The sequence below is a fragment of the Lentzea albidocapillata genome (assembly GCF_000719115.1).
GTDB lineage: Bacteria > Actinomycetota > Actinomycetes > Mycobacteriales > Pseudonocardiaceae > Lentzea > Lentzea albidocapillata.
The window spans coordinates 334,900-391,467 of the sequence record NZ_JOEA01000003.1 but is presented as its reverse complement, the minus strand read 5'-3'; the positions used below and the strand labels follow the sequence as shown (position 1 = coordinate 391,467).

Here is a 56,568-nt window from a genome sequence, read left to right as displayed (position 1 = left end):
CCGCCGGATCGTCGAGGCCTCCGCCGGGACGATGAAGCGCGTGTCGCTGGAGCTGGGCGGGAAGTCGCCGGCGATCGTGTTCGCGGACGCCCCGAACGTCGGCCTCGCCGCGATGACCTGCATGGGCATGGTCACGATGGGTCTGTCCGGCCAGGCGTGCGTGGCGCACACGCGGGCGCTGGTGCAGCGGGACGCGCAGGACGAGTTCATCGCGATGGCACAGATGCTCGCGGGCGCGGTGACGTTCGGCGACCCGTTCGACCCCGCCGTGCTGGCCAGCCCGCTGATCAACGGCAAGCAGCTCGAACGCGTGCTCGGCTACATCGAGCGCGGCCAGGAGGAGGGCGCCCGCCTGGTCACCGGCGGCACCCGGCTCGACGGCGACTACGCGTCCGGGAACTTCGTCGCACCAACGATTTTCGCCGACGCCAACAACGACATGGCCATCGCGCGTGACGAGATCTTCGGGCCGGTGCTGACCGTCGTGCCGTTCGACGACGAGGAAGAAGCCGTCCGCATCGCGAACGACACCGAGTACGGCCTGGGCGCCGGCGTCTACACCAACGACGTCCGCCGCGCGTTCCGCGTCTCGAAGGCCCTGCGCGTCGGCATGGTCGGCATCAACGGTTTCCAGCTCGAACCGCACATCCCGTTCGGCGGCTACAAGCAGTCGGGACTGGGCCGCGAGGGCGGGCAGAGCGCCTACGAGGCCTACACCGAGCTCAAGACCGTGATGATGCCTCTGACCGACGAGATGATGTAGATGCGGCTGGACGGAAAGGTCGCCCTGATCACCGGCGCCGCCCGGGGTCAGGGCGCGGCCGCGGCACGCCGGTTCGCCGCCGAGGGCGCGCGGGTGATGATCACCGACGTCCTCGACGACCAGGGCAAGGAACTCGCGGCCGAACTCGGTGCCGAGTACTGCCACCTGGACGTGTCCTCGGAGGACGGGTGGGCGGACGCCGTCGAGTTCACCGTCGCGACATTCGGCGACGTCACAGTTCTCGTGAACAACGCCGGCATCCTGCACTTCTCCGCCCTGGCCGACACCACGCTCGCCGACTACCAGCGGGTGATCGGCATCAACCAGGTCGGCACGTTCCTCGGCATGCGTGCGGTCGTGTCGTCGATGAAGCAGGCCGGCGGCGGGTCGATCGTGAACGTGTCGTCGGTCGAGGGCCTGGGCGGCATGCCGTACCTGGTGGCGTACACGGCGTCGAAGTTCGCGATCCGCGGCATGACCAAGGTCGCCGCGATGGAACTGGGACAGCACGGGATCCGGGTGAACTCCGTGCATCCCGGCGCCATCGACACCCCGATGGTCAGCGAGGCACTGGGCCGGCCTATCGACGTCTCGCCGATAGGGAAGAAGCTGGCGCTGCGGCGGATCGGGCAGCCGGAGGACGTCGCGAACGTCGTGCTGTTCCTGGCCAGTGACGACAGTGCCTACTGCACGGGCGGGGAGTTCGTGGTCGACGGAGGGGCGACGGCGACGCACGCGTTGAACGGTTGACGCTCACCAGGAGGCAACCAGATTGATCTCGTCGGCGTCTTCGTGGTCGAGAGGTCGAAACTGGGGAGCTTCATGTGAAATCACTGTTGTTGACGGCCGCGCTGCTCATCGGGCTGGCGCCGGCCGCGGTGGCAACCGAACAGGCGCCGGTTCTCTCCTGGCAGGACTGCCAGGACGGGTTCCAGTGCGCGACGGCCAAGGTGCCGCTGGACTACGACCGGCCGTCCGGCGCGAAGATCGATCTGGCGCTGATCAGACTGCCCGCGACCGACCCGGCGAAGCGGATCGGCTCGTTGTTCGTGAACTTCGGCGGTCCCGGAGCGTCCGGTGTGGACAGACTGCGGGCTCGCGGCAAGTGGGAGTGGCTGTTCTCGTCCGAACTGAGGTCGCGCTTCGACGTGGTGTCGTGGGACCCGCGCGGCATCGGCCGTTCGGCGACCGTGCGCTGCTTCGACAGCGTCGAGGAACAGCAGCAGTTCCTCAACTCCATCCCGGTCTACCCGGACACCGCGGCGGAGGAACCCGCGTTCTACGACGGCTACCGCGAGTTCGTCCGGCGGTGTGAGGAGAAGTCCGGCGACCTGCTGGACCACGTCTCGTCCGCGAACACGGCCCGCGACCTCGACCTGCTGCGCAAGGCGGTGGGCGACAAGAAGCTGACGTACCACGGCATCTCCTACGGCACGCACCTCGGCGCGATCTACGCGAACATGTTCCCGGACAAGGTCCGCGCGCTCGCGTTCGACGGCTCCCTCGACTTCATCGGCAACGCCACCGGGCACGGCGACCAGGGCACGACCGTGCCGCTGGACACCCGCCAGGACGTGCCGCGCGGTGTCGCCGAGACGTTCGACCAGTTCCTCAAGCTGTGCGCGGCACCGGGCGCGAACTGCGCGTTCGCGGGCGGCGACCTCAAGCAGAAGTGGGCGGACCTGGTCGCTCGCGTGACCGCGTCCCCGGTCACCACGCCGGACGGCCGATTCGACCGCGTCTCGCTGATCAGCCTCGTCTGGGACGCGCTGGCGCAGCCGGACACCTGGCAGGACACGGCTCGGGTGCTGCAGGGCGTCTGGGAGGCGCCGGCCTCGCTGACGACCGCGTCGGCCGACTACGTCACGAACCGCTTCGAGGGCTTCAACGCCGTGCAGTGCTCGGACAGCAACTTCCCGCGCGACCCGGCCGTGTACTCGAAGTACGGCAGGAGCGAGGACCAGCGCGTGCCGTACTGGGGCCGTGCGGTGGTGTTCGACATGATGGCCTGCGCGTTCTGGCAGGGCCGTGACGACGACCGCTACACCGGGCCGTGGAACCGCTGGACGTCGGCGCCGATCCTGTTCATCAACAGCAGGTTCGACCCGTCGACGCCGTTGCACGGTGCCCGCGACGGTGCCGCGGAGATGGCCCGCACGGGGTTCCTGACCGTCGAGGGTCACGGGCACACCTCCATGTTCGTGCGCAGCGCGTGCGCGGAGAAGGTGAAGCGGGAGTACCTGTTCACCGGTGTGCTGCCTGTGCAGAAGACGTGCGGCGTCGACAAGTCGCCGTTCGCCTGAGTTCGATTTCGGGAGGGCCTCGCCGGCATGTGCCGGCGGGGCCCCTCTTTGCTTGGCCGAAGCAGATCACCGCGCACAACGTGACTGCTCATCCCGGGTGACCTACGTTGGGTTTCATGCTGAACCCGCTGACCCAGGTGTCCTTGGAACGGTTACGGCGGCGCACGAGCGTGAAGTGGCGGCAGTTCCCGGACGACGTGCTGCCGTTGTGGGTGGCCGAGATGGACGTCGACCTGGCTGAGCCCGTCAGGCAGGCCGTCATCGAGGCCCTGGACCTCGGCGACACCGGCTACCCGGCCGGTACCCACTACCAGGAGGCGCTCGCGGCGTTCGCGGAAGAGCGCTGGGGCTGGAACCTCCCGGTGGAACGCACGGCGCTCGTGTCCGACGTGATGCTCGGCATCGTCGAGCTGATCAGGCTGGTGTCCGGGCCCGGCGCCCCCGTGATCGTCAGCCCTCCGGTGTACCCGCCGTTCTACCTGTTCGTCAGGAGCATGGGCCGCGCGGTCGTCGAGGCGCCGCTGCGGCACGGCCGCCTCGACCTGGAGGTGCTGGAGCGGACGTTCCAGCACGTCAAAGCCGATCGTCCGGTGTACCTGCTGTGCAACCCGCAGAACCCGACGGGCACCGTCCACACCGCAGAGGAGCTGACGGCCCTCGCGCGGCTGGCCGAGACGTACGGCGTTCGCGTGATCGCCGACGAGATCCACGCCCCGCTCGTCTCCAGGGGCACCCGGTTCGTGCCGTACCTGAGCGTCGACGAGAACGGGATGTCGCTCATGTCCGCGTCGAAGGGCTGGAACCTGGCGGCCATGCGGGCAGCCGTCGCGATCTCCGGCACCGACGACCTCGCGAGGTTGCCCGAGGAGGTCAGCCACGGACCGAGCCACTTCGGCACCATCGCGCACGCGGCCGCGCTCAGGCACGGCGGCGAGTGGCTCGACGCCCTGCTGGCCGGGCTCGACGACAACCGGAAGCTCCTGAAGAACCTGCTCACCGAGCACCTGCCCGAGATCGGCTACGAACCCTCCGATGCAACCTTCCTGGCCTGGCTCGACTGCCGGGCCATCAGCGACGACCCGGCCGCGTTCTTCGTCGAGCGGGGCAAGGTCGCCCTGATGTCGGGCGCCGGGTTCGGCAGCGGGGGAGCGGGCCACGTCCGGTTCAACATCGGCACCTCGCCCGAGATCATCACCGAGGCCGTGCGCAGGATGGCTGCCAGCCGCTGACAGCGCGCTGTGCGCGGTCTGCCAGCGGTGCGGCGCACAGTTCCTCCTGAACACAGGGAGGAACGATGGCGCTCGCGATCAGGGCAGAAGGCCTGGTCAAGCACTACGGGGAGACCAAGGCGCTGGACGGCGTGGACCTCGAGGTGCCGGAGGGGAAGGTCGTGGGGGTGCTCGGGCCGAACGGCGCGGGCAAGACCACGGCGGTGCGGGTGCTGGCCACGTTGCTGCGCCCGGACGCGGGGCACGCCACGGTCCACGGCCATGACGTGGTGAAGGACCCACGGGCGGTCCGGTCGCTGATCGGACTGACTGGGCAGTACGCGTCGGTGGACGAGGACCTCTCCGGTCGAGAGAACCTGGTGCTGCTGGCCCGCCTGCTCGACTTCTCCCGTGCGGGGGCACGGGCGAAGGCCGCCGAACTGCTGGAGCGGTTCGAACTCACCGACGCCGCGGGACGGGCCGCCAAGACGTACTCGGGAGGTATGCGCCGGCGGCTCGACCTCGCGGCCAGCCTCGTCGGCAACCCGTCCGTGCTGTACCTGGACGAACCGACCACCGGGCTGGACCCGCACGCCCGCAACGAGGTGTGGGCGGTGGTGCGCAAGCTCGTCGCGAACGGCGTGACGGTCCTGCTCACCACGCAGTACCTGGAGGAGGCCGACCAGCTCGCGGACTCGATCACGGTGTTCGACCACGGCCGCGTCGTGGCCGAGGGCAGGCCGGACGAGCTGAAGCGGCGCGTGGGCGGGCAGACGCTGCAGGTGCGGCCGACGTCGTTGCTCGATCTCGACGTGGTGTACCGGATTCTCGGTGACCTGACCGGTGTCCGGCCGACCAGGGACGACGACACGGGACTGCTGACGGCACCGGTGAACGACCCGGTGCTGCTGTCCACTTTGGTCCGCAAGCTCGACGAGGCCGGCATCACCGCGGACGAACTGGCGCTGCGGCTGCCCTCGCTCGACGAGGTCTTCCTCTCGCTCACCGGCAAGCGGAACGAGGGGAGCCTGGTATGAGCACGATCGCGTTGGACAGGGGAGTGCGCCACGGCTTCGCGCTGGCCTGGCGGGGCATCCTCAAGATCCGCAAGAACCCCGAGCAGCTGGCGGACGTGACGATCGCGCCCATCATCCTGCTGGTGATGTTCACCTACCTCTTCGGTGGCGCGCTCGCCGGGAACACGGACGCCTACCTGCAGATGCTCGTGCCGGGCATCCTGGTGATGAACATCCTGCAGGCCAGCATGACCGCGGGCGTCCAGCTGAACACGGACGTCTCCAAGGGCGTCTTCGACAGGTTCCGCGCGATGCCGATCGCGAGGTCGGCGCCGCTGGTGGGCGCGGTGCTGGCGGACGTCGTGCGGTACGTGGTGTGCGTCGTGGTGCTGCTGATCATCGCCACGGTCATGGGCTACCGGGTGCAGACGGGACCGGCGGAGCTGCTGATCGCGGCGGGGCTCGCGATCGCGTTCGGACTGTGCTTCTGCTGGGCGTCGGTGTTCGTGGGCATGCTGCTCAAGACCCCGCAGGCCGTGCAGGGCATCATGATCGTGCTGATCATGCCGTTGACGTTCGGCAGCAACGTGTTCGTCGGCACCTCGACGATGCCGGGCTGGCTGAAGGCGTGGGCGGACATCAGCCCGGTCAGCCTGATGTCGGACGCGCTGCGCGGGTTGCTCAACGGTGGCGCGATCGCCGGGCCGCTCATCGGATCGCTGATCTGGATGGCGGGCGCGGTCGCGGTGTTCTTCCCGCTGGCGATGTGGGCCTACCGCAGGCGCGTGTGATCAAGGGCGGGCTTCAGCCGGTGCTGAGGCCCGCCTCTTCGCGCACCCGTTGCAGCGCCTCGGCTTTGGTGATCGTCAGCGGTGCGGGCTCGCCCAGTTCGGCGACGAGGCGCCGCACGTCCGGATCACCCATGTCGAGCCGCCCGCGGAGGAGCTGGGCGAGCGCCGTCAGCCGCCGCGCGGCGTCGTCGCGGCACTGCCGGTGCCGCACCTGGGCCAGGAGTTCCGTCACCGTCGCGAGATCCGGCATGTCGCCGCGTTCCGACGTCGTCTCGACGGCCACCGCGGTGAACGCCTCGGCGTCGCCGAACCTGCCGTCGGCGAGCGCGATGCGCGCGTCGAGCATGGCCACCCACTCCGCGACGAGCGACCCGAGCACGGACGGCCTGGTGGCGCGCCGGGTGAACGAGACGCTCAGCGCGCGTGCCTCCTCGATCCTGCCCGCGCGCAGCACGACCTCGGCCTTCGCGTAGCCGAGCATCGTGGACAGCAGGTCGTTGCCGGCGTCCCGGACGAACTGCTCCGCCGCGACCACCTCGCGCGCGGCCGCAGCGTGATCACCCATGCGCGCGTACTCCACCGCGAGCCGCCACCGCTGCTGCGCGGCGTCGTCCTGCGACCGCAGCTCCGTCGCCACCTCCAGCCCGCGCTGGTAGAGGTCGATCGCCGCCTGGTTGTCACCGGTCTGCGAGACGAACGCGGCCTTCATGCCGAGCGTCATCGCCGAACCCCACCGGTCGCCGATGGCCGTGAACTGGTCGTACGCGCGGTCGCGGGCCTGTTCCGCGCCTTCCAGGTCACCGTCGTCCACCAGCATGAAGCTGTGCGCCCACTCCGCGCTCGCCCTGGCCCACGGGTCCTCGCTCGCCGCCGCCCGCTGCACCTCGCGCCGCGCCAGTTCGGCGTTCTGGCTGAGGAACGCGAGCATGGGCAGCGCGATCGCGAGCGTCGGGTACTTCTGGACGGCGCCGGAGCTCACGCAGTTCTCGATGACCGCCGCGGCCTCCGCCACGTCCGTCACCCCTGGCACGGCGGCCATGATGAGCTGCATGGCCCGGAACGTCGCGAAGCGGTCGGCGGGCAGCAGGTCGCCGAGCGCGAGCACGTCGCGCACCGACATCTCCGCGCGCTCGTTGTCGCCCTTGACGAGCCAGTACCAGAACGTGCCGCCGAGCAGGTCCGCCGCCAGCTCGACCTCGTGGTCGTCGATCGCTCCGCGCAACGCCGCCACGACGTTGTCCTGCTCCGCCTCGTAGACGTCGATCGCCTCGAGTTGCCGCGCGGTGCGGGTGAGCGGCTCCCAGCGCGCGGTCAGTTCGCGGTAGTAGCGCCGGAACCGGCCGACGACCTCCCGCTTCTCGCCGGACGCGTCGAGCTGTTCGGCCGCGTAGACCCGGATCGTCTCCAGCATCCGGTACCGCGGCTCGCCCTCGATCTCGATGACGTCCACGATGGACTTCTCGACCAGCGACGTGAGCACGTAGATCGGGTCCGGCAGGCAGACGGCCTCGATCGCGGCGAGGTCGGCGCCGGCGGGGAACACCGCGAACCGCCGGGCCAGCAGCAGCTCCTCCTCGGTCAGCAGGTCCCAGCTCCACTCGACGACCGCGCGCAACGTGCGCTGGCGCGGCAGCGCGGTGCGGCTGCCCGAGGTGAGCAACCGGAACCGGTCGTCCAGGCGCTGGGTGATCTGCCGGACCGTCATCGACCGCAGCCGCGCCGCCGCCAGTTCCAGCGCGAGCGGCATGCCGTCGAGCCTGCGGCAGATCATCCTCACGTCGTCCACAGTGGACCCGTCGAGCCGGAACCCGGGCTTCACCGCGCTCGCCCTGTCGAGGAACAGCCGCACCGCGCCGAACGCGGACACGTCCGCCTGGCCGTTGGGCACGGCGAGCGGGCCGATCGGGCACAGCGACTCGCCGTCGATCGCGAGCGGTTCCCTGCTGGTCGCGAGCACGCGGAGGTTCGGTACCCGCCGCAGCAGCTCGGTGGTGAACTCGGCCGCCGCCCCGATCAGGTGCTCGCAGTTGTCCAGCACCAGCAACGACTCCCCGGCGCCGAGCACCTCGGCGATCCGGTCCATGCCCTCGCTGGCCCGCCGCCGCGGATCCCCGGCGAACGTCACCTCGAACGCGCTGAGCACCGCACCGGCGAGGTCCTCCGCCGCCCGGACGCCGGCCAGCGCCGCGAACCACACGCGGCCCTTGCCGTGCAACGGATGCCGCGCCGCGACCTCGGTGGCGAGCCGTGTCTTGCCCGCGCCGCCGGGCCCGGCCAGCGTCACCAGCCGGGCCCGGCCGAGCAGTCCGGCGATCTCCGCGAGCTCGTCGTCGCGCCCGACGAAGCTGGTGAGCCGCATCGGCAAGCGGTCGGTCACCGGCCGCGGCCCGAGCTCGCCGCGCAGTGCCGCGAGGTGGACGTCCTGCAGTTCCTGTGAGGGATCGACCCCCAGTTCGTCGGCGAGCCGGCCGCGGACCTCGGCATAGACGTGCAGGGCGTCGGACTGCCTGCCCTGCGCGCACAACGCCCTCATCAGCAGCCCGGCCAGGCGTTCGCGCAGCGGGTGCTTCTCGTGCAACGCGGTCAGCGCCGCGACGTCGAGTTCGCCGCGGTCTTCCTGCGCGGACAGGCGTGCTTCTTCGAGCCGGGAGGCCGTCGGCGCGGCGAACGGCGCCTCCCGCACGTCGGCCAGCGCGTCACCACGCCACAGCGCGAGCGCCTCGTCCAACCGGCCCGCGGCGCGCAGCCGTTCGAACCGGAAGACGTCGACGTCCTCGGTCGTCACGCCCAGCCGGTAGCCGCCCGGTTCCAGCGCGACCGGGCAGACCTTGCGCAGCCTCGACACGAGCGACTGCAGCGCGTTCATGGCGTCGGCGGGCGGCTGCTCGCCCCAGAGGTCGTCGATCAGCGTCGTCGTCGGCACCGGGCGGCCGGGGTCGAGCGCGAGGCGTGCGACGAGCATGCGGACGCGGGCACCACCGATGTCGACCGGTGTGCCGTCCTCGGTCTCGACGGTCGTCGGGCCCAGCAATGCCACGCGCACGGTTCCAGCCTCCCAGATCAACGCCCGAATACGCCCGGTATGAGGCCGTCGCGGCGGCACCGCCTCCGGGACTCTCGACCGTGACTCTCATCGAACGGACTTACGGGACACGCCCTAGGCGGGTGACCAGCCTTGCTCCGGATCACCTCTCGTCCGACTGCGACCGAGTATGCAGGGCGTCGAGCACGACGGTGATCGCGGCGCGCGAGTCACGGCGCACGGCGGCTGTGATCCTTCTCGTCATCGGAAGCTCCCTCGTGACCACGTCGAACCTGCGGTCGACGGCCAGCGCGGGCAGCACCGCGACCGCCAGACCGGCCTCGACGTGCTTGAGCGTGAGCATGTAGTTGCTGAACCGGCCGACCACGCGTGGCTCGAAGCCCGACTGCCGGCACAGGCGCGTCGCCAGCTTCGCCATGTACGAGCCGGGGATGTCGAACGCCCAGGGCTCGTCCTTGCACGCGGCGACATCGGCCGCGGGGTGGTTCGGCGGCGTGACCAGCACGATCGGGTCCTGGCCGAGCGGCACCACGTCGATGTCGCCCGGTACCGGCAGCTCCACGAAGTCGGTGGTCGTGATGATCACGTCGACCTCCCCGGCGAGCAGCGCGGGCATGCTGGCGTGCGGTTCCAGTTCCACGATCTCGACGTCGAGGTGCGGGTGCCGGAGGGCCTGGATCGCGGGTACGGCGAGCGTGTGGATGGAGCTCTGGAACGCGCCGAGCCGGATGAGGCCCGACGGTTCGTCGTTCAGGCCTCTCAACTCGGCCTCGACGGCGTCCATCTGGTCGAGGATCGACCGAGCCCTCCTCGCCAGGATGAGCCCGGCCGACGTGAGCCGCACGCGCCGCCCGGTCCGTTCGATCAACTGCGTGCGCGTCTCGCTCTCGAGCACCGCGAGCTGCTGGGACACGCTCGAAGCACTCAGGTTCGCGGCCTGCGCCACGGCCCGCACGGTGCCCAGCGCGTCGAGCTGGCTGAGCAGGCGCAGGCGCCACGGATTCAGCGTCATGCTGTGCAGTATTTCCGAACAGCGAGCGTGGAATTGTGAGATGGACCTGATGCTCGGCGAGTCCTAGCTTTTCCCCATGGACACCTTCTGGGACGACGTCGACCGCCACCTCGTCCGCTACGGCGGCACGTTCACGCGCGAGATCATCGACAGCGCGTCGGGGAGCTTCCTGTTCACCGAGGACGGCCGCCGGATCCTGGACTTCACGTCCGGGCAGATGAGCGCGATCCTCGGTCACTCCCACCCGCGCATCGTCGAGACGGTGCAGCGCCAGATCGCGAACCTCGACCACTTGTTCAGCGGCATGCTCAGCCGGCCCGTCGTGGACCTGGCCCGGCGGCTGGCCGGGACGCTGCCTCCCTCGCTCTCGAAGGTGCAGCTGCTCACCACCGGCGCGGAGTCGAACGAGGCCGCGCTGCGCATGGCCAAGCTCGTCACCGGCAAGCACGAGGTGGTGGCGTTCGCCCGCTCCTGGCACGGTATGACCGCCGCCGCGGCCGCCGCGACCTACAGCGCGGGCCGCAAGGGCTACGGTCCCGCCACCCCCGGCAACTTCGCGATCCCGGCGCCGTCCGGTGACTGGCAGGCGCAGCTCGACCTGGCGTTCGACCTGGTCGACGCCCAGTCGGTCGGTTCGCTGGCGGCCTGCATCGTCGAGCCGATCCTGAGCTCCGGTGGCATCCTCGAACCGCCGCCGGGCTACTTCGCCGCGTTGTCGGCCAAGTGCCGTGAGCGCGGGATGCTGCTGATCATGGACGAGGCGCAGACCGGACTGTGCCGGACGGGCAACTGGTACGCGTTCGAGCGCGACGGCGTGGTGCCCGACATCCTGACGCTGTCCAAGACACTGGGCGCCGGGCTGCCGCTGGCCGCCGTGATCACGTCCGCCGAGATCGAGGCGGAGGCGCACGCCCGCGACTACCTGTTTTTCACCACGCACGTGTCGGACCCGCTGGTGGCGGCCGTCGGCAACACCGTGCTGGACGTGCTGACCGAGGAACGGCTGGACGAGCGGGCGGCGAAGCTCGGGGCGTTCCTGCGCAACGGACTGGACGACATCGCCGCCCGGCACTCGCTGGTGTCCGACGTGCGCGGGCGTGGGCTGCTGGTCGGGCTGGAGATCGCGGACGAGTCGCTGAGCGCGCCGATCACCCAGAAGTGCCTGGACCTGGGGCTGCACATGAACATCGTGCAGATCCCGGGGATGGGCGGGGTGTTCCGGATCGCACCGCCGCTGACCGCCTCGGAGGATGAGCTGGCCTTGGGCCTCGGCATCCTGGACGAGGCCATCGGCTCGGCCTGACCATCTGGCCATCCGCCTCGGCTGGACGGTCGAGGCAGGTGGTCGCGCCTGCTCCTAGGATCGGCCGGATGGGGGAACTTCGCCGCAGGCCGCTCATCATCGCCACCGTCGTCATGTTCGCCGCCGTGTTCGTCGTCACGGGGCGGATCATCGGCTTCGGCCGGGCGCTGCACCTGATCAGCGGGCCCGGCGTCGGCGAGACGTGGTTCGACAACCCGGTGTACACGGTCGCCGAGTCGACGGTCGTGCTGGTTCTCGTGTTCGCGCACGCGTGGCGCACACCGGTGCTCGTGGCCGTGCCGTCGATCCTGGCACTCGTACTCGTCGCCGAACACGCCGCGTTCTACCGTCCGCACATTTCGCTGTCCCGCGCGGACGCTGTCCAGCTGATGCTGATCCTGTTCATCATCATGGCCGCGGGCGGGCTGCTGTTGCGGATGCGGGAACGGTCACGGTCGGCGTTGGCAGCGGCCGCGGAGGAACGGGTCCGGCGCGACGAACGCCTCGACATGGCCCGGGAACTGCACGACGTGGTGGCACACCACGTCACGGGCATGCTGGTGCAGGCGCAGGCCGCGCTTGTGGTGGCGGCGCAGGACAAGGACAAGGCGTGCGCGATGCTGCCGGGCATAGTCGAGGGTGGCACGGACGCGTTGGGGGCGATGAGCGCGATGGTCAGGACGTTGCGGGACAACGGGGCCGCCGGCGCGACCACCGATCTCACGGCCGATCTGCACCAGCTCGCGGAGAGGTCGGGCCTGCCGGTGCGGGCGAACGTCGAACTGACCGCGGACGTGCGGCCGGAGCTGGGACGATCGGTGCTGCGGCTCGTCCAGGAGGCGTTGACCAACGCCCGCAAGCACGCTTTCGACGCCACGAGCGTGGAGGTGGACGTGCGGCTGACCTCGGACCTGGTACTGCTGTCCGTTGTGGACAATGGAACGGTGAGACCTTCGCATTCGGGCGGGTTCGGGTTGGTGGGCATGCGCGAACGGGTGCACGAGCTGGGCGGGCGGTTCTTCGCGGGCCCGACCGGAGAAGGCTGGCTGGTCACCGCCGAGCTGCCGCTGGAGGTGCGCGCGTGATCTCCGTGCTCATCGCCGAGGACCAGGACATGGTGCGGGCCGGGTTCCGGCTGATCCTGGAGGCGCAGCCCGACATCAGCGTGGTCGCCGACGTCGCGGACGGGATCAGCGCGGTCCAGCGGGCTCGCGAACTCGAGCCGCGGGTGTGCCTGGTGGACGTCCGGATGCCGGGGCTCGACGGCCTGGAGGTCACGCGGCAGCTCGCCCCGCACACCCGTGTCGTGGTCGTGACGACGTTCGACAGCGACGAGGTGCTGAACAAGGCGCTGGACCTCGGCGCGTGCGGGTTCCTCACGAAGGACGCGAGTCCCGGTTTGCTGGCCGAGGCCGTGAGATCGGCCGCGAGGGGTGACGTCCTGGTGTCGCCCCAGGTGGTGCTGCGGGTGCTGCGCCGATCGGTGCCGCCGGTGGCGAGCGCCGATGCTCAGGTGCTGAACCCGCGTGAGCTGGACGTCGTCCGGCACGTGGCGAAAGGCTTGAGCAACAACGAGATCGCGGCCTCGCTGAAGGTCTCGGTGTCGTCGGTGAAGGCCTACCTGGCGTCGGTGCAGGCGAAGGTGGGGGCGCGCAACCGCGTCGAGATCGTCGCGTGGGCGTTCCGCGCGCACGTGGTGGCCGACTGACCATGGCCGTTCGGCCAGTTCGAGCCCTGAGTCTGGCTCGGCGGCCATGATCTTGAGGCCGTCGGGCCGATCCGGCGGCACCCCACCGGACAGCAGGCTCGTCCACATCGGATTTCGGTGTGGACGAAGGGTTCTGGGCTGTGCTGGATCAGGTGGGGTGGGCGTTCGAAGCGGTGCTCGCGGCGTTGGCGAACCCGCTCATCGCGGGCGGAGTGGTGGTCGGGGCCGGCGCGCTGGGCTGGGGTGCGTGGCGGGTGGCTCGGAGTTACCGCTGGCGGCCGGTTCCCTCGGTGCTGGCGGGAATCTCGCTGGGTGTCGTGCTGGGCGTGACTTTCTCGCGCACGCTGCCGGCTTGGGCATCCGAGCCCGGCCAAGAACTCTGCCACCTCAGCGGCTTCTCGTTGCACGGTTCGAACGAGCTGTTGAACGCGCTGCTGTTCGTGCCGCTGGTGTTCTGCGCGGTGCTCGCGACGCGGCGGCCGCTCGCGGTGCTGGGGTCGGCGGTGGCGTTGAGTGCGGCGATCGAGATCGTGCAACCGCTCACCGGGCGAGGGTTGTGTGAGACGCAGGACTTCTTCAACAACAGCGCGGGAGCCGTCGTGGCGGCGGCTCTCGCGGCTGGTGTGGTGGCCCTGCGTGACCGGGCGGCGGCACGATGACCCGCCGGATCTGCTGGGTCGCCGTGGCCGCCTGCGTGCTCGTCTGGGTGTGCGCGCGCAGCTTCGGTGACGGCGTGCTCGACCTGCGGGTCTACCTCGCGGGCGGAGAAGCGTGGCAGGCGGGCACCGACCTCTACACCGCAGACTTCCAGGGCCCCAGGGGCCTGCCGTTCACCTACCCGCCGTTCGCGGCGATGCTGTTCAGCGGACTGACCCCGTTTCCATTGCCGCTCAACGCTTTGGTGTTCACCGCGGTGGGCATCGCACTCTTCACGGCAGCCTGCCTCGTGGCGGCACCGAACCTCCGCACGGGTCTCGGCCTGGTCGCGCTGTGCCTGCTGCTCGAACCACTGCGGATCACTCTCGACATGGGTCAGGTCAACCTGATCCTGTTCGGCCTGGTCGCCGCCGACTGCCTGCTGCCGCGCACCCCGTGGCCACGCGGCCTGCTCATCGGAGTGGCCGCCGCGATCAAGCTGACCCCGGCGATCTTCGTGCTGTTCTTCCTGTCCCGCAAGCGATGGCGGCCCACGCTGACCGCCGCGGCGGCGTTCGCGGGGTGCGGTCTGCTCGCTTGGGTCGTGGCACCGGGGCAGTCGAAGCAGTTCTGGTTCCACGCGATGCTCGACCCGGAGCGCGTCGGCGGCCTCGCCTACAGCGCGAACCAGTCGTTGCGGGGACTGTTGTTCCGGCTCGGGGCACCCGAGGTCGTGTGGTTCGCCGCCGTCGCGGCGGTGCTCGTGCTGACCGTCGTGCTGTTGCCCCGGCTGCGCGACGACCTCACCGCCGTCGTCGCGGTCGCGGCAGCGGGTCTGCTGATCTCGCCGGTGTCCTGGTCGCACCACTGGGTGTGGATCGCGCCCGCGTTGCTGCTGGTGAACGGCCGCGTGCGGATCGCGGTCGCGGCGGTGTTCGCGGTCGGCCCGCACTGGCTGCTGCCCACGGCGGGCGACCGGGAACTGGCGTGGACGTGGTGGCAGCACGTCGCCGGCAACGCCTATGTCTGGCTGGGCCTCGCGTTCCTCGGCTGGTGCGCTTGGCGAAGTGTCGTGCGGGGCAAGGTCGAACGGGACTCCCGCCTGGAATCCCGTTCAGCCGTCGGCTTCTAGCGGCACCAGGAGTCCACGGTCTCCACGAAGCCGGGGAACTCCTGGCGCGCGGCCGTCAGCACCTCAGCCGGGGTGCGCGGCCCGATCCCGGAGTACTTCTCCGCGACCGCCCGCAGTTCCGCGTTCGGCACACCGCTGTCCGCCCCGAACTGGACGGCCTCCAGCGGCCCCACGCCGCCCGCGAGCAACCAGAGGAACTCGCCCAGGCTCGACGCGACGGGCCCGACCTCACCCTCCGACCCGAAGAACACGACGGGCTGCGCGGTCAGCGGCCCCTCCCGCACCAGCCACAGCACGGCGAGCCCACCGGTGCCGTCCTGCCCGAACGTCCGGAACGCGTCGCCGTCCATGTCCTTGTTGCCCGTCCACGACCTGATCCAGTCGGTCGTCTCCTCCGCGGACTCGAACTCCTGGTACGGCTCGTAGTCAATGTTGCTCGGCGAGGGTTCGTCGGTCTTCTCGTCGTACTCCCACGGGAAGCCGATGCCGCTGAGCGCGGTCAGCGCGGCGGGGAAGGCGCGGTCTTCAGTGATCTCCACGCGCGCACGCTACTTCAACAACTCGGCCCCCGATCGCGTCTTGGAGCAGGAGAGGAGTCCGACATGCCTATGCCCAGATGGTGGGGTCACATCAACAAGCGCGTGTTCAACCCGCGCGCGGTGAAGAGCGGCAAGTGGGCGGTGCTCACCCACGTCGGCCGCAGTTCGGGAATGCCCTACCGCACCCCGATGGAGGCGCACCCGGTCGAGGGTGGCTACCTGGTCGTCCTGGTCTACGGCTCGCGTTCGGACTGGGTCCGCAACGTGCTAGCAGCCGGGCAGGCGAAGCTCACGATCAACGGAGAGGAGGTCGAGGTGACCGCGCCGCGCGTGGTGAGCGAGGCGGAGGCGTTCGAGGCGCTGGCCGTCGAGGTGAAACGGCCACCCAAGGCGCTTCGCATCACCGAGTTCCTCCGGATGGACACAGCCTTGGAGCGGGACGGGTGATCCAGGCGTCGTCGATCGGTGGCCTGCTCGCCGTCCTGCCCGCTGCCGATATCGTCCTGATCATCTGATCGGGGGGTGCTGTGCCGGGGTTCGTCGCGGGCTTGGAACGTCACCAGGTCGCCGTCTACCTCGGCGCGCTGGCGGCGGGAGGGGTGGCCGGCTGGGCGGCCCCCGATGCCGGCCCTGCCCTCGAACACGCCATCAATCCCGTGCTGGCGGTCCTGCTGTACGTGACGTTCCTGCAGGTGCCGGTGGCCGAACTCGGGCGTTCGCTGCGGGCGGGGCGGTTCCTCGGGGCCGCTCTCGTCGTGAACTTCGTGGTTGTGCCGTTGGTGGTCGCCGCGCTCTTCGCGTTCCTGCCGGACGATCAGGCCGTGCGGCTGGGCGTGCTGTTGGTTCTCCTCACGCCGTGCGTCGACTACGTGATCGTGTTCAGCGGACTGGCCGGCGGTGACAGCCGGCGCCTGCTCGCGGCCACGCCGTTGCTGCTGCTCGCGCAGATGGTGCTGCTGCCCGGTTACCTGTGGCTCTTTCTCGGCTCTGACCTGGCCGTCGTCGAACCCGGGCCGTTCGTCGAGGCGTTCGTGGTACTGATCGCGATCCCGCTGACGCTGGCGTGGCTCACCCAGGCCAGGGCGGAGCGGATCATCGGCGCGATCAGTACCACGATGGTGCCGTTGATGGCCGCGACCCTGTTCACGGTGGTGGCCTCGCAGGTGCCGAAGCTCGGCGACGACCTGCCGCAGGTCGCGCGGGTGGTGCCGTTCTACGTGGTGTTCCTCGTGGTCATGGCCTTCGCCGGGCCGGCCGTCGCGAAGGTGGTCCGCCTGGACGTGGCGTCGGGTCGCGCGATCGTGTTCACGGGGGCCACGCGCAACTCGCTGGTGGTGCTGCCGCTGGCGCTGGCGTTGCCCGGTGACGTAGCCGGGGTTGTGGTGGTGACACAGACACTGGTCGAGGTGGTCGGCATGGTCATCTATGTGCGGGTGGTGCCGCGGTTGCTGCCGTGAGCCGGTCAGGAATCGAGAAGCATCGGTCCCAGGGCGGCGCCTAGCGTTTCCGGCATGACCTCATTCGACGCGATCACCCTCGAAGTGGCCGACCTTGCTGCCGCCGAACGCTTCTACGCCAACGCTTTCGGGCTCGGCTCCCGGCTGCGCCTGCGGGCCTCGCAGGAACCGGCCACCGGCTTCCGCGGCTTCACCCTGTCCCTCACGGTGGCGCAGCCCGCGGACGTCGACCTGCTGATCGGCGGCGCGCTCGACGCCGGCGCGACCGTGCTCAAGCCAGCCGGGAAGTCGATGTGGGGCTACGGCGGGGTCGTGCAGGCGCCGGACGGCACCATCTGGAAGGTCGCGACCTCGGCGAAGGAGAACACCGGACCGGCCACCGGGCAGATCGGTGACGTCGTGCTGCTGCTCGGCACGACGGACATTGCCGCGAGCAGGCAGTGCTACGTCGACCAGGGCTTCACCGTGGAGAAGAGCTTCGGCCGCATGTACGTCCAGTTCGCCGCGGCCGGCACCGTGAAGCTGGGGCTATACCGGCGGCGCGCGCTCGCCAAGGACGCCGGGGTGGCGCCCGAGGGTTCGGGTTCGCACCGGATCGTGATGATCGGCGCCGGCGACTTCACCGACCCCGACGGGTTCGCGTGGGCGTCAGGGCAGCCGGCCGGCTCGGCGCGTGAGCGGATGCCGAGCTCTGCGGGGAGGTCGGCCACCGAGGTCAGCGGCGCCGCGCGAGGTAGACGGTGTTCGTCGAATCCCTTTCCTGCAGCGGATTCGGGAAGGTGACGACCTCGGCCCGCACGTCGGTGAAGACCGTGGCGAGAGTGGCGGCGTACTCGTCCTCGGGCGGGTCGTTGGACCACAACGCGAACACCCCGCCGGGCGTGAGCAGCGCGGCGAGGCGCTGAGCGCCTTCGGCGGTGTAGAAGTCGGCATTGGACGGGTGCAGCAGGTGGCGTGGTGAGTGGTCGATGTCGACGACGATGGCGTCGAACAGCCTGCCCGGCGCCGCCGCGTCGAAACCCTCTCCGGAGCGGGTCAGGGCGAAGAAGTCGCCGTGGACCAGCTGGCACCGCTCGTCGGCCGCCAGCGTCCTCCCGGCGGGGATGAGGCCCTGCTGATGCCACTCGATCACCTCGCCGAGGGCGTCGACGACCAGCAGCGAGCCGACGTTCGAGTGTTCCAGCACCGTCTGTGCCGTGTAGCCGAGACCGAGGCCGCCCACGACCACGTTCAGCGAGTCCCCGGACAGTTCCGCGAGTGCGAGGTGGGCCAGTTCGACCTCGGCGACGGTGAACAGGCTCGACATCAGGAACTCTTCGTTGAGCTTGATCTCGTGGATCTCCCTGCCGGTGCCGGGTTCGAGCCGGCGGCGCAGGCTCAGCTCACCCAGCGGGGTCTGGCGGTAGTCGAGTTCCTGGAAGCGCGCACTCATGCGGCGGCACGCTACCCCGTGTGCACGGACGGGTGACCTCAGCGGTGCGTTCGTGAGGGGTCTCGTCCGATGTGGACGATCAGGCGCGCGTGCGCTCGTAGTGCCGGGCGACCCGGGCCCGGTTGCCGCACACGTTGGCAGCGCACCAGACCCGGCGCTTGTTCTCCGCCAGGAACAACATCGAACACGCCGGGTTGGCGCACGCGCGCAACATGTCCAGCCGTTTCCGGTCGGCCAGCAGCCGGATCGCCTCGCCCGCGATCGCGGCCAGCGCGGGGTGGCCGTTGTAGTCGTCGTGCCACCGGACCCCTGCTCGCGCTTCGGCTCCCCAGCCGTCGAGATGCGGGCTTGTGGGCACCGCGGCGGCGACGGCGTTGAGGTCCGCGATCAGTGCCGGATCAGGCGTGCGCTGGGTCAGGTGGGCGTCGAACAACTCCCGCAGCACCGCTCGGAGCCGGCGGGTCGCGCTCATCGGCGGCGGCGCCGCGCCGGGCAGCCGATCTGCCTGCAGCGCCCACCAGGTCGCGTGCCCGGCCTCGTCCGCGAGCAGGTCCCGGACCGGGTCCAGGCACAGCGCGTGCGTGTCCACCAGGTCGAGCGCCACGAGCGGCTCGGCGCCCATGGGGAAGCCTGCCGCCTGGAACTCGGGCAAGGTCGCGGCCACGCCGTCTCCTAACGGTTGAAGCAACGATCGAGACGTTAGCAGATTCTCGCCAGGAACGCTTGCAGCGCGCGACCTAACGTGTATACGGTCGTGCTATCCATTAGGACGACACGAGGAGAACGACATGCCCGCGATTCGCCACCGCCACGTCGAGGTCGACGGCCTGAAGGTGTTCGTGCGCGAGGCCGGTGACGCGAGCAAGCCCGTCATCGTGCTGCTGCCCGGCTTTCCGTCGAGCACCCGCGCCTACGTGCGGCTGATCGACCGCCTCGCCTCCGACTGGCACGTCGTCGCGATCGACTACCCCGGCTTCGGCTCGTCCGACCCGCTGCCCGGCGTCCCGACGTTCGACCGGCTGGCCGAGGTCACGGGCCAGGTCATCGACCTGCTCGGCATCGGCGACTACGCCGTCTACATGTTCGACTTCGGCGCGCCCGTCGGCTTCCGGATCGCGCTCGAGCACGACCGGCGCGTCCAGGCCGTGATCACGCAGAACGGCAACGCCTACGTCGAAGGCTTCGGCCCCGATGCCGAGGCGTTGAACGCGTGGTGGAGCGAGAAGGCCAAGTACCAGGACGCCGTCGACTGGGTCGTCAGCCTGGAGGGCACGCGGCACCAGTGGCTGGTGGGCGCGAAGGACCCCGAGAACATCGACCCCGAGCAGGCGCTGGCCGACCAGGCCGTCATCGACCTGCCCGGCCGCGCCGACTACATGAAGTCCCTGTTGTGGGACTACCAGACCAACCCCGGCCGTTACCCGTCCTGGCAGGCCTGGCTGCGCGAACGGCAGCCACACGTCCTCGCCGTCTGGGGCCGCAACGACACGTTCTTCGTCGCGGCCGGCGCCGAGGCCTACCGCCGGGACGTGCCCTCCGCCGAGGTCGTGCTGCTCGACACCGGTCACTTCGCCCTGGAGGAGGCGGCCGACGAGATCGCCGATCACGTGAACAAGGTGCTGGCGAAGACTTTCGCCTGACCGTTACATCAGGATGAAGTAGGGCGTTCAACGTTCCGCCGGCCGCCGTGGCGCGACAAGATATCTATTGGTGGGACAAGGACGACTCGCAGTGCTACCGCAGCGCGGCCTCGATCGCCTCGGTGATCACGGCGTCCTCGGGCTCGGTGCGCGGCCGGAACCGGGCGATGACCTGACCATCCCGCGAGACGAGGAACTTCTCGAAGTTCCACTGCACGTCACCGGCGGTCCCGTCGGCGTCCGCGTGCTTCGTCAGCTCCTGGTAGAGCGGGTGCTGGTCCGGCCCGTTGACCTCGATCTTCTCGAACAGGGGGAACGACACCCCGTAGGTGGCCGAGCAGAACGTGGCGATCTCCTCGGACGTGCCCGGCTCCTGGCCCATGAACTGGTTGCACGGGAAGCCGACCACGGAGAAACCCTCGGTCCCGTACTTCTCCTGCAACCGCTCCAGACCCGCGTACTGCGGGGTGAGGCCACACCGGGAGGCGACGTTGACGACCAGCGCCACCTTGCCCCGCACCGCGCTCAGGTCGCCGGGCTCGCCCGCGAGCGTCTGGACCGGGATGTCGTAGATCTCCATGCCACCAACGTAGTTCATGCCTCCCGCTCACCGGGAGCGGCCAGTCCAGGTCCGCCTGCTGTCGACGGTTCGTTGCACAACGAGCACATTCCGCTGGCCGTCCGGCGACATCGCTCCTGAACGCTCGAAGTCGTGACTGGTAAAGGAATTTGGACGGTGCTCCTGCTCGCGGTGGTGACGGCCTGCGCACCCGCCGGACCGCAGGCGGCGAGCCTCCAGATGAAGATGACCGAAGACGGCAGCATCCCGGAGAACGAGAGCATCTCGCTGGACGACGACAAGCACGCCGCGATCGCCCGCCTCGATCCCGCGCTGCTCGCCGCCATGCGGAAGGCGGCGGCGGACGCGAAGCTCGCCGGGGTCGAGTTGCGGGTGACGTCGGGCTGGCGCAGCCCGGAGTACCAGCAGCGGCTGCTGGACGAGGCCGTCGAGCTGTACCGCAGCGAGAAGGAAGCGCGGCGGTGGGTGCACCCGCCGGACAAGTCCGCGCACGTCACGGGCAAGGCGATCGACATCGGGCCGACGAACGCCGACGACTGGCTCATCCAGCACGGTTCGGACTACGGGTTGTGCCAGGCCTACGCCAACGAGATGTGGCACTTCGAGCTGCTGACGACGCCTGGTGGCCAGTGTCCGCAGCCGCAGAGCAACGCCGGCTAACGGCCGTGAATCACGGCCAGCGCGTGTTCGCGGGCAGGTGCGCTCAAAGTGGTGTTGAGCTGCTCGAACAGGGCCTCGGCCGTGACGCCGTTCCAGCCGGGAGGCAGCAGCGAGAGAGGAAGGCCGGGGTCGCTGTACGGCAGGCGGCGCCACGCGGTGAGCATCGGCACGTACGTCTGGAACGCCTGCTCGGGTGAGGTGATGCCGGCATCCAGGACGGGGCGGTGGCGGCGCAGGAAGTCGGCGTACAGGTCGGCCAGTTCGTCCAGGTCCCACCAGGCGCGGACCTTGGAGCGCAGGTCGCCGAACGCGAAGTGGTCGCCGGTGAAGATGTCCACGTACTCGGACAACCCGCGGCGCTCCAGGGTGCGGCGGGTCTCGGTGGCCAGGTTGCCCGGTGCCACCCACACGCCGGGGGCCGTGGTGCCGAAGCCGAGCTGGGTCAGGCTGGTGCGCAGGGCGTGGCGCTTCTCGCGTTCGGACTCGGGCACGGAGAACACGACCACGAGCCAGCCGTCCTCGGTGGTGGCCCGGCGGCGTTCGAAGATGCGGGTGTCGCCCTCGGCCAGGGTCTCCAGTGTGGACTCGGCCAGGGCGTAGCCGGCGCCGTCGCGGCGTTCGGCCCGGACGACGCCCCGGCGCTTCAGGCGGGAGATTGAGGACCGGGCGGCCTGGCCGTCCACGCCGAGGTCGGCCATGAGCTGGACGACGGAGGCCACGGAGAGCCAGTTGTGCTCGCCGCGCGCGTAGAGGCCGAAGATCGTGATGATGAGCGGGCCGAGCCGGTCGCGACCGGCGGGAGCCGCGGCTTCCACGGTCATGTCCGCGACGTTCAGTGCCCTCTCCTCACCTTGATCAGCTGCCGGCGAGCTTAACGCCCGGCCCGGCGAGGTCGGTCAGCGTGACGGTGTTGCGCAGTTCGCCCAAGCCGCTGACGCGCGTGACCACGACGTCGCCGTCGCGCAGGAAGAGCTGCGGTTCGCGGGCGTTGCCGACGCCGCTGGGAGTGCCGGTCAGGATCACGTCGCCGGCGCGCAGGGTCATGCCGTGACTGAGCTCGGCGATGATCCGCGCGAAGGAGAACGCCATCTGCGCGCTGGTCGCGTCCTGCAGCAGGACACCGTTGACCTCGCACTGGACCCGCAGCCCGCCGAGGTCGTGGATCTCGTCGACGGTGGTCAGCCACGGTCCGAGCGGCATCGTGGCGTCGAGACTCTTGCCCTTGAGCCATTGGCCGCCGTGCGCGCGTTGGAGATCGCGCTGCGAAACGTCGTTGGCGACGAGGAAGCCGAACACGTGGTCCAGCGCCTTCTCCTCCGGGATCGAACGGCCGTCGCGCCCGATGACCATCGCGATCTCGGCCTCGTAGTCCCACTTCTGGGACAACCCGGGGTCGTAGGCGATGGCGTCGTGCGGCCCGACGACCGTGTCCGGGCCCTTGGTGAAGAAGGTCGGGCGCAGCGGACGGGAGACCGGGTCCTGACCCTCGCGCTTGCCGGCGGACTCCTCGAAGTGGTCCCAGTAGTTCCAGCCGGTGCAGAGGATGTCGCGGTTGAACCGGTGCAGCGGCGCCTCCAGCCGCACTTCCGCCAGCGGCAGGACCTCGCCGGTCTCGACCGGAGCGCCCCGCACGACGTCATCGACCGTGCACGACAGCAGCGCGATCGACTCCCCGTCGACGACACCGCCACGACGGACGCCGCCGACCGTCACAGAAGCGAGCTTCACCCGCGAACCTCCTCGACTATCGCGTTCACGTTGCGTAGATCATGAAAGCGCTATCGATTCAGCTGGGCCTGACCAGCCGGTCTTCCGGGATCACGGCGACGCCGAGGATCTCGATCAGTGCTTCCGGCTGCCACAGCGCGGTGCAGCCGATGCCCGCCATGGCCGGGTAGACGGGGCCGGCGAGCTCGCGCCACACCTTGCCGATCTCCCTGCCGTGAGCCTGGTAGTCCGGGATGTCGGTGAGGTAGATCGTGATGCTGACCAGGTCCTCCGGTTCGCCCCCGGCCGCGCGCAACGTCGCCAGCACGTTGCCGAACGCCTGGCGGAACTGCTCGACGATGCCACCGGGAACGATCTTCATGTCGGCGTCCAGGGCGGTCTGCCCGCCGAGGTGGAGGGTGTTGCCGGCGAGGGTGCCGTGGGAGTAGCCGCTCGGCGCCGGAAGGCTGGCCGGGTTCACTGCTGCTGGCCTCATGAGTATTGACACTATCTGACGGTCGTGAAGAATACGAGATATGGAGCCCGACCTGAGCAAGTACCAGCTCGACGGCGACAACTCGATGTACCGGCTGCCCAGCGGCCTGGTCGCGCCGGTCGTGACGCGCGGCGGTGCCGAGAACCCGGACACCGCGAACTCCGGCGGTGCGATCCGGATCTCGGGGGTGAGCATCCAGCACACCCCGGCGACGAAGCTGTGGTTCGGGAAGGTCACCAACGAACCGGGCTACCGCTCGGTCACCCACCACCACGGCGAGGCCGAGACCGGCGGCTACGTGCTGTCCGGCCGGGCGCGAATCTACTTCGGGGAGAAGTTCGAGGACTACGTCGACATGGAGGAGGGTGACTGGGTGTTCGTGCCGCCGTTCATGCCGCACATCGAGTGCAACCTCGACCGCAACAAGTCGCTCACGTGGATGACCACGCGGACGCCGGAGAACATCGTCGTGAACCTCGACGACGTGCCGGACGAGGACCTGCGCGACTGGCTGAGCCGATGACGCCCGTGCCGACTTCGGCGATCTTCACCGAGGCCATCGCGCTGGAGAAGGCCGATCCGGAGCACTTCGACCTCGCCTTCACCGCCGTCACCCAGCCCTGCCCGTGGCCCAAGGCCTACGGCGGGGACCTGGTCGCCGCAGCCGCAGCCGCCGCCATGCGTTCGGTGACGGACGGCAAGACGCTGCACTCGATGCACAGCTACTTCCTGCGCCCGGCCGACATCGGCGCCCAGGTGCGGTACGAGGTCGAGCTGCTGCGCGACGGCCGCGGCTACAGCACCCGGCAGGTCCGCGGCTACCAGAACGGCAAGCCCCTCTACGCCTGCCTCGCGAACTTCGCCGCGGGCGAGCCGGGCGGCGGGTATCGGACCGAGTTCACCGGCGACCTGCCAGGCCCGGACGAGCTGGAAAGCTCCGCGGACTTCCTCGCGGGACGCTCCGGCGGTTCGATGACCGAGGAGTCGAAGGCCTACTGGTCCGGCGGCCGCAGCTTCGACATGCGGCACGCGCCCGGCCCGGTCTACCTCGCGGTCGAAGGCGAGAAGGTCCCGCACCAGGCCGTGTGGATCAAGCCGTTCGACGCGCTGCGCCCGGTCGACGGCCTGACCGACGCCCAGCGTGACCTCGCCGCACTGGCCTACGTCTGCGACTACACGATCCTCGAGCCCGTCCTGCGGGTCCTCGACCTGCCGTGGGCCCGGCCGGGCCTCGTCACCGCGAGCCTCGACCACGCGATGTGGTTCCACCGCGAGGGTCCGATCGACGACTGGCTCCTCTACGTGCAGGAGGCCGTCGCCGCCGACGCGGGCCGGGGACTCGGCCACGGCCGCTTCTTCACCCGCGATGGCCTCCACCTCGCCACCGTTGCCCAGGAGGGCATGATCCGCGCTTCCTGACCCGCCGCCCGGGAAGGACTTCACCCATGGACACCTTCGCTCGCGACCACTTACCTCCCGCGGCGCTGTGGCCTGCCATCGAGTTCACGACGCCGGAACTGGACTACCCGGCCCGGCTCAACGCCGCCACCGAGCTCATCGACGTCCCGGTGGCGAGGTTCGGCCCCGACCGCCCCGCGCTGCGCACGCCGGCGGGGGAGACGTGGTCCTACGGCGAGTTGCTGACCCGCGCGAACCAGGTGGCCCAGGTGCTGACCGAAGAGCTCGGTCTCGTTCCAGGACAACGGGTTCTGCTCCGCTCGCCCAACAACCCGTGGACCGTGGCCGCGTGGCTCGGCGTCCTCAAGGCGGGCGGTGTCGTGGTGACGACCATGGCCGCGTTGAGGACCCGCGAACTCGCGCCGATCGTCGAGCGCACCCGTCCGTCGATCGCGTTGGTGGACCAGCGGTTCACGGAGGACGTCCGAGACCTGCCGTCGCTGACCGTGGTGGACTACGACGACCTCCAGGTGCTCGCCGCGACCAGGTCGGGGCAGTTCACCGCCGTGGACACCGCCGCCGACGACGTGGCGTTGCTGGCGCCGACGTCCGGCAGCACCGGCACACCGAAGATCACCGCGCACTTCCACCGCGACGTCCTGTCCATCGACAACACCTTCGGCCGGCACGTGCTGCGGCTGACCGAGGACGACGTCGTCGCCTGCACCGCCCCGTTCGCCTTCACGTTCGGCCTGGGCATGCTCGTCGTCTTCCCGCTGCGGGCCGGTGCCTGCGCCCTGCTGACCGAGGCCGCCACGCCCGCCCAGGTCGCGGACCTCGTGCAACAGCACGGAGTCACGGTGCTCGCGACGGCGCCGACCGCGTACAAGGCGATCCTGCGCGAGGGCATCGAGGCGAAGCTCGGCGGCCTGCGGACCGCGGTGTCGGCCGGCGAGCACATCCCCCAGGAGACCTGGCAACGGCTGCGGGATCGGCTGGGGCTGAAGGTGATCGACGGCATCGGCGCCACGGAGCTGTTGCACATCTTCATCTCTGCCGCCGGTGACGACATCCGGCCCGGCTCCACCGGCAAACCGGTGCCGGGCTACCGCGCCACCGTGCTCGGCCCCGACGGCGAGGAACTCGGCCCCGGCGAGCAGGGACGCCTCGGCGTGATCGGCCCCGTCGGCTGCCGCTACCTCGACGACGAGCGGCAGAAGGACTACGTGGTGGACGGCTGGAACGTCACCGGTGACGTCTTCCACCGCGACGAGGACGGCTACTTCCACTACCACGCCCGCAGCGACCACATGATCGTCTCCTCCGGCTACAACATCGGCGGCCCCGAGGTCGAGGAGGCCATCGACACCCACCCGGACGTGCTGGAGTCCGCTGTCGTCGCCAAGCCCGACGACGAACGCGGCGCGGTCGTCTGCGCCTTCGTGGTGCTGCGCGACGGCGTGCCGGGCTCCGACGCGAAGGCCAGGGAGATCCAGGACCACGTGAAGCGGACCATCGCGCCCTACAAGTACCCGCGCGAGGTGCGGTTCCGCACGTCGTTGCCGCGCAACGCCAGCGGCAAGCTGCAGCGCTTCGCACTCCGCAAGATCGTCGAGGACGAGGTGCTGACATGAGGATCGCAGCCAGAAAGATCGCGATCGTCGGAGGCGGCCCCGGTGGGCTCTACCTCGCCGCGCTGATGAAACAGCTCGACCCTTCGCATGATGTCACCATCTGGGAACGCGACGCTGCCGACGTGACGTTCGGCTTCGGCGTGGTGTTCTCCGACGAGACGCTCGGCGGGATCGAGAACGCCGACCCGGAGTTCGCCGAGGCAATGTCACGCCGGTTCGCGCGCTGGACGGACATCGACATCCACTACCGCGGCGAGAGCCACACCGTGGGCGGGCAGGGGTTCGCCGCGATGAGCCGCAAGGAACTGCTCGGTCTCCTCCAGCGGCGGTGCCGCGATCTCGGCGTGGTCGTGCACTTCTCGACGCCCGCGCCCGCCGCGGAAGTCCTGAGCGCGTCACATGACCTCGTGGTCGGCGCGGACGGCGTCAACTCGCTGGTGCGGCAGTCCTTCCCGGACGTCTTCCGTTCCACTGTGGACCCGCGCCGCAACAAGTACATGTGGCTCGGCACGGATCTGGTCTTCGAGGCGTTCCAGTTCTTCATCAAGGACACGCCGTGGGGGACCATGCAGGTCCACGGCTATCCCTACTCCGACAGCGGTTCCACGTTCATCGTCGAGATGCACGAGGACGTGTGGCGCCGCGCCGGTTTCGACACCGCCCAGGAGTTCGCGCCGGGTGTCTCGGACGAACACGCCGTCCAGCGGATCCGCGAGCTGTTCGCGGAGGAGCTGGCCGGCCACCAGGTGTTCGCCAACAACTCGAAGTGGCTCAGCTTCACCACCGTGCGCAATGAACGGTGGCACCACGGCAACGTCGTCCTCGTGGGCGACGCCGCGCACACCGCGCACTTCTCGATCGGCTCGGGCACCAAACTCGCGATGGAGGACTCGCTCGCCCTCGCCGCGTGCCTGCACGAACACCGTGACGTCGAGACCGCGCTGACGGCCTACGAGACCGAGCGGCGCCCCGTCGTCGAGTCGACCCAGCGGGCTGCCCAGGCGTCCCTGGAGTGGTTCGAGAACATCGGCATGTACGCGGAGCAGGAGCCGACCCGGTTCTGCTTCAACCTGCTCACGCGCTCGCGCCGGATCACCTACGACAACCTGCGCACCCGCGACCCGGAGTTCGCCGACCGCGTCGACGCCGCCTTCGCCGCCTCCCAGGGACTCCGGAGCACGGCCCCGGCGATGTTCCAGCCGTTCCGCCTGGGACAGCTGGAACTCAAGAACCGCGTGATCGTCTCGGCGATGGACATGTACTCCGCCGTCGACGGCGTGCCGGGCGACTTCCACCTCGTCCACCTGGGGTCGAAGGCCATGGGCGGCGCGGGACTGGTGATGACCGAAATGGTCTGCGTCTCGTCCGAGGGCCGCATCACGCCCGGCTGCACCGGTATGTGGACCGACGAGCAGCGCGACTCCTGGGCCCGGATCGTGGCCTTCGCGCACGAGCGGAGCACCGCCCGCATCGGCCTGCAACTCGGCCACTCCGGCCGCAAGGGCTCCACCCGCCTGATGTGGGAGGGCATGGACGAACCGCTGCCCGAGGGCAACTGGGACGTCATCGGCCCATCTCCGCTGCCGTACGGCCCCGGATCGCCGATCCCCGCCGAGGCCGCTCGCGAGGATCTGGACCGGATCACCGCGGAGTTCGTCGCGGCTGCGGAACGTGGTGCCGAAGCAGGGTTCGACCTGCTCGAACTGCACTGCGCGCACGGCTATCTGTTGTCCTCGTTCCTCTCACCGATCGCGAACCAGCGCACGGACGAGTACGCCGGTTCGCTGGCCAACCGGCTGAGGTTCCCCCTGGAAGTGTTCGACGCCGTCCGTGCCGTGTGGCCGGCCGAGCGCCCGATGATCGTGCGCATCTCTGCGACCGACTGGGTCGACGGCGGCAACACCGAGCACGACGCCGTGGAGATCGCCCGCGCGTTCGTCGCCCACGGCGCGGACGCGATCGACGTCTCCACCGGCCAGGTCACGGCGGACGAGCGCCCTGCGTACGGCCGCAGCTACCAGACGCCGTTCGCGGACCGCATCCGCCACGAGGTCACGGGCGCGGCCGTCATCGCGGTCGGCGCCATCGCCTCCTACGACGACGTCAACTCCATCCTGCTGGCGGGCCGCGCGGACCTGTGCGCGATCGGGCGCACGCACCTGTACGACCCGCACTGGACGCTGCACGCGGCGGCCGAACAGGGCTACCGGGCCGAGTGGCCGGTCCAGTACCGCGCCGGCAGCCGCAAGCCGCCGTCCGCGCGCACCGACGCCGTCCGGCCGCGGTTGTCCCTGCTGCGAGCCGACCCGCCCGACCGCACCGTGCACCTGCGCTGGACCCCGCACCGCGAGCATTCGCTTCTCGCATAGGCGTTTCAGTGGCGTTCAGGTGAAACTTGATTCGGCAACGAAATGGAATCTCTTGTCCGGTCACATGTTCAGCATTCGCACATTGGTCTGATGGTGCAGACATCACGTGCACGCGGGTGAGGGGGTTTTTCCCGCACAGAGGACGTCCCTAGCGTCGGCGGTCAGTTCCCGAACGAACCCGCCACCGAAGGGATCATGCTCGTGCGAAGACGTTTGCCGGCGATGGTGCTAGCGGGCGTGCTCGCTGGCAGCACGCTCACCGCCGCAGTACCCGTGGCCGCTCAGCCGCCCGTGTCCACTCTCACCAAGTCCGTGCAGGGCGTGTCCGATCCCGCCTCCCACGGCGATGTCGCCTCCTGGGTCGTGTCCTACCCGAACGGTGCCAACGGTGCCGCTTCGATCACCGACCCCATCGGCGCGGGCCAGACCTTGCTGGCCGGCTCGCTGCAGGTGCCGCCGGGCTGGACCGGCACCGAGGGCAACCCGGTCACCGCCACACACCCCGACGTGCGCAACGGAGGCAAGTCGTTCTCCAGCGTGCTGACGCCGCCGGTGCGGGCCAGCGCGAGCAGCACCGGCGGTGACGGCTTCATCCCGATGCTGCACCGCACGCCGGACGGGCGCCTGCAGGCGTGGAACGTCTACCACCACCTGGGTCTCACCGATCCGAAGCTGGTGTGCACCGATCTCGCGACGAGCTCGCTCTGTGCGGGCGGTCCGTGGCCGAAGCCGCTCAACACCGCGCCCGGCCCGCTCGGGACGGGGTACACGGGCGACATCTCCAGCCCCCTCGCGCCGCAGTACGTCCGCGACCCGGCGAACCCCGCCCGCGTGTACTACTCGGCCACCACGGCGTCCTCGATCGGCGTCGGCTGCCTCGACCTCGCCGCGCCGGGCAACTGCGGCTACTGGCCGCTGATGAACCGGACCGGGCAGACGTTCGAGATGGCGGGACTCGTCCAGGTCGGCGGAAACCTCTACGGCGTGGCGAACTCCGGGCACGTGGTGTGCTGGACGACCGCCACGCAGAGCCCGTGCGGGGGCCAGCCCTACGCGCCGATCGTGCCGTTCACCGACCACGGCGGCTACTACCTCGGCGCGCTGGCCGTCGCCGGAGGCAAGCTGTTCGCGTCGTCGTCGCTGTACGGCAGCGGTGTGCCCATGATGGGCTGTTTCGACCCCGGTACGACGAGCGCGTGCGCGGGCTGGCCGGCCCCGAAGACGCTCGGCCCCCCGGCCAACTACACCTACAACGCCTACACCGCTTACAGCACAACGGGTGAGGAGACCGGTGCGTGCGCGAGCACGTCCGGAGCCACGAACGTCACCACCTGTTACGCCATCGACGGTTCGCCGCTGTCCGGTGGCATGGGCGCGCTGGAGAGCCACACCTGGGTGTTCACCCCGGAGGTGGTGCGCACCGGAGACCGCGTGCGCAGCTACTTCGGTATCTGGAGCGGCCCGTACGTGGGCGCGACGGTGTGCCACGACTGGAGCACCGGGACGTCGTGCGCCGGAATGCCATCGCGCATCACACATCCGACGGTCAACAACGGCATCACGAGAGATTACGGCTACGCCTACGACGCTCCCACCGGCTGTCTGCTCGGGCTGGGAGACGCGGGCGTGCTGTTCTCACTGGATCCTGACACGGGGGCGTCGCCCTGCGTTCGCAGCGGCGCCTCCGTGTCGCTCAACCCCTCGCAGTTCTACTGCGACGGACAACCGCACACCACCACTTACAGCAAAGCACGGCTCATCGGCATGACACCAGCGAACGTGAACTTCGGCGCGTCGACAGTGAAGGCCGTGGACGGTGGTGGGAACCCTGTTGCCACACCGGGGTTCGCCCTGGACGGCACGGTGGACCTGACCGGCGTCACCGCCGGTTCGCTGACGCTCACCGCGTCGCTCGTGCTGAACAACGCCGCGGACTTCGGCGGCGGCAACCAGCCGTCCCTGGCCGTGGAGTTCAACGGTGACCCGCCACAGATGTGCTTCCGCACCACGATCTCCGCGGAGTGCGCGGTCACGTCCGTCGCGAACACGGCGAACGGGACCGACGCGACCGGCGGCTTCTCGTCCAACACGGTGACCCGTCAGGTCGCGCCAGGAACCGCGTGCCTGCCGAACGTGCTGGTGAACAAGGAGATCTGCGGTTCGTACACGCCGGCCAACTGCAAGGCGGGCGGCTCTGGTCCGTGGGTGAAGCAAGCACCCGTGGGCGTCCTCGGCCTGCTGAACGCCACCGCGTACTGGCGGGTCACCGTGACGAACAACGGCCCGATCCCGATCGTCGACGCCTACGTGGTCGACGACGTGGAACCGGCCTGCCGGACCGGGCCGTTCACGCTGCAGCCCGGTGAGTCGAACGTGGTCCACTGCTCGACGTACGCGTTGCTATCGCTGTTCCCCTTGACCAACAAGGCGAAGGCGAAGTACACGCCGGTCGGTGCCGGCCGCCTGTACAGCGAGTGGTCGTCCGCGAAGGCCTGTTCACTGCTCTGCGTGCTGGGCTGAGCCCGCTGGGTGTGGACCTGCTCCCGCCAAGCCGCAACTCGGACGTTAAGGTAATCTGGATGTTCAGAACATCTCGATTGCGCTCGGCGAGGAGTGGCGATGGTTCGGCTGACTCGGGTGCAGCAGCAGGCGCGTACGCGTGCCGCGGTGCTGGCGGCGGCACGGGAGGAGTTCGCCGAGCACGGTTTCGTGCCGGCGAAGGTCGACCGGATCGCCGAACGGGCGGAGCTGACCCGTGGGGCGGTGTACTCGAACTTCCCGAGCAAACGGGCGCTGTACCTGGCGGTGCTGATCGACCTGGTCGGGAAGGCGTCTGGGGGTGAGCCGCAGGCGACGGTGTCGCCGACATCGCGAGTCGACGCGCTCGGGGTGTTCGCGAGGGTCTGGCTCGAACGGTTGCCATTGGTGGGCGACGCGGCGCCGGGCGGGCGGCTGCAGTTGCGGTCGCTGGACGGGGTCTTCGAGGACGAACGCGGTCCGGCCGTGCTGGCGCAGCTCGCGCGGCTGGAGGCGTTGCTGCTGGCCATCGCCCTCGAACGGGGTGCACCGGCCCGGCGGGTGCGGCTGGCGGAACTGGTGCTGACGATGCTGGACGGCGCCGGTCACCGGGCCGAGACGTCGCCGGGGTTCGGTGACCCGTTCGACGTCGCGCACGCGTGCAGGCACATGGCCGAGATCGACCTGGAGGACACCTGGGCGCCACCGCACCTGCCGTACGTCGCCCCGGCGCGCACGTGTGCGGACGCCTGGACCGCGCCCGAAGGTCTCGTCGACCAGATCAGCGGTGAGCGGGTCGGCCTCGCGAACGGACTGGTGGTGGTGCTGGGCGCGAGTCGTCTCGGCGCGGCCGAGGAGGCTGTGCGGTCCGCGAAGCCCGGCGAACAGGTCACGCTGGCCATCGTCACCGGTGATCAGGAGGAGACAGGGCGCCTCGTCCGGCTCCGGGTGACGGACGCCGTCGGCTGTCTGAGGCGGGTGTTCGCGCCCGAGGTCTGGCAGCACGTCCGGCTGATGCTCGACGACGACGCGCTGGTGGCGTCCGCGATCGGTGTCACCGATCCCTGCGACGACACCGAGTCCGCGGTCAGCGTGCGGGACGGCGTGATCGTCGCGCGTGCCCACGGCCGCGGTGCCGGCCATGCGGCTGGTGCACGTCGGCGGGAGGCGACGTCGTGAGCAGAGATTTGCTGGTGCTGCACGCGTTGCGCTGCGTCGGTACCACCGGACTCACCCGCGTGGCGTCGTTCACGGGGCTCGACGAGTCCGATGTGGAGTCCGAGCTGATCGATCTCGCGGTCGCCGGTCTCGTCACGCACCACAGGGGTTTCGGGGGGTGGGCGCTGACGGAGTCCGGCCGGTCCGCCAACGCGGCGCGGACCAAGGCCGAGTTGGAGTCGGCCGGCACCCGTCCCGCGCTCGCCGAGGCGTTCGACGCGTTCCTCGTGCTCAACCCCGAACTGCTCGACCTGTGCACGGCGTGGCAGGTCCGGTCCACCGACGGCGTCACGACCATCAACGACCACAGCGACACCGCCTACGACGCCCGCGTCCTCGCCTTGTTCACCGACTTCCACGCGCGTGCCGTCGTGGTGATCGCCGCTCTGGCCGCCGCCGTGCCCCGGTTCGGCCGTTACGACGCTCGCCTGTCCGAAGCCCTGGACCGCGCTCAGGCGGGGGAGTTGGAGCGCCTGGCCGACGCCATCGACTCGTTCCACACGATCTGGGCGGAACTGCACGAGGACCTGCTCGCCACGTTGGGAATCGCGCGATGGAGTGGGTGAGGCACCTGTCGGGCGCGCTCGGCGAACCGCCGGAAGTCGTCGGCGGCAAGGCTCACGGCCTCGTGCTGCTGCACCGCCTCGGCCTGCCGGTGCCAGCCGGTTTCGTCGTCACCACCGAGGCCTGCCGGGTCTTCCTCCGCACGGGCCGGCTTCCCGGCGATCTCGCCGACGAACTGGCCTCCGCCATCGAAGTCCTGGGACCGTCGACGGTCTCGGTGCGTTCCGGGGCCGCCGTGTCGATGCCCGGCATGATGGACACGATCCTCAACCTCCGCCTCACGCCGGACTCGCTCGACGAGGCGCTGAAGTCGGTGTTCGCGTCGTGGAACACGCCCCGCGCCCGTACCTACCGCACCCTCCACGGCATCCCGCACGACCTGGGTACGGCCGTGGTCGTGCAGCGGATGGTCTTCGGAGACCGCGACGACCGCAGCGGCTCCGGCGTCGCGTTCAGCCGCGACCCCGGCACAGGCGAGAACGTGCCGTTCGGCGAAGTCCTCTTCGGACACCAGGGCGACGACGTCGTCTCCGGCCGGACGCTGACACTGCCCCTGCACACGATCGCGGACCGTGAACCCGCGGTCTGGCGAGACCTGCTCGACGCCCTGAGCCGCATCGAACAGCATTACCGCGACGCGTGCTACGTCGAGTTCACCTTCGAGTCGGGCGTGTTGTGGCTGCTGCAGGTGCGGCCGGGCAGGTTCACCGGCGCCGCCGCCGTCCGCCTCGCCACCGACCTGGCCGACGCCGGTGCGATCACCCGCGACGACGCACTCCTGCGGGTGGCGCCGCACCACCTCCGGCACGTCCGCGTACCCCGGATCGCACCGGATGCCGACGTCATCGCACGCGGACTGGGCGTCTGCCCGGGAGTGGCGGCGGGCAGGGTGGCGGTCACCTCCGACGAGGCGGTGCGCATGGCCGCCGACGGCCCGGTCGTCCTGGTGCGTCCGGAGACGTCACCGGAGGACATCCGCGGCCTGGCGGCGGCCACCGGCATCGTCACCGCGCGGGGCGGCCCGGCGAGCCACGCGGCCGTCGTCGCCCGCTCGATGGGAAAACCCGCCGTCGTAGGTGTCGCCGACCTTCACGTGGGCAGCGACTCGGTGGCGATGGGCGGGCGCACGGTTGGCGTGGCCGCGATGGTGACCATCGACGGGACCGGCGGTGAGGTCGTCCTCGGCACGCCGCGCGTCGTCACGGGAGGGGCGGACGAGCACCTGCGCCGGTTGCTGGGGTGGGCCGATGAGGTGTCCGGGGACTGTTCGGAGCGGGACGAGGCCGAGCGTCTGGAGGCCGCGCAGGCTGTGCTTCGGCGGCGCCAGGGCGCTTGAAGAGCGTGGTCGAAGGTGCTCAGGCGGCACGGAAGCGGGGCATGGCGCCTGCGGGAGTGTGGCGGCTGGCCAGGGAGCGTGGGCCTGCTTCGGCGCGTTGGCGGAGCGGCGGCCGGGTGTGCGGGCAGGGATGCGCGCCGGACGGCGGTTCAAGGTCGAGTGCCTGGGCCGAAGCCCGTCCAGCGCAGCTCGTCCGGCAGGTGGCTCATGTCGTTGTACAGCAGCAAGGCCGGTGGCGTGCCGTCGCGGAACTGGATGACGGTCAGCGCGGTGTTGCCGCAACTCATCGCCAGCCACCGGTCCGGCGGTGCGCCCAGGGCGTGCCGCACCAGCCACGCCACCTGGTAGGCGTGCGTGACCAGCACCTCGTGGGTCTCGGTCTCGGCGGGACGCGCGAACCGGGCGGTCAAGGACTCGGCGAGGCCCGCGCCCGCGGCTGCTTCTGCCGCGTCGTAGCCGTCGAAGAAACCTGCCCACGCGGGCGGGGGATCGGCCGGCACGTGCGGTACGTGGTCGACCAGTTCGGGGGCCTCGGTGACGGGGACGCCTGGCAGGTGCTCGCCCAGGATCTGGGCTGTGCTCGTCGCTCTGGCCAGGGGCGAGTGCAGGACGGCGTCGATCGGTGACCGGGCGAGGCGCTCGCCCAGCAGGTGCGTCTGTTGTTCACCGGTACCGGTGAGCTCGCCGAACGGATCTGCTGCGCCGTGACGGACCACGTAGAGGTGCCGCGTCGCCATCGTTAACCCTCCCAGGTTGTCAACATCGGGATGGTATCAACATCTGGAACGGGTAGTGGGCTCGAATGCGATGGTGCGGACGGGTGAACTGCGGGCCACTCGTCGTGCAGCGCGAGCCCGGTCGTTTGACCATGGCTGAGTTGCGATTGTGGCAACACAGAATTCCGTGTGCGGGGGCGCAGTCGGGGCCGATCGCGAAGGAGACCGGGAGTCGATGCATCGACTCGATGAAGTGCAGGCCAGGGAACTGACCCTGGCCGCGGTGGGTGCGGTCAACAGGCGCGATCACCTGTGGTCCGTCGACGCCGTGCGGTGCCTGGTGTCGGACGAGCGGACGCGGGTGGTCGCGATCGACACGTGTGCGGCGATCCTGCTGCGTGGTGTGCCGCGCGGCTCGCTCGAGCCGTCCGTCCGCATTCCGATCTCCGTGCCGGCGACGCGGGGTGACGCGACCTGCGCGCGGGCGGCCGAGGTCGCCTCGGAGGTGTTGAGCGGACTGGCGTGCGGTGATGATCAGCGCGTCGCCCTGGTGCTGGCGAGGTTGACGGAGGACCAGCAGTTTGACGCGGTGCTGGTGCTCGTACGTGCCACCGCGGCGTGGATCGACACTTACGTGGGCATCGACGGCGACACCGTGGACGCCTACTACGCGATCGCCAAGACGGAAACGACCTGACGGCGAAACCTCGATCTGACGAAGCCGGCTCGCCGTTGTGCAGACTCGTCGCGCCGCCCATACGGTCGTTGTGGGAGGTCGGTGATGCGAAGCCAGTACGAATACCTGATGGTGCTGGGTGTATGCGTGCTCATCACGCTGCCGCTGGAGTGGATGGGACGCGGCGTCTACCGCCGTGGCCCGGACCTGGCGCGTGCCATCGCGCCCGTGCTGCTCGCCCTCGCCGTCTGGGACGTCGTCGCGATCGTGCGAGGGCATTGGAGTTTTCATCCCGAGGCGACGACGGGGGTGTTGATCGGTGGGGTGCTGCCGATTGAGGAAGTCCTGTTCTTCGTGGCGATCCCGCTCTGCGCGGTGCTGACCTACGAGGCCGTGCGCGGGCACTCCGAGCGCTGGTTGCGTGATGGTTGAGGAGTACTCGTTCGCCGCGGTGGCGGCGGTTGTCGTGGTGCTGCTGCTGGAGTTCTTCTTGCTGCGCACGGGTTTGTTCAAGCGTCCGGCGTACTGGATCACGATGGCGATCGTGCTCGGGTTCCAGGTGCCGGTGGACGGATGGCTGACGAGGCTCGACGCGCCGATCGTGTTGTACGCGGACTGGGCGATCAGCGGGGTGCGGGTGCCGTGGGACATCCCGGTGGAGGACTTCCTCTACGGGTTCGCCATGGTCACCGCCGTGTTGTTGTTGTGGGAACGGGGAAGGCCGGCACGTGAACAAGCTTGAGGTACCGGCGAAGTTCGACCGGGCGGCCCGTGGTTACGACTTCCTGGTAGGACTGAACCCCGGCTATCACCAGGCGCTGCGCCTGTCCGCGCGAGCGCTCGGCCTGCGCCCCGGCATGCGGGTGCTCGACCTGGGCTGCGGCACGGGCGCCTCCACCGCCGCGCTGGTCGCGGCCGCGCCCGGCGTGGAGATCGTCGCCGTGGACGCCTCGGCGGGCATGATCGCGCGGGCACGGGAGAAGCGCTGGCCCGCCACGGTGAGGTTCGTGCACAGCCGCGCCGAGGACGTGGACGAGGGCGAGTTCGACGTGGTGTTCGCCGCGTACCTGGTGCGCAACCTGCCCGAGCCGGACGCGACGCTCACCCGGATCAAGGCTCTGCTGAGACCCGGCGGAACGCTGGTGCTGCACGAGTACTCGGTGCGCGACTCCCTGACAAGCACGGCACTGTGGACGCTGCTGTGCGGGTTCATCGTGCCGGCGGGATGGCTGGTCACCGGCGACCGTTCGCTCTACACCTACCTGTGGCGCAGCGTGATGGACTTCGACGGGGCGACGGCGCTGCGGGACAGGTTGCGGCGCAACGGCTTCGTCGGCGTGCGCAGCGCGCCGCTGCCGGGCCTGCAACTCGGTGTGGTGCACACCTTCCGCGGCCACGTGCCGGAACAGGAGCAGCGGTGAGGGATCGTAAGGCCGTGCGGATCCCGGCCCCGGCCGGTCGCGCGCAGTTCGATGGGACCGCCCCCGTCGTCGCCGTGGTGGGCGGTGGCATCGCCGGGCTCTCCGCCGCGACGCTGCTCGCCGAACGCGGGGCGCAGGTCGTGCTGTGCGAACGGGAGGACTACCTGGGCGGACGCGTCGGCGGCTGGAGCACCAGGCTCGCGGACGGCAGCGACGCCACGATGACCCGCGGCTTCCACGCGTTCTTCCGGCAGTACTACAACCTCCGGGCCCTGCTCGACCGCGTCGACCCGGCCGGACGTGCGCTGGTCGGAGTGCCGGACTACCCGTTGCAGCACGCCACCGGCCACCGGGACGGTTTCGCGAACCTCCCGAAGGCCGTGCCGTGGAACGCCCTCGCGTTCCTGCGCGGCAGCCCCACGTTCCGCTGGCGCGACCTGCCCGACGTCAACGCACGGGCCGCGCTGTCGTTGCTCGACGTGTCGGTGCCACGGGTGTACGAGGAGCTCGACGGCATCGACGCCGCGACCTACCTGGAGCGGATCCGGTTCCCCGAGGCCGCGCACGCCCTCGCCTTCGAGGTGTTCTCCCGCAGCTTCTTCGCCCACCCCACCCGCATGTCGGCCGCCGAGCTCGCGGTGATGTTCCACATCTACTTCCTCGGCTCCAGCGAGGGACTGCTGTTCGACATGGCCGCGGACCCGTTCCCGCACGGCCTGTGGGAGCCGCTCAGGCGCCACCTCGCCCTGGTGGGCGCGACGGTGTGCACGGGCACCGAGGCCAGGTCCGTGCTGCCGGGCGAGCACAGGCGGTTCTCCGTCACCATCGGCGATGGCGCGATCGAGGCGGACGCCGTGGTGCTCGCCGCGGACGTCCCGGGCCTGCGGGCCCTCGTCGGAGGCTCGCCCGCGCTCGGCGACGCCGCGTGGCGTGAGAAGGTCGGCGGGCTGCGCACCGCACCCCGGTTCCTCGTGTCGAGGTATTGGCTGGACACGCCGGTGGACGCGGACCGGCCCGGTTTCCTCGGCACCGGCGGCCACGACCTGCTCGACAACATCAGCGTCCTCAACCACTACGAGCACGAGGCACGGGCCTGGGCCGCACGCACGGGCGGTTCCGTGGTGGAACTGCACGGCTACGCGCTGCCGTCCGATGTGGACGAACAGGACGCACGCGCCCGGCTCTGGGAACAGCTCACCGAGGTCTACCCGGAGACCAAACGGGCTGGGGTCGTCGACGAACGCCACGAGCTGCGCGAGGACTGCCCGCTCTTCCCGGCCGGTGGGTACGCCACGCGGCCGGGAGTCACCACACCGGACGACTTCCTCGTGGTGGCGGGCGATCTGGTGCGCATCGACCTGCCGGTCGCGCTGATGGAACGCGCGGCCACCACCGGTTTCGCCGCCGCCAACCATCTGCTGAGCCGCTGGGGCGTCGCGGGCACGGATCTGTGGACGGTGCCGGCCGAGGGCCGCGTTCCGCTGCTGCGCTCGGTCGCCCGACGCTGGAGGACGTTGTGATCGTCGTGGTGGGAGCCGGTCTGGCGGGCTTGAACGCCGCGCTGGAACTGGCGGCGGCGGGCGTCGAGGTCACCGTGCTCGAGGCGGGCGACGAGGTCGGTGGCCGGGTGCGGACCGACGTCGAGGACGGCGTGCGGTTCGACCGCGGTTTCCAGATCATGCTGCCCGCCTACCCCGACCTGGCGCGGCTGGGCCTGGACCCGTTCCCGTTGCGGTACTTCAGGCCGGGTGTGTTCGTGCACGACGACGGCAGGCACGACCTGCTCGCCGATCCGCGCAGCGGGCCGGCGGCCTGGGACGGGTTCGTGCGCCAGCACGTCCTGAGCGCGCGGGACGTGGCGGCGATCGCCCGGTTCTCGGGTCCGGACGCCTTCGGGCCGGTGCGGCCCTTGCTCACCGCGCCGGACCGCACGACTCGCGAGGAACTGCGGCGGCTGGGCATGTCCGACCGTGCGGTCGAGGCGGTGTTCCGGCCGTTCCTGTCCGGCGTGTTCCTGGAACCGGAACTGAGCACGTCGTCGAGGTTCTTCCACCTGGTGTGGCGCAGTTTCGCCCGAGGCGGTGCCGTGGTGCCGGCGCTCGGCATGGGGGAGTTGCCGAAGGCGATGGCGGAACGGTTGCCCAAAGACGTCGTCCAGCTGGAGACCGCGGTGAGGGCCGTGCACGACACCGGCGTGGAACTGGAGGAGGGTGGCCGGATCGACGCCGACGCCGTGGTGGTGGCGACGGACGGCACGACCGCTGCCCGCCTGCTGCCGGGCCTGGCCGAACCCCGCTGGAACGGCGTGACCACCTGGTACTTCCGCCCGCCGCGGTCCCCGCTACGCGACGGGTGCCTGGTCGTCGACGCGGGCGGTGGCCCGGTCGTGAACACGGCGGTGATGTCGGAGGTGTCGCGCCCGTACTCGCCGTTCGCCCCACTGGTGCACGCCTCGGTGCTCGGCGAAGCCGGTGAGCAGGCCGTGCGCACGCACCTGGATCGCTTGTACGGCACGGACACCAGCCGGTGGGAGGTCCTGCGGCGCTACGACATCCCGCAGGCGATCCCCGCGATGACCGCGCCGCACCGATTGACGCAGTCCGTTCGCGCGGGCGGCCGCCGGTACGTGTGCGGCGATCACCGTGACACCAGCTCGATCCAGGGAGCACTCCACTCGGGGCGCAGGGCCGCGCACGCCGTGCTGGCCGACCTGCGCGGAGAGATCTTCTAGCGCACGAGGTCCAGCACGAGCCCGATCGCCTCGGTCAGGGACTTCGGCCGGCGTACGAACGACGGCAGCGCCACGCCGTCCCACCCGGAACCTGCGACCGCGATCACCGCCCCCGAGCGGGTGCCGAGCTCCTCCAACGGCACACGAAGCGCCAGGTCCTGCCGGTGCGCCCAGACCAGCACGACCTGGGGACACAAGCGGGCCACCGCGTCGCGCAACGCCTCGGCGGGCACGCGTGCTCCGAGGTTGCCCCACCTGCGGTCCTGTTCGGACAGTGCCGCGCCGAGAGCTTCCAAGGGAAGCCAATGCTGCTCGTCCGGTGCGCACGACATCAACACGGAGAGCGGACCGGGACCGCTGGTGCGCGGGATCCCGCGCAGTGCGTGCAGGATGCTTCCGCTCGCCAGGTGCTCGGTCTCCACGCCCTGACCGCTCGCGGCGACCAGTTCGCCGAGTTCGACCAGCGCCGGTACGAACACCGCGTCCCACGCGGCCACGACACCGTGCGCGGCGAGGAGCTTCGCGGCGAGATCGGCCATCGTGGGTTCGTCGAGACGTTTCGCGGCGCCCAGGAAACTCTGCTGTGCCATCAAGGCTGCCGCGGAGCCGATCGGAGTGCGCTCGCCGTCGGGCGGAGCCACCGGCTGCTTGCGCGCCAATACCGCCGCGGCGGACGCCGCCACACCCTGTGCGGTCAGCCCCACCATCCGGCGCAACACCTCGATGTCCGCGTCCTCGTAACGGCGGTGGCCGCCGTCGGTGCGGACGGAGGGCCCCAGGCCGTAGCGCTGGTCCCAGGTTCTGAGCGTGGTGGGGGCGATGCCGAGCATGCCGGCCACGGCGCGAGGCGTGTACGTCACGTTCTACGTGCGCGTTTCGACAGCATCGCCCTCAACTCACTCTCGCCGAGTCCACCCCAGATGCCGAAGGTCTCGTGCACCTCCAGCGCGTGCGATCGGCATTTTTCCATGACCGGGCAGCGCCGGCAGATGGCCTTCGCCGCGGCCTCGCGCTGGTCTCGCGCGGAGCCCCGTTCGTTGGGGGTGTGGAAGAAGTAGGCGCTGTCCATGCCACGGCACAGACCAGCCAGTTGCCAGTCCCACGACTCCACGACCGGCTGAGGCAGACGGGACAGTTCAGGCATGACGAGCACGTCCTCCGGTGAGTCGACGTTGATGGGGACACCATCGTAAAATCGACTCAGAAACGACGCAACTCAGGGTGCTCAGTCGGGAAATCGGCCCTTCTGGCGTAGTTCGTACCGTCGTTCGGCGTAGGCGAGGTCGTCGCGCCACAGCCGTGCCGCGGCCCAGCGCATGACCGGCCGCAACGCCACCGCGACCGGCCTGGCCAGCGCGAACCCAGGGCGCTCCGAGTGCGCGATGGTCGCCTCCACCACCGCTGTGCGGCCATCGCGGATCGGGGTCGCGTGCGTCTCGACGACGCTGCCCTCACCCTCGCCCTCGACGATGTGCATCACGACGGTGCGCGGCTCCGGGCAGGTGAACGCGGCGATGACGGGGACACCGACGCGGCCGGCGAGCCGGAACGTCACCTCCACCAGGAAGCGGTCGTCCGACTCGGTCGGGGTCTCCAGGACGTGCAGGTTCGCGAACGAGTAGGGGTGGAACCACGCGCCGTGCCACGGGTCGAGGCGGTTCGCGACCACGTCCTCGGGATCGCAGCGGCCGATGAGCGTGGCCACCGCGTCGATCGATCCCGCGGGCGGCCGCTCCGGCAGCACCGGGGCGGACAGGGGTTCCTCGCCCCCTGCCTGGTCGAGGCGGACCCACACCAGCACGCCGTCGTCGTGCGCGGGGAACGGCGCCCAGGCGCCGAACCGCGTGCCGTCGAGCGCGAGGCCGTGCCAGCGGCAGATCAGCTTGCCCTCGGCCACGGCTCCGTCGCACAGCGGGGCGCCGAGGTGCGGACACGAGCCCGAACCGGCCATGAGCACGCCGTGGGGCCCGCGCCACAGCACGACCTCCTGATCCGCGATGGTGCGCCCACACGGTTTGCCCTTCACGACGTCGCGGCTCGCGCCGGCCACGAACCAGTTGCCGGACGGTCGCGCGGTCGCGCGCTTGAGCGCCGACTCGATCAGCGCGGGCTTGGCGTCCTGCCACGTCGGCCGCTGCTCGCGCCACGGCGGGCTGGAGTAGACCCGCAGCGGGATCCGGTCACGCATCCTCTCAGGCCGCACGGGCGAACACCGCCCTGGCCAGCGCGGGCAGGGCGACGGCGAGGCGCCTGCCGTTCGACACGACCACGCGGCGCGAGAGCACGTCGCAGTCCGCGTGTTCGACGAGGTCGAGGATCCGCCCGTACAACCGGTACGCGGTGAGCACGCACGGCCTGGAGCGCGGCGCGAGCATGCCGATGCCCGGCCGGGCCCGCTCGTAGACCTGCCGCGCCCTGCGCACCTGGTCCCGCAGCGCGGCCCGCACCTGCTGGTCGGCCCTGCCCTCCGCCCGTGCGCGCAGCAGTCGTTCCCGGTCGACGCCGAACGCCGCGAGCTCGTCGGCGGGCAGGTACACCCGGCCGCGGTCGAGGTCCTCGCCGATGTCGCGGATGAAGTTGGTGAGCTGGAACGCGACGCCGAGCGCGGCCGCCGCGGGCTCCGCCTCCTCGCGGGGCACGCTGGTGCCGAGCACCGGCAGCACCTGCAGGCCGATCACGGCGGCGGATCCGTGCACGTACTGTTCGAGATCGGCGAATGTGGGGTAGCCGGTGACGGTGAGATCCATTCGCATCGACTCCATGAAGTCCTGGAAATGCCGGACCGGGATGTCGTAGCGGTGCACGGTGTCGATCAGCGCCGCCAGCACCGGGTCGTCCGTCGCCCCGTCCCTCAGCGCGGTCTGGAGCCGTCCGTCGATCGCCAGCAGCGCGGCGGACTTCTCGTCCGGTCCACTGTGGAGGTCGTCGACGACGTCGTCCACCCAGCGGGCGAACCCGTACAGCGCGTGCACGGCGGGCCGTTGCTCCGCGCTGAGCAACCTGGTTGCCAGGTAATAGGTCCGGCCGTGCTGTGCGTTGAGCTCACGGCAGCGCCGGTACGCGTCGCGCAACGCCGGCGCGGTGACACCCGCGGCGTCCAGTTCGCGTTCAGCCGACATCAGCGGTCCTTTCGCGGAGGAGGTTCCTCCACGCTAAGTCCGCGAGTTGCCCTTCGCACAACGGCGCCGCTCATCATGCAGACCCCCTGCCGCGCTGCTTAGCTCGAAAAGCCGAACACCGACCCACTTCCGGGGGAACGCCGATGTCGCTGCTGACCAGCGTGGACGCTCGCACGTCGCAGGTGGACGACTTCCGCGTCCTGCTCGACGGCGCACTGCACGACTTCCTGCTCGCCAGGCAGGACCTCGCTCCCGAGCTCGCCGCCGAGCTGCGGGAGCTGATCCTCGCCGGTGGCAAGAGAATCAGGCCGACGTTCGCGTGGTGGGGATGGCGTGCGGGAGGCGGCTCGCCGCCGGTGGACGCCGTGGTGCGGGCGATGGTGGCGCTGGAACTGCTGCAATGTTGCGCGCTGGTGCACGACGACGTGATGGACCGCTCGGCGACCAGGCGGGGCAAGCCGTCGGTGCACGAGTCCTTCGCGGCGCGGCACCGGCGGGAACGGTGGGCCGCGAGCGCCCGCCAGTACGGCGACTCCGCGGCGATCCTGGTCGGCGACCTCGCGCTGGCGTGGGCGGACGACGCGCTGGTGACCGCCGGCCTGTCCGCCGAGGCACTGAGCCGCGCCTGGGGGCCGTGGCAGGCGATGCGGACTGAGATGATCATGGGACAGCACCTCGACCTCCTCGCCGTCGCGCGACGTGAGGAGTCGCTGGAGCACGCCGTCCGCGTGGCGGCGCTGAAGACCGCCGCCTACACCGTGGAACGGCCGCTGCACCTCGGCGCCGCCCTCGCCGGAGCCGACGACGACGTCGTGGACTGCCTGCGCTCGTACGGCCACGACATCGGCGTCGCCTTCCAGCTGAGAGACGACCTGATCGATGTCTTCGGTGACTCCTCTGCCACCGGGAAACCGGTGGGGGAGGATCTGAGGGAGGGCAAGCGGACGCCGTTGATGTCCATCGCCCTCTCTCGCGCGCAGGGCAAACCCGCCGCGCAGAGGCTGCTCCGGCGATGCCTGGAAAGTGGCACCGTCAGCGACCGGACCGTTGACGACGTGCGCGCACTGCTCGTCGAGCTCGGAGCCGTCGCCGCTGTGGAGAAGCTCATCGAGAGGCTGGCGGGAACGGGGATGGTGGCGCTGGACCGCGCGGCCGTACCCGACGATGTGCGGCACGAGCTGGTGCGCCTCGCCGGCCGTGCCGTGACGCGAACAACCTGAGGGGAACGCAGTGGTGCACGTGGTGAAAGGCCGCACGGACCGGGTGGTCGTGGTCGGGGCGGGACTCTCGGGGCTGTCGGCGGCGCTGCACCTGCGCGGCGCGGGGCACGAGGTGACGGTCCTCGAACGACACCCGCACCCCGGCGGGCTTGCGGGCCGGCTCGACGTCGGCGGCCACCGGATCGACACCGGCCCGACCGTGCTGACGATGCCGGAACTGCTGGACGACGCCTTCGCCGCGGTGGGTCACAAGCGCGAGGACCACCTGGAGCTGCTGCCGCTGCACCCCGCCTACCGCGCGACGTTCTCCGACGGCACGGCGCTGGACGTGCACACCGACGCGGACCGCATGGAGCAGGCGGTGCGCGACTTCGCGGGGGACCGGGAAGCGCAGGGATACCGCGACCTGCGGGCGTGGCTCACGAAGCTGTTCGAGGTGGAGCGCGACAGGTTCATCGGCGCGAGCTTCGACTCGCCGCTCGACCTCGTGGGTCCCGATCTGGTGAGGCTCGCCCGGCTCGGCGGCTTCGGCTCGCTGGCGAAGGCGGTCGGACGGTTTCTGCGCGACGACCGCCTCCGGCGCGTCTTCACCTTCCAGTCTCTCTACGCCGGCGTCGCACCGAAGGACGCTCTCGCCGCTTATGCCGTCATCGCCTACATGGACACCATTGCGGGTGTGTGGTTCCCGCGCGGCGGCATGCGCGCTGTGCCGCAGGCGTTGGCCGACGCGGCAGCCGACGCCGGGGTCCTGTTCCACTACGGCGCCGAGGTCGAGGAGCTCGAACGGACCGGTCACCGGGTGAACGCGGTGCGCACGGCCGACAGCCGGTTCCCGTGCGACGCCGTCGTCCTGGCCACCGGGCCCGCCCAGAGCACCCGGCTGCTGCGCGGCGAACCGCGCCGCGTCGTGCCCCTGCGCTGGTCACCGTCCGCCGTGGTCGTGCACCTCAGCTCCGGTCGCGTGGCCGACGACCTCGCCCACCACACGATCTCCTTCGGCGACAAGTGGAACGGCACCTTCGACGAGATCATCCGGCAGGGAAGGCTGATGAGCGATCCGTCGTTGCTGCTCACCACGCCCACCCTGACCGATCCCGCGCTGGCGCCGGAAGGCAGGCACCTGCAGTACCTGCTCGCGCCCTGCCCGAACCTCGACGCCGCCCCGCTGCGCTGGGACGCGCTGGCGCACCGCTACGCCGAGGAACTCGTCGACGAGATGGCGGCGCGCAAGCTCCTCGTCGACGCCGAACCGCTCGCGGTCGTGACGCCGGACGACTGGGCGCGCGACGGCCAGGCCGCCGGCACGCCCTTCTCCGCCGCCCACACGTTCGGCCAGACCGGTCCGTTCCGGCCGGGGAACCTGCCGTTCCGGGACGGCAACGTCGTACTGGCGGGCAGCGGCACCACACCGGGTGTCGGCATCCCTCCTGCGCTGATCTCGGGCAGGCTGGCGGCCGAGCGTCTCGGGCGGTGAGCAGCGGCCCGTGGTCAGCTGTCCTGCCGTGCCTCGGTGATGAAGTCGCGGTACCAGTGGAAGCTGGCCCGCGGTGTGCGTTCCAGCGTCTGGTAGTCGACGTGCACCAGGCCGAACCGGTGCTTGTACCCGTGCGCCCACTCGAAGTTGTCGAGCAGCGACCAGCAGAAGTAGCCACGCAGGTCCACGTCCGCCGCCTGCGCTGCCGCGATGTGGTCGCGCAGGTAGGAGATGCGTTCGGTGTCCTCGAAGCCTTCCACGTCGGGGTAGACGCAGCCGTTCTCGGTGACGTAGACGGGCGGCAGGGCGGGGTGCCGTGCCTGGAGGTCCGCCAGCGCGGTCGTCATGCCGGCCGGTTCGACGGGCCAGCCCATACCGGTGCGCGGGACGTCCGGCAGTTGCGTCGTGTCGACGCCGATGTCGTGCGCCGTGCGCTTGGCGGGATCGGGCTCGCGGTGCGGTGCGTCGGCGACGTGCAGCCGGTAGTAGTAGTTGAGGCCGACGTAGCCCAGCGGCTGCCCGATGATCTCCAGGTCGCCGTCCTGCCGGAACGAGAAGTCGCTGATGTCGCCGAACATCGACGTCAGCTCGTCCGGATAGGCGGAACCGAACAGCGGATCCGTGAACTGCCTGCGCAGCAGGACGTCCTGGCGGTTCGCGGCGGCGACATCGGCGGGCGAGTCCGTCACGGGCACGGCGGGGGACTGGTTGAGCACGATGCCGAACTCCTGCTCGGGCAACCCGTTCGCCCGCATCGACTGCACGGCGAGGCCGTGACCCAGCAGGAGATGGTGCACCGCCGCCAGCGCTCCATGACCTTCGCGCGCGCCGGGGGCGTGCCGGCCTTCGCCGTAGCCCACGATCGAGGAGCAGTACGGTTCGTTCAGCGTGGTCCACTTCCTGACCACGTCACCGAGTTCCGCGTGCACGATGGCGGCGTAGTCGGCGAACCTGTGGGCCGTGTCGCGGTTGCGCCAGCCGCCCTCGTCCTCCAGCGCCTGGGGCAGGTCCCAGTGGTACAGCGTCAGGAAGGGCTCGATCCCCTTGCCCAGCAACGCCTCGACGAGCCGCCGGTAGAAGTCGAGACCACGCTGCTCGACCTTGCCGTGCCCCTCGGGCAGGATCCGCGACCACGACACCGAGAACCGGTAGGCGTCGACGCCCAGGCCGGCGAGCAGCTGGATGTCCTCGGCCCAGCGGTGGTAGTGGTCCGCCGCCACGTCCCCGGTGTCGCCGGACGCGACGGCACCGGGCACCTGGGCGAAGGTGTCCCAGATGGACGGACCGCGGCCGTCGAGCCGCGCCGCTCCTTCGATCTGGAAGGCCGAGGTCGCCACGCCCCAGCGAAAACCGTCCGGAAAGCTCACAGCAGTCTCCAAAAGAAAGTCAGCCCTTGACGGCGCCGGACATGATGCCGCCGACGATCTGACGGCCGAACAACAGGAACACGGCCAGTACCGGCACCGTGCCGATCGTCGCGGCGGTCAGCACCAGTGTGTAGTCGGTGGTGTAGCCACTGGCCAAAGTGGACAGAGCGGTCTGCACGGTGGGGTTCTCCGGCGTGAGGACGACCAGGGGCCAGAAGAAGTCGTTCCACGCCTGCATGAACGTAAACAGGCCCAGCACGGCCGCAGCCGGACGGGCCGCGGGCAGCGCGACGTGCCAGAACAGCCGCAGCGAGTGGCAGCCGTCCATCCGGCCCGCCTCCAGCAGTTCGTCCGGGATCGCCCGCTCGAAGTACTGGCGCATGAAGAACACGCCGAACGCGGTCACGAGCCCCGGCACGATCACCGCGTGGATCTCACCCGCCCAGCCGAACTCGGCCATCATCATGTAGAGCGGGATGATGCCGAGCTCGGTCGGGATCGCCTGTGTGCCGATGATGAGCAGCAGCAACACGTTGCGGCCGCGGAACTTCAGCTTGGCGAACGCGAAGCCCGCCAGCGTCGAGAACAGCACCACCGAGATGGTCACGGTGCCCGACACGACGATCGAGTTCACCATCGCCAGCGCGAAGTCGGTGGTGTCGAAGACGCGGGCGATGTTCGCGAAGAGGTGTCCGCCCGGCACCAGGACGGGCGGCACGCTGTCGATCGCGTCCGGTGTCTGCGAGGACACCACGAACGACCAGTACACCGGGAAGGCCGAGCCGGCCAGCACGGCGATCAGGGCGGCGTAGGTCCACGGCCCGCCGACGCGCCGGGCCAGCCTGCGCGCCCTCGTCGCGGGACCGGCAGGCCGCACCGGCGCGGGGCGTTCCAGCACAGCGGTCATGGGGTCACTCCGTCCGGATCCGTTTGGTCGCCAGGTAGCCGAGACCGGCGACGATGACGGTGGCGATGGCCAGCACGACCGCGATCGACGAGCTGTAGCCGAAGTCGTACTTCGTGAAGCCCTGCTCGTAGAGGTACAGCGCGGCGGTCTGGAACTGCCGGTCGGAGCCACCCGTCGCGGCCGCGGCGCCGGGGTTGAACAGCAGCGGCTCGGCGAGCAGCCGCATGTTGCCGGTGGTCGCGATGATCGTCGTGAAGATGATCTGGGGCCGCAGCAACGGGACCGTGATGCGCCAGAACTGCTGACGGCCGTTCGCACCGTCCAGGGTGGCCGCCTCGTACAGCGTCGACGGGATCGCCTGCATGGAGGCCAGGAAGATCAGCGCGTGGTAGCCGGTCCAGCGCCACACCACCATCACGGCGATGGCGACGTGCGAGCTGGCAGTGCCCGCCTGCCAGTCGATCTGTCCCGCGCCGAACAGCTCCAGCACCCAGTTGACCAGGCCGAAGTCCCGGCCGAACAGCTGCGCGAAGATGATCGTGACCGCCGCCACCGAGGTGATGTTCGGCAGGATCACGCCCATCCGGAACAGCGTGCGGGTGCGGACCTTGCGGTTGAGCAGCTGCGCGATGAACAGCGCGAAGAGGATCTGCGGAACCGTGGTGAGCAGCCACAGGCTGAGCGTGTTGCCCATGGCGTTCCAGAAGTACGGGTCCGCCATCAGCTTGGCGTAGTTGGCGAACCACACGAAGGTCGCCGCTTCGGACTCCAGCAGGTTGCGGTCCTGCAGCGAGACCCAGATCGTGTAGAGGAGGGGGAACAGCCCGAAGACACCGAAGATCAGGAAGTACGGCGCCACGTACCCGTACGGCGCGAACTTCGTGTCCCACCGGTGCCTTCTGGCCGTCTTGTCCATCAAGACCATGTCAGCGCATCACTTCTGGACGTCGCCGACGAACTGGCGCCACGAGTCCTCGCCGTTCTGCTTGCCCTGCTCGACGCGCTGCATCGCGTTGCCGATCGCGGTCTGGATGTCGCCCGCCTTCGGACCCTGGTACTGCGGGTTCAGCTTCTTCGCCGCGTCGGTGAACAGCTTGCCGATGGGGGCGTCGTTGAAGTACGGGTTCTTGTAGTCGACGATCGACGGGTCCTCGTACAGCTTCGGGATCGACGGCAGCAGCCCGGCGCTCTTGAACACCTTGGCCTGCTGCTCGGGCGCGGTCAGCCACGCCGCCAGCTCCACGGCCTTGTCGATGTTCTTGCCCGACTTGGGAACGGTGAGGTACGAGCCGCCCCAGTTGCCGCCACCGCCCGGCACGGACGTGACGTCCCACTTGCCGGCGGCCTCCGGACCGGCCTGGTCCTTGATCTTGGCCATCTGCCAGGCGGGGCAGGTCACGGTCGCGAACTGGCCCTGCTTGAAGCCGGTGTTCCAGACGGGCGTGGAGTAGAGCAGCTTCGAGGACAGGCCGGACTGCACGCCGTCGACGACGAGGTCCCAGCCCGCCTTGATCTCCTTGTTCTCGCCGACGACGATCTTGTCGGACTTGTCGTAGTAGCCGACGGACGCCTGGCCGACGATGGCGTTGAGCACGGTCGGACCGCCGTCGAACCACTTCACGCCCTCGGGCGCCTTCTCCTGGAACTTCTTGCCGGCGGCCATGAACTCCTGCCAGGTCGGCCACAGCGCGGCGACCTGGTCGCGGTCGGCCGGCAGCCCGGCGTTCTGCAGCAGGTCGCGGCGGTAGCAGATGGCCAGGCCGCCGATGTCGGTGCCGTAGCCGATCTGCTTGCCGTCCTTGCTGAGCGAGCCCTCCCACTTCCACGGGAGCCAGCGGTCCTTCAGCTGGTCGCCGCCCTTGGTGTTGAGGTCGACGAACTTGTCCGGCGTGGCCTTGAACTGGTTGACGTAGCCGGTGTCGACCGCCTCGATGTCGGCGGCGCCGCTGCTGGTGGCGAGGTGGGCGGCGAGGTTCTTGTGGTGGTCGGAGTACGACGCGGTGCGGTCCGAGATCTCGACGTCCGGGTGCGCGGCGGCGTACTCCTTGAGCAGCTCGGCGTACCCGAAGTTGCCGAACAGCCCGATGGTCAGCTTGGTCTTGCCGCCGGACGCGGTGTCACTGCCGCAACCGCTGAGCACCACGGCGGTCGCCAGTGCCGCGCAGCCGAGTACGAGTGCTTTGGGGCGCATTTTCCTGGCCTCCGTTGGTTTTTGGGCGCGCTCAACCAGAGAAGTGGTTCTCCGGGAAGATTTGTGTGGCGCCTATGACAGCGGTGTTACACGCCTCCAGTCAAGTAACGAAACGATAAACAGATCAACTCGCGCGGGCGTTTGACTAGGAGAAGTGCTGCTCCTAGGGTCTATGTAACCGCTTACGGTGAAACGGGAGGTCCGATGGCGACCGGGCGAGAGATCGCCCAGCTCTGCGGCGTGTCCGTGGCGACGGTGTCGCGCGTCTTCAACCAGCCGGAAACGGTGAACGAGGACACGCGGGAACGTGTGCTGCGCGTCGCGAAAGAGCTGGACTACCGGCCCAACGAGTCCGCGCGGGCGTTGTCGACGAAGCAGTCGACGATGATCGGACTGGTCTGGGACACCGACCACCGCAGGCCCGGCTGGCGGCACCCGTACCTGCAGGACCTGTTGATAGGCCTCAAGTCCGCCCTGAGCGCGCACGGCTACCACCTGCTGATGCTCGCGACCAGCGGCGACGCCCGTGAGGTGGGCGCATCGCTCGCCGACCCGGTCGGCTACGTGAACATGACCCGCCGCCACCACCTCGGCGGGCTCGTCCTGATCGACAGCGGCTCCGACGCCGAGGCGTTCGAAGCCTTCGCCCAGTCCGGAGTTCCGTGCGTCGCGCTGGACGTGGCCGTCGACGGACCCCGGGCCACCTACGTCACGTCGGACAACTCCGGCGGCGCCCGAGCGGCCGTCGCCCACCTCGTCGGCCTGGGCCACTCGCGGATCGCCACGATCACCGGCCCGCCCGGCAACCAGCCGTCCGACGCCCGGCTTTCCGGCTACCGCGCGGCACTGAGGGACGCGGGTGCCGAACCGCGCGCCGGCTACGTCGTCGCCGGCGACTTCTACCGGGCGAGCGGAACCGCTGCCATGCAACGACTTCTGGCACTGGACGAGCCGCCCACCGCGGTGTTCGCGGCCAGCGACGAGATGGCGGTCGGCGCGTTGCTCGCCGCCCGTGCCGCCGGGTTGCGGGTGCCGCGGGACCTGGCGCTGGTCGGGTTCGACGACATCGAGATCGCCTCGGTGGTCGATCCGGCGCTGACGACGGTGGCCCAGGACAAGCCGGGGTTCGGGGTGGCGCCTCATACCGGGCGTATTCGGGCGTTGCGGCGGTGCCGCCTCCGGGGCCCTCGGCCGCGACTATCGCGGACGAGACTTACGGGACACGCCCTAGCGGCGGTGATGTACGCGGGTGCGGTTTCGTGCTCATCTGCGGTACGAAGGAGCCCTGAGCGCGACGAGAGCCGGGTGGCGCACTCGCGGCCTGACGGACGGCACTACCCGAGGCGCTGGTCCTCTGTGGACGTTGCCGCCGCGATGAGCGCGATCAGCTGCTGCCGGAAGTGTTCGTAGTCCTCCACGGCACCGAGCAGCGTGTCGGACTCGCGTTCCTCGCGGCGGACGGCGGCGAGGGCGCGGCGGCCCGCCGGAGTGATCTTCACCGACGTCCGGCGGCGGTCCTTGGTGTCCTGGCTGCGCACGACGTGGGCGCCTCGGTCGAGGTGTTCGATCGTGCGGCTCATGGTCTGGTCGGTGACGCGGCAGAGCAGGGCCAGTTCGCGTTGCGAGCGCGGGCCGTCGGCCAGGTGGTGCAGGGTGATCATGCCGGCGTGGGTGAGGCCGCGGGTCGCCAGGAAGTCCTCGAAGCGCTTCTCGACGACGCGTGCCGCCACGGACAGGAGCCTGCCGGTGGGCCAGGTGGCGACGTCCGCGCCCACCTGGTCCGGGCGGTCGGCCACCGCCAGCTCGTCTCCCTCGGCCACGGCCCCATCATCCCAGACCCGCCCGATCACCCCACGGCGGTCCCGAACGGCATGCTGGTCACGGGCGTGTCGCCCGCGATCGCCGACGCGATGGCGGCTGCCGCCGGCGGATAGGCGAGCTCGCCGAGACCTCCCAGCGGGGCGTTCGACTGCACGATGGTGACGTCGATGTCGGGTGTCTGGCCGATCCGCGCCCACCGGTAGTCGCCGAACGACGACTCCGCCACCCCGCCTTCCCGGACGGTGATCTGCGCACCGAGCACAGTGGACAGCGCGTCGGTCACGCAGCCCTCGACCTGGGCGCGGACGCCGGACGGGTGCAGCGCGACGCCGACGTCGACGGCCGCGTGCACGCGCAGCACGCGGCGTGAGCCCGGCTCGGCGACGGCGATCACCGCTATCGCGGAGCCGTATTCCTCCAGGCACGCGACGCCGCGTGAGGTGCCCGGCGCGGGCGGCCTGGTCCAGCGGGCGCGGTCGGCGACGGTGTCGAGCACCTTGTGCAGCCGCGAGCCGGCGGGCAGCAGCGAACGGCGCAGTGCGACCTGGTCGAGGCCGGAACTCCTGCCGATCTCGCTGAGGAAGTTCTCCTCGGCGTAGACGAACTGTCCCGCGTAGACGGACCGCCAGAACCCGGTGCGCAGCGGCGCGGGCCGCACGATGACCGAGACGTTCCCCGGCACGGTGTACGGGAAGTGGTCGCCGCTGGCCTTGATCAGGGCGGGGTTGGCGAACAGCGGCAGGACGGTCAACGGCCAGGTGACGACCTCGTGGGCCCTTCGGATGGGCAGACCATCGGAACCGATCTCCGCCGACATCCGGTGCACGGACATCGGCCGGTACGAGTCGTGACGCATGTCGTCGGCCCTGGTCCACAGCACCTGGACCGGAGCGCCGGCCCGCCGTGAGCAGGCCACCGCCTCCAGCACCGGGTCGGGTTCGATGCGCCGCCCGAACGCGCCTCCCGCCGCCGTCGCCTCCACCCGCACGGACGCGGCGGGCACGCCGAGCTGGCGGGCCAGCTGGGTGCGCAGGCCACCGGGATCCTGCGTGGGAGCCCAGATGGTCACGCCATCCGGACGGACGTACGCGGTGGCGTTCATCGGTTCCATCGGCGCGTGCGCGAGCAACGGCATGGAGTAGACCTGCTGGACGCCGTCGATCGGGCTCTGCGCGGGCAACGCCGCGTGCAGGTCCGCGAGCCACGCGCGGCTGTCGGCGGTGGGTGTGCCGCCGCGCCAGGTGATCCGCAGCGCGTCGCGGCCGCGCAACGCCTGGTGGGTCGACCGGGCGATGACCGCGACGCCGCCCTGTCCGTCGGCCGGCGCGGTGAGCGTGAGGACGTCGACCACACCCGGCAGACCGCGGGCGGCGGTGTCGTCGATCGTGTCGGGGACCGCGCCGATCCACGGTGGGCGGGCGACCACGGCGACCAGACCTCCGGGTGGCCGCGCGTCGATGCCGTACGTGGTGCGGCCGGTGACGACGTCGCGGGCGTCCACGCGTCCGCCGCGGGTCTTGCCCAGCAGCCGCCACTTCTCCGGTGGCGTGAGCTCGACGGGCACGGTGGCGGGATCGAGTGCGGCCGCGGCCCGGACCAGCGCCCGGTAGGGGAGCTTCCCGCGGCGCGGGTGGCGCACGAAGCCGTCGCGAGCGGTGCATTCGGCGACCGGCACGCTCCAGCGCTGCGCGGCGGCGGTGACGAGCAGGCAGCGCGCGGTCGCGGCGGCCGTGCGGATGGGCGTGGCGAGCTGCCGCACCGAGGCCGAGTTCGCCACGGCCTGCGAGCCGAAGCGTTCGGTGTCACCGTGTGCCTGCTCCAGCGCGACGTCGCCGGCCTCGACCGCCAGTTCCTCGGCGACCATCAGCGCGACCACGGTCCGCACGCCCTGGCCGGTGTCCGGGCGGGGCACGGTCGCGGTGATCCGGCCCGCGTCGTCCAGCCGCACGAAGACGTTCGGCACGAGCCCCTCCGCGGCGAGCGCGGGCACCGGCACCGCGACGACCAGCGCACCGATTCCCGCGCCGCGCAACAACGTCCGCCTGCTGATCACCGTTCCTCCCGCATGATCCGGCTCGCGCGGCGCACGGCGGCGCGGATGCGGGGGTAGCTCCCGCAGCGGCACACGTTGTCGCGCAGGGCTTCCTCGATCGCCGCGTCGTCGGGATCGGGATCACGGGCGAGCAGCGCCGCCGCGGCCATGACCTGGCCGGGCTGGCAGTAACCGCACTGCGCCACGTCGAGCTCCCGCCACGCCCGCTGCACCGGGTGGTCCCCGTCGCGGGACAGCCCCTCGATCGTCGTGATCCGGGTCTGCGCGCTGTCGGCCGCCGTGCGCACGCAGGGCCGCGCCGCCGCACCGTCCACATGGGACGTGCAGGCACCGCACAGGCCGACCCCGCACCCGTACTTGACCCCCGTCAACCCCAGCTCGTCGCGCAGCACCCACAGCAGGGGAGTGTCTCCGTCGACGTCGACCTCGCGCCGTTCACCGTTGACGCGCAACAGATATCGGGCCACCGCGATACCTCCTGATTTGCTCAGCGCACTGAACGTAGCACGCCGGGTTATGCATAATGCTCAGCATGCTGAACGAATTGCGGCGGCCCGGCCGCGGTGTCCTCGTGTGGGGAGTGGTGGCGAGTGCGCTGCTCACCGGCCTGGTCTGGCTGCTGGGTCAACGGCTGCATGGCGTCGCGCTGCTGCCCGACCAGGGAGCCTCCTGGTACTACTGGAAGCTGCCGGACCCCTCCTTCTGGACCAGGGCGTCCGCCTGGGTGGGCTACGCGGCGCACCAACTCGTGTCGTGGGGCCTGATCTACTACGCGCAGACGCGGATCCGGCGCTACACCACCGGCCTGCGCCGCATCAACGTCGTCGCCCTCGCCGCGAACGGCGCCTTCATCGGCCTGCACGCCCTGCAGACCCAGGTGTTCTACGACGGCCTCGCCCAGGACGTCTCGATCTTCAGCTCACAGGGCTCCGTCGTCCTGCTGCTGGTCGTCGTCCTGCTGATGGAGAACCGCCGCCGGGGCCTGGTGCTGACCTGGTCCGCGCCGATCTCCGCACAGGTCGTCGGGTTCGCGCGCCGCTACCACGGCTACCTGTTCAGCTGGGCCGCGATCTACACGTTCTGGTACCACCCGATGGAGTCGAGCAGCGGGCACCTCATCGGGTTCTTCTACATGTTCCTGCTGCTGGTGCAGAGCAGTCTGATGTTCACGACATCCCACACGAACCGCTGGTGGACGCTGACCCTCGAACTGCTCGTGGCCGTGCACGGCACGCTGGTCGCCGTGATGAACTCCGGTCCCGACGGCATGTGGCCGATGTTCTTCTTCGGCTTCGTGGCGATCTTCGTGCTCACCCAGATGCACGGCGTAGGGCTCAGCATGGCGGCGCGGTGGTGGATCGGCGGTACGTTCGTGGTCGGCGCGCTCGCGGTCTACTCCTGGCGCGGTCTCGGCAGGATCGACGAGGTCGTGCGCATCCCGTTGATCGAGTACCTGCTGGTGGCCGTGCTCGCCCTGCTGATCTGGGCGGGCATCAGACTCGCCCGTCTCCCATGCTCGAAGGCTCCTTCTCGCTCCGGGCGACGGGCTCGCCGAACCAGCGGGTGAGGTGGTCGCCGAGGTCCTGCTGGTACTCGCCGATCCAGGCGACGTGCCCGTCGGGACGCAGCAGCAGGGCCGGGAAGTCCAGCGCGGCAGTGGCATCCGTGACGAAACCGACCCGGTCTGTCCAGCCGTCGGCGGTCAGGCGTCCGGTGCGGTCGAGCATCAGGCCGCGGCCGTCGCGCAGGTGGTCGTAGAGGCGCCCCTGCGCCAAGTCGAGGTCGCGTAGACGGCGGCCGAGCAGGTCGGGTCCGGGGCCGAAGTCGTAGCGGATGCCGATCGCGGTGATCTTCTCGATCAGCCGCCGGTTCACCTCGTTGATGTCCATCAGTTCGGTGAGCAGCCTGCGCACGGCCTGTGCGCCCGGTTCGCCGGACGCGAGCGCCACCTGGGCGCGGGTGTTGTCGAGGACGTCCGCGGCGACCGGATGACGTTCGGCGTGGTAGGTGTCCAGCAACGTGCCGGGTGCCCAGCCGCGGACCTGCGCGGCGAGCTTCCAGCCGAGGTTGACCGCGTCCTGGAGGCCGAGGTTCAGGCCCTGGCCGCCGGCGGGCGGGTGGATGTGCGCGGCGTCGCCGGCGAGCAGCACCCGTCCGGTGCGATAACGCTCGGCCAGCCGGGTGGCGTCGCCGAAACGGGACAACCAGCGCGGCGAGTGCACGCCGAAATCAGTTCCGGCGATCGCCCGCAGTTGTTGTGCGAAATCATCGATGGTGGGCGGGCCCTCGCTGACTCCCGCGACCGGAATGACGACGCGGTAGATTCCTTCACCGAATGGTCCGAAACTGAACACCTTGTCGGTTTCGCGGATTTCGGCGACCTTGGCTGCGATTTCCTCCGGCGGCGCGT

The 56,568-nt window shown here is 70.2% G+C and carries 55 protein-coding genes and 1 pseudogene (2 of these 56 cut by a window edge); 34 read left to right on the top strand and 22 right to left on the bottom strand.

Annotation, left to right across the window (positions count from 1 at the left end; all coding sequences use genetic code 11):
* From IG04_RS0105540 to IG04_RS0105515, 6 genes are all read left to right on the top strand, one after another.
* A protein-coding gene (locus IG04_RS0105540) for an aldehyde dehydrogenase family protein (protein WP_030475435.1) crosses the window boundary here: on the top strand, positions 1-763 show its 3' portion. The gene continues 743 nt to the left of window position 1, outside the view; 763 of the gene's 1,506 nt are visible here — the last part of the coding sequence; its start codon lies beyond the left edge, outside the window; its stop codon occupies positions 761-763.
* A complete protein-coding gene (locus tag IG04_RS0105535; RefSeq protein ID WP_030475434.1) occupies positions 764-1,513 on the top strand; it encodes a glucose 1-dehydrogenase in 750 nt (249 codons plus the stop codon).
* A gap of 74 nt (positions 1,514-1,587) precedes the next feature.
* Positions 1,588-3,066 (top strand): alpha/beta fold hydrolase, encoded by a 1,479-nt coding sequence (locus tag IG04_RS0105530; protein WP_036013723.1) that lies wholly within the window; start codon positions 1,588-1,590, stop codon positions 3,064-3,066.
* A 116-nt stretch (positions 3,067-3,182) separates the two neighbouring features.
* Complete coding sequence (locus IG04_RS0105525; RefSeq protein WP_030475432.1) at positions 3,183-4,295, top strand: MalY/PatB family protein; 1,113 nt, start codon at positions 3,183-3,185, stop codon at positions 4,293-4,295.
* Positions 4,296-4,360: 65 nt separating this feature from the next.
* The gene (locus tag IG04_RS0105520) at positions 4,361-5,311 is read left to right on the top strand and encodes a daunorubicin resistance protein DrrA family ABC transporter ATP-binding protein (protein ID WP_030475431.1); all 951 of its coding nucleotides are present in this window, start codon (positions 4,361-4,363) and stop codon (positions 5,309-5,311) included.
* On the top strand, positions 5,308-6,081 hold the full coding sequence (locus tag IG04_RS0105515) for an ABC transporter permease (RefSeq protein ID WP_030475430.1): 774 nt from the start codon (positions 5,308-5,310) through the stop codon (positions 6,079-6,081). Before IG04_RS0105520 ends, IG04_RS0105515 begins: the two co-directional genes overlap by 4 nt.
* Before the next feature lie 13 nt (positions 6,082-6,094).
* Here IG04_RS0105515 and IG04_RS0105510 read toward each other — a convergent pair whose 3' ends face one another.
* Positions 6,095-9,124, bottom strand: coding sequence for an AfsR/SARP family transcriptional regulator (locus IG04_RS0105510; RefSeq protein WP_030475429.1), 3,030 nt, complete (start codon positions 9,122-9,124; stop codon positions 6,095-6,097).
* 142 nt (positions 9,125-9,266) lie between these two features.
* Positions 9,267-10,136, bottom strand: coding sequence for a LysR substrate-binding domain-containing protein (locus IG04_RS0105505; RefSeq protein ID WP_030475428.1), 870 nt, complete (start codon positions 10,134-10,136; stop codon positions 9,267-9,269).
* Between the two features lie 76 nt (positions 10,137-10,212).
* Between IG04_RS0105505 and IG04_RS0105500 the strand changes: the two genes are divergently transcribed.
* From IG04_RS0105500 to IG04_RS0105480, 5 genes are all read left to right on the top strand, one after another.
* Positions 10,213-11,439 (top strand): aspartate aminotransferase family protein, encoded by a 1,227-nt coding sequence (locus IG04_RS0105500; protein WP_030475427.1) that lies wholly within the window; start codon positions 10,213-10,215, stop codon positions 11,437-11,439.
* A gap of 68 nt (positions 11,440-11,507) precedes the next feature.
* The gene (locus IG04_RS0105495; RefSeq protein WP_051768939.1) at positions 11,508-12,524 is read left to right on the top strand and encodes a sensor histidine kinase; all 1,017 of its coding nucleotides are present in this window, start codon (positions 11,508-11,510) and stop codon (positions 12,522-12,524) included.
* On the top strand, positions 12,521-13,147 hold the full coding sequence (locus tag IG04_RS0105490; RefSeq protein ID WP_030475425.1) for a response regulator: 627 nt from the start codon (positions 12,521-12,523) through the stop codon (positions 13,145-13,147). Before IG04_RS0105495 ends, IG04_RS0105490 begins: the two co-directional genes overlap by 4 nt.
* Positions 13,148-13,287: 140 nt before the next feature.
* The gene (locus tag IG04_RS0105485; RefSeq protein WP_051768937.1) at positions 13,288-13,806 is read left to right on the top strand and encodes a VanZ family protein; all 519 of its coding nucleotides are present in this window, start codon (positions 13,288-13,290) and stop codon (positions 13,804-13,806) included.
* A complete protein-coding gene (locus IG04_RS0105480) occupies positions 13,803-14,915 on the top strand; it encodes a glycosyltransferase 87 family protein (RefSeq protein ID WP_051768935.1) in 1,113 nt (370 codons plus the stop codon). The genes IG04_RS0105485 and IG04_RS0105480 overlap by 4 nt, the downstream gene beginning before the upstream one ends.
* On the opposite strand, the gene IG04_RS0105475 is transcribed toward IG04_RS0105480, so the two are convergent.
* The gene (locus IG04_RS0105475; protein ID WP_036013720.1) at positions 14,912-15,454 is read right to left on the bottom strand and encodes a hypothetical protein; all 543 of its coding nucleotides are present in this window, start codon (positions 15,452-15,454) and stop codon (positions 14,912-14,914) included. The genes IG04_RS0105480 and IG04_RS0105475 overlap by 4 nt on opposite strands.
* A gap of 63 nt (positions 15,455-15,517) precedes the next feature.
* On the opposite strand from IG04_RS0105475, the gene IG04_RS0105470 reads away from it, so the two are divergent.
* From IG04_RS0105470 to IG04_RS0105460, 3 genes and pseudogenes are all read left to right on the top strand, one after another.
* A complete protein-coding gene (locus IG04_RS0105470; RefSeq protein WP_030475421.1) occupies positions 15,518-15,901 on the top strand; it encodes a nitroreductase family deazaflavin-dependent oxidoreductase in 384 nt (127 codons plus the stop codon).
* Positions 15,902-15,981: 80 nt separating this feature from the next.
* Complete coding sequence (locus IG04_RS0105465) at positions 15,982-16,911, top strand: arsenic resistance protein (protein WP_030475420.1); 930 nt, start codon at positions 15,982-15,984, stop codon at positions 16,909-16,911.
* Between the two features lie 54 nt (positions 16,912-16,965).
* Positions 16,966-17,556 (top strand): annotated as a pseudogene (locus IG04_RS0105460) (glyoxalase); the annotation flags it as partial.
* A 70-nt stretch (positions 17,557-17,626) separates the two neighbouring features.
* Here IG04_RS0105460 and IG04_RS0105455 read toward each other — a convergent pair.
* Together IG04_RS0105455 and IG04_RS0105450 are read right to left on the bottom strand one after the other, a co-directional pair.
* Positions 17,627-18,343 carry a spermidine synthase gene (locus tag IG04_RS0105455; RefSeq protein ID WP_030475418.1) on the bottom strand — a complete coding sequence of 239 codons (717 nt, stop codon included), beginning with the start codon at positions 18,341-18,343 and terminating at the stop codon, positions 17,627-17,629.
* 79 nt (positions 18,344-18,422) lie between these two features.
* On the bottom strand, positions 18,423-19,007 hold the full coding sequence (locus IG04_RS0105450) for a CGNR zinc finger domain-containing protein (RefSeq protein ID WP_051768933.1): 585 nt from the start codon (positions 19,005-19,007) through the stop codon (positions 18,423-18,425).
* A 124-nt stretch (positions 19,008-19,131) separates the two neighbouring features.
* Here IG04_RS0105450 and IG04_RS0105445 point away from each other — a divergent pair, with 124 nt between their 5' ends.
* Positions 19,132-19,983: an alpha/beta fold hydrolase gene (locus IG04_RS0105445; RefSeq protein ID WP_030475416.1), complete on the top strand. Its 852-nt coding sequence runs from the start codon at positions 19,132-19,134 to the stop codon at positions 19,981-19,983.
* 94 nt (positions 19,984-20,077) lie between these two features.
* Here the strand turns inward: IG04_RS0105445 and IG04_RS0105440 are convergent, their stop codons facing one another.
* Positions 20,078-20,563, bottom strand: coding sequence for a glutathione peroxidase (locus tag IG04_RS0105440; RefSeq protein ID WP_030475415.1), 486 nt, complete (start codon positions 20,561-20,563; stop codon positions 20,078-20,080).
* Positions 20,564-20,719: 156 nt separating this feature from the next.
* Between IG04_RS0105440 and IG04_RS0105435 the strand changes: the two genes are divergently transcribed.
* Entirely contained in the window at positions 20,720-21,223 is a 504-nt protein-coding gene (locus IG04_RS0105435) for a M15 family metallopeptidase (RefSeq protein ID WP_245815986.1), read from the top strand.
* On the opposite strand, the gene IG04_RS0105430 is transcribed toward IG04_RS0105435, so the two are convergent.
* Genes IG04_RS0105430 through IG04_RS0105420 form a run of 3 tightly spaced genes read right to left on the bottom strand, consistent with a single transcriptional unit; the run spans position 21,220 to position 23,426 of the window.
* Positions 21,220-22,044 (bottom strand): PaaX family transcriptional regulator, encoded by an 825-nt coding sequence (locus IG04_RS0105430; protein ID WP_030475413.1) that lies wholly within the window; start codon positions 22,042-22,044, stop codon positions 21,220-21,222. The two genes, IG04_RS0105435 and IG04_RS0105430, sit on opposite strands and share 4 nt — an antisense overlap.
* Positions 22,045-22,078: 34 nt before the next feature.
* A complete protein-coding gene (locus IG04_RS0105425; RefSeq protein WP_030475412.1) occupies positions 22,079-22,951 on the bottom strand; it encodes a fumarylacetoacetate hydrolase family protein in 873 nt (290 codons plus the stop codon).
* A gap of 58 nt (positions 22,952-23,009) precedes the next feature.
* Positions 23,010-23,426: a RidA family protein gene (locus tag IG04_RS0105420; protein ID WP_030475411.1), complete on the bottom strand. Its 417-nt coding sequence runs from the start codon at positions 23,424-23,426 to the stop codon at positions 23,010-23,012.
* Positions 23,427-23,466: 40 nt separating this feature from the next.
* Here IG04_RS0105420 and IG04_RS0105415 point away from each other — a divergent pair, with 40 nt between their 5' ends.
* From IG04_RS0105415 to IG04_RS0105380, 8 genes are all read left to right on the top strand, one after another.
* Positions 23,467-23,949, top strand: a complete 483-nt coding sequence (locus IG04_RS0105415; protein ID WP_030475410.1) for a cupin domain-containing protein — start codon at positions 23,467-23,469, stop codon at positions 23,947-23,949.
* A complete protein-coding gene (locus tag IG04_RS0105410) occupies positions 23,946-24,845 on the top strand; it encodes an acyl-CoA thioesterase (protein WP_030475409.1) in 900 nt (299 codons plus the stop codon). Before IG04_RS0105415 ends, IG04_RS0105410 begins: the two co-directional genes overlap by 4 nt.
* A 26-nt stretch (positions 24,846-24,871) precedes the next feature.
* On the top strand, positions 24,872-26,458 hold the full coding sequence (locus IG04_RS0105405; RefSeq protein ID WP_051768931.1) for an AMP-binding protein: 1,587 nt from the start codon (positions 24,872-24,874) through the stop codon (positions 26,456-26,458).
* Positions 26,455-28,827 (top strand): bifunctional salicylyl-CoA 5-hydroxylase/oxidoreductase, encoded by a 2,373-nt coding sequence (locus IG04_RS0105400; protein WP_030475407.1) that lies wholly within the window; start codon positions 26,455-26,457, stop codon positions 28,825-28,827. Before IG04_RS0105405 ends, IG04_RS0105400 begins: the two co-directional genes overlap by 4 nt.
* Positions 28,828-29,028: 201 nt before the next feature.
* A complete protein-coding gene (locus IG04_RS0105395) occupies positions 29,029-31,347 on the top strand; it encodes a DUF7617 domain-containing protein (protein WP_036013839.1) in 2,319 nt (772 codons plus the stop codon).
* Between the two features lie 99 nt (positions 31,348-31,446).
* Positions 31,447-32,523 carry a TetR/AcrR family transcriptional regulator gene (locus IG04_RS0105390; RefSeq protein WP_030475405.1) on the top strand — a complete coding sequence of 359 codons (1,077 nt, stop codon included), beginning with the start codon at positions 31,447-31,449 and terminating at the stop codon, positions 32,521-32,523.
* Positions 32,520-33,128: a hypothetical protein gene (locus tag IG04_RS0105385; protein ID WP_030475404.1), complete on the top strand. Its 609-nt coding sequence runs from the start codon at positions 32,520-32,522 to the stop codon at positions 33,126-33,128. The genes IG04_RS0105390 and IG04_RS0105385 overlap by 4 nt, the downstream gene beginning before the upstream one ends.
* Positions 33,116-34,462 carry a PEP/pyruvate-binding domain-containing protein gene (locus IG04_RS0105380; RefSeq protein ID WP_030475403.1) on the top strand — a complete coding sequence of 449 codons (1,347 nt, stop codon included), beginning with the start codon at positions 33,116-33,118 and terminating at the stop codon, positions 34,460-34,462. The genes IG04_RS0105385 and IG04_RS0105380 overlap by 13 nt, the downstream gene beginning before the upstream one ends.
* Positions 34,463-34,611: 149 nt before the next feature.
* Here IG04_RS0105380 and IG04_RS0105375 read toward each other — a convergent pair whose 3' ends face one another.
* Positions 34,612-35,199, bottom strand: a complete 588-nt coding sequence (locus tag IG04_RS0105375) for a histidine phosphatase family protein (RefSeq protein ID WP_030475402.1) — start codon at positions 35,197-35,199, stop codon at positions 34,612-34,614.
* A 214-nt stretch (positions 35,200-35,413) separates the two neighbouring features.
* Here IG04_RS0105375 and IG04_RS0105370 point away from each other — a divergent pair, with 214 nt between their 5' ends.
* The 6 genes from IG04_RS0105370 (at position 35,414) to IG04_RS0105345 (ending at position 40,006) form a co-directional block, all read left to right on the top strand.
* Positions 35,414-35,875 (top strand): hypothetical protein, encoded by a 462-nt coding sequence (locus IG04_RS0105370; protein WP_144065245.1) that lies wholly within the window; start codon positions 35,414-35,416, stop codon positions 35,873-35,875.
* An 84-nt stretch (positions 35,876-35,959) separates the two neighbouring features.
* Entirely contained in the window at positions 35,960-36,286 is a 327-nt protein-coding gene (locus IG04_RS0105365; protein ID WP_030475400.1) for a lycopene cyclase domain-containing protein, read from the top strand.
* A complete protein-coding gene (locus IG04_RS0105360; protein WP_030475399.1) occupies positions 36,279-36,596 on the top strand; it encodes a lycopene cyclase domain-containing protein in 318 nt (105 codons plus the stop codon). Before IG04_RS0105365 ends, IG04_RS0105360 begins: the two co-directional genes overlap by 8 nt.
* A complete protein-coding gene (locus tag IG04_RS0105355; RefSeq protein ID WP_030475398.1) occupies positions 36,583-37,275 on the top strand; it encodes a class I SAM-dependent methyltransferase in 693 nt (230 codons plus the stop codon). Before IG04_RS0105360 ends, IG04_RS0105355 begins: the two co-directional genes overlap by 14 nt.
* On the top strand, positions 37,272-38,795 hold the full coding sequence (locus IG04_RS0105350; protein ID WP_030475397.1) for an FAD-dependent oxidoreductase: 1,524 nt from the start codon (positions 37,272-37,274) through the stop codon (positions 38,793-38,795). Before IG04_RS0105355 ends, IG04_RS0105350 begins: the two co-directional genes overlap by 4 nt.
* Positions 38,792-40,006 carry an NAD(P)/FAD-dependent oxidoreductase gene (locus IG04_RS0105345; RefSeq protein ID WP_245815987.1) on the top strand — a complete coding sequence of 405 codons (1,215 nt, stop codon included), beginning with the start codon at positions 38,792-38,794 and terminating at the stop codon, positions 40,004-40,006. Before IG04_RS0105350 ends, IG04_RS0105345 begins: the two co-directional genes overlap by 4 nt.
* Here IG04_RS0105345 and IG04_RS0105340 read toward each other — a convergent pair.
* The 4 genes from IG04_RS0105340 to IG04_RS0105325 form a co-directional block, all read right to left on the bottom strand.
* Complete coding sequence (locus IG04_RS0105340; protein ID WP_030475395.1) at positions 40,003-40,866, bottom strand: MerR family transcriptional regulator; 864 nt, start codon at positions 40,864-40,866, stop codon at positions 40,003-40,005. The genes IG04_RS0105345 and IG04_RS0105340 overlap by 4 nt on opposite strands.
* Entirely contained in the window at positions 40,863-41,150 is a 288-nt protein-coding gene (locus tag IG04_RS0105335; protein ID WP_030475394.1) for a WhiB family transcriptional regulator, read from the bottom strand. Before IG04_RS0105335 ends, IG04_RS0105340 begins: the two co-directional genes overlap by 4 nt.
* A gap of 81 nt (positions 41,151-41,231) precedes the next feature.
* A complete protein-coding gene (locus IG04_RS0105330; RefSeq protein WP_030475393.1) occupies positions 41,232-42,194 on the bottom strand; it encodes a Rieske (2Fe-2S) protein in 963 nt (320 codons plus the stop codon).
* Positions 42,195-42,198: 4 nt separating this feature from the next.
* Entirely contained in the window at positions 42,199-43,125 is a 927-nt protein-coding gene (locus tag IG04_RS0105325) for a phytoene/squalene synthase family protein (RefSeq protein ID WP_030475392.1), read from the bottom strand.
* Positions 43,126-43,268: 143 nt separating this feature from the next.
* Between IG04_RS0105325 and IG04_RS0105320 the strand changes: the two genes are divergently transcribed.
* Entirely contained in the window at positions 43,269-44,345 is a 1,077-nt protein-coding gene (locus IG04_RS0105320) for a polyprenyl synthetase family protein (protein ID WP_036013713.1), read from the top strand.
* Positions 44,346-44,358: 13 nt separating this feature from the next.
* Positions 44,359-45,819: a phytoene desaturase family protein gene (crtI, locus tag IG04_RS0105315; protein ID WP_173849973.1), complete on the top strand. Its 1,461-nt coding sequence runs from the start codon at positions 44,359-44,361 to the stop codon at positions 45,817-45,819.
* Positions 45,820-45,833: 14 nt separating this feature from the next.
* Here the strand turns inward: crtI and IG04_RS0105310 are convergent, their stop codons facing one another.
* The 4 genes from IG04_RS0105310 to IG04_RS0105295 are packed head-to-tail and all read right to left on the bottom strand — an operon-like array spanning position 45,834 to position 50,284.
* The gene (locus IG04_RS0105310) at positions 45,834-47,186 is read right to left on the bottom strand and encodes a GH1 family beta-glucosidase (RefSeq protein WP_030475389.1); all 1,353 of its coding nucleotides are present in this window, start codon (positions 47,184-47,186) and stop codon (positions 45,834-45,836) included.
* A gap of 19 nt (positions 47,187-47,205) precedes the next feature.
* Positions 47,206-48,093 (bottom strand): carbohydrate ABC transporter permease, encoded by an 888-nt coding sequence (locus tag IG04_RS0105305; protein WP_030475388.1) that lies wholly within the window; start codon positions 48,091-48,093, stop codon positions 47,206-47,208.
* 4 nt (positions 48,094-48,097) lie between these two features.
* Entirely contained in the window at positions 48,098-49,009 is a 912-nt protein-coding gene (locus IG04_RS0105300) for a carbohydrate ABC transporter permease (RefSeq protein WP_169745978.1), read from the bottom strand.
* Between the two features lie 18 nt (positions 49,010-49,027).
* Complete coding sequence (locus IG04_RS0105295) at positions 49,028-50,284, bottom strand: ABC transporter substrate-binding protein (protein WP_030475386.1); 1,257 nt, start codon at positions 50,282-50,284, stop codon at positions 49,028-49,030.
* Between the two features lie 204 nt (positions 50,285-50,488).
* Here IG04_RS0105295 and IG04_RS0105290 point away from each other — a divergent pair, with 204 nt between their 5' ends.
* Positions 50,489-51,694 (top strand): LacI family DNA-binding transcriptional regulator, encoded by a 1,206-nt coding sequence (locus tag IG04_RS0105290; protein WP_084589978.1) that lies wholly within the window; start codon positions 50,489-50,491, stop codon positions 51,692-51,694.
* Here the strand turns inward: IG04_RS0105290 and IG04_RS0105285 are convergent.
* Genes IG04_RS0105285 through IG04_RS0105275 form a run of 3 tightly spaced genes read right to left on the bottom strand, consistent with a single transcriptional unit; the run spans position 51,619 to position 54,625 of the window.
* Positions 51,619-52,104, bottom strand: coding sequence for a MarR family winged helix-turn-helix transcriptional regulator (locus IG04_RS0105285; RefSeq protein ID WP_245815988.1), 486 nt, complete (start codon positions 52,102-52,104; stop codon positions 51,619-51,621). The genes IG04_RS0105290 and IG04_RS0105285 overlap by 76 nt on opposite strands.
* A 26-nt stretch (positions 52,105-52,130) precedes the next feature.
* Positions 52,131-54,158, bottom strand: a complete 2,028-nt coding sequence (locus IG04_RS0105280) for a xanthine dehydrogenase family protein molybdopterin-binding subunit (protein ID WP_051768929.1) — start codon at positions 54,156-54,158, stop codon at positions 52,131-52,133.
* On the bottom strand, positions 54,155-54,625 hold the full coding sequence (locus IG04_RS0105275) for a (2Fe-2S)-binding protein (protein WP_030475382.1): 471 nt from the start codon (positions 54,623-54,625) through the stop codon (positions 54,155-54,157). The genes IG04_RS0105280 and IG04_RS0105275 overlap by 4 nt, the downstream gene beginning before the upstream one ends.
* 65 nt (positions 54,626-54,690) lie before the next feature.
* Here IG04_RS0105275 and IG04_RS0105270 point away from each other — a divergent pair, with 65 nt between their 5' ends.
* Positions 54,691-55,725, top strand: coding sequence for a hypothetical protein (locus IG04_RS0105270; RefSeq protein WP_211257671.1), 1,035 nt, complete (start codon positions 54,691-54,693; stop codon positions 55,723-55,725).
* Here the strand turns inward: IG04_RS0105270 and IG04_RS0105265 are convergent.
* Positions 55,652-56,568, bottom strand: the 3' portion of a protein-coding gene (locus IG04_RS0105265; protein WP_036013711.1) for an FAD-dependent monooxygenase. Its footprint extends 547 nt past the window's final position; only the last 917 of its 1,464 coding nucleotides appear in the window; its start codon lies beyond the right edge, outside the window; the stop codon is at positions 55,652-55,654. The two genes, IG04_RS0105270 and IG04_RS0105265, sit on opposite strands and share 74 nt — an antisense overlap.

Bases quoted from the DNA above. Each gene is read 5' to 3' on its own strand.
- IG04_RS0105305 (WP_030475388.1), bottom strand. From the start codon at position 48,093: ATGACCGCTGTGCTGGAACGCCCCGCGCCGGTGCGGCCTGCCGGTCCC.
- IG04_RS0105525 (WP_030475432.1), top strand. From the start codon at position 3,183: ATGCTGAACCCGCTGACCCAGGTGTCCTTGGAACGGTTACGGCGGCGC.
- IG04_RS0105320 (WP_036013713.1), top strand. From the start codon at position 43,269: ATGTCGCTGCTGACCAGCGTGGACGCTCGCACGTCGCAGGTGGACGAC.
- IG04_RS0105505 (WP_030475428.1), bottom strand. From the start codon at position 10,136: ATGACGCTGAATCCGTGGCGCCTGCGCCTGCTCAGCCAGCTCGACGCG.
- IG04_RS0105535 (WP_030475434.1), top strand. From the start codon at position 764: ATGCGGCTGGACGGAAAGGTCGCCCTGATCACCGGCGCCGCCCGGGGT.
- IG04_RS0105290 (WP_084589978.1), top strand. From the start codon at position 50,489: ATGGCGACCGGGCGAGAGATCGCCCAGCTCTGCGGCGTGTCCGTGGCG.
- IG04_RS0105445 (WP_030475416.1), top strand. From the start codon at position 19,132: ATGCCCGCGATTCGCCACCGCCACGTCGAGGTCGACGGCCTGAAGGTG.
- IG04_RS0105295 (WP_030475386.1), bottom strand. From the start codon at position 50,284: ATGCGCCCCAAAGCACTCGTACTCGGCTGCGCGGCACTGGCGACCGCC.
- IG04_RS0105300 (WP_169745978.1), bottom strand. From the start codon at position 49,009: ATGGACAAGACGGCCAGAAGGCACCGGTGGGACACGAAGTTCGCGCCG.
- IG04_RS0105325 (WP_030475392.1), bottom strand. From the start codon at position 43,125: ATGTCGGCTGAACGCGAACTGGACGCCGCGGGTGTCACCGCGCCGGCG.
- IG04_RS0105470 (WP_030475421.1), top strand. From the start codon at position 15,518: ATGCCTATGCCCAGATGGTGGGGTCACATCAACAAGCGCGTGTTCAAC.
- IG04_RS0105335 (WP_030475394.1), bottom strand. From the start codon at position 41,150: ATGCCTGAACTGTCCCGTCTGCCTCAGCCGGTCGTGGAGTCGTGGGAC.
- IG04_RS0105365 (WP_030475400.1), top strand. From the start codon at position 35,960: ATGCGAAGCCAGTACGAATACCTGATGGTGCTGGGTGTATGCGTGCTC.
- IG04_RS0105360 (WP_030475399.1), top strand. From the start codon at position 36,279: ATGGTTGAGGAGTACTCGTTCGCCGCGGTGGCGGCGGTTGTCGTGGTG.
- IG04_RS0105380 (WP_030475403.1), top strand. From the start codon at position 33,116: ATGGAGTGGGTGAGGCACCTGTCGGGCGCGCTCGGCGAACCGCCGGAA.
- IG04_RS0105415 (WP_030475410.1), top strand. From the start codon at position 23,467: ATGGAGCCCGACCTGAGCAAGTACCAGCTCGACGGCGACAACTCGATG.
- IG04_RS0105500 (WP_030475427.1), top strand. From the start codon at position 10,213: ATGGACACCTTCTGGGACGACGTCGACCGCCACCTCGTCCGCTACGGC.
- IG04_RS0105495 (WP_051768939.1), top strand. From the start codon at position 11,508: ATGGGGGAACTTCGCCGCAGGCCGCTCATCATCGCCACCGTCGTCATG.
- IG04_RS0105270 (WP_211257671.1), top strand. From the start codon at position 54,691: ATGCTGAACGAATTGCGGCGGCCCGGCCGCGGTGTCCTCGTGTGGGGA.
- IG04_RS0105330 (WP_030475393.1), bottom strand. From the start codon at position 42,194: ATGCGTGACCGGATCCCGCTGCGGGTCTACTCCAGCCCGCCGTGGCGC.
- IG04_RS0105420 (WP_030475411.1), bottom strand. From the start codon at position 23,426: ATGAGGCCAGCAGCAGTGAACCCGGCCAGCCTTCCGGCGCCGAGCGGC.
- IG04_RS0105480 (WP_051768935.1), top strand. From the start codon at position 13,803: ATGACCCGCCGGATCTGCTGGGTCGCCGTGGCCGCCTGCGTGCTCGTC.
- IG04_RS0105390 (WP_030475405.1), top strand. From the start codon at position 31,447: ATGGTTCGGCTGACTCGGGTGCAGCAGCAGGCGCGTACGCGTGCCGCG.
- IG04_RS0105370 (WP_144065245.1), top strand. From the start codon at position 35,414: ATGCATCGACTCGATGAAGTGCAGGCCAGGGAACTGACCCTGGCCGCG.
- IG04_RS0105400 (WP_030475407.1), top strand. From the start codon at position 26,455: ATGAGGATCGCAGCCAGAAAGATCGCGATCGTCGGAGGCGGCCCCGGT.
- IG04_RS0105440 (WP_030475415.1), bottom strand. From the start codon at position 20,563: ATGGAGATCTACGACATCCCGGTCCAGACGCTCGCGGGCGAGCCCGGC.
- IG04_RS0105410 (WP_030475409.1), top strand. From the start codon at position 23,946: ATGACGCCCGTGCCGACTTCGGCGATCTTCACCGAGGCCATCGCGCTG.
- IG04_RS0105375 (WP_030475402.1), bottom strand. From the start codon at position 35,199: ATGGCGACGCGGCACCTCTACGTGGTCCGTCACGGCGCAGCAGATCCG.
- IG04_RS0105520 (WP_030475431.1), top strand. From the start codon at position 4,361: ATGGCGCTCGCGATCAGGGCAGAAGGCCTGGTCAAGCACTACGGGGAG.
- IG04_RS0105430 (WP_030475413.1), bottom strand. From the start codon at position 22,044: ATGACCGTGGAAGCCGCGGCTCCCGCCGGTCGCGACCGGCTCGGCCCG.
- IG04_RS0105455 (WP_030475418.1), bottom strand. From the start codon at position 18,343: ATGAGTGCGCGCTTCCAGGAACTCGACTACCGCCAGACCCCGCTGGGT.
- IG04_RS0105515 (WP_030475430.1), top strand. From the start codon at position 5,308: ATGAGCACGATCGCGTTGGACAGGGGAGTGCGCCACGGCTTCGCGCTG.
- IG04_RS0105405 (WP_051768931.1), top strand. From the start codon at position 24,872: ATGGACACCTTCGCTCGCGACCACTTACCTCCCGCGGCGCTGTGGCCT.